Raw genomic sequence first — 56006 nt, forward strand, 5'->3', positions numbered from 1 at the left:
GCGGCCCGGCTCGTACGTGACGATCGCAGCGTCGGACTCGCGGTGACAGGAGAGCGTCGGCAGCACGGTCCCCTCGGTGGCAGCGTCGACGTCGTCGGCCACCGCCCCGAGTGACTCGAGTAGCTCCGGCAGGTCCCAGTCGCGGCGGAAGTGAGCGCTGAACGTCGACAGCAGTTCCGGCGCGAGGGTCCGACCGAAGTCGCGTTCGATCGCGCGCCTGTCCTGGGTGGCCATCGCCGACAGGGTCTCGAGGACGGCGTCGATCTCGCCGTCGTCGTAGTGGGTGACGGGCAGGTACAGTTTCGGCTCGAGGCCGGCCCGTTCGACGATCGTGCCCCACGCGTCGTCGTCGGTCCGAGTGACGACGTACTCTTTGAGGGTTTTGTGGACGATTCCGTGCATCGAGTCAATTTAGTTCAGTATCCGCGGCGTCTCGTGTGGCCGAGCCGGTCTAGTGCCACGCGCTAACAACTATGGGACTGACCGGGGACTACTTAATCGTTTGCTTACAGGTGTCTCGCGAGGGTCGGTGCGACGGAGACGGTGTTGATCCCGCGCTCGATGGTGTCGGTGCCGTAGATCGCCTCGACGCCGGCCCGAGAGAGCTTCGTGACGGCGTTGCGGGCCAGCAGCGGGTGGACGCAAGTGACGAACACGCGCCCCACGTTTCGCTCCTGCAGGACGCCGACGGCCTCGCTCATCGTGGACCCCGTCGCGATGATGTCGTCGACGACGACGACGTCTCGGCCGGCCACGTCGACGTCGCTGGGGGATATTTCGACGTCGGTTCCGGAGTGGCGGGTCTTCTCGAAGTAGTCAGTTTCGCCCGCGCCGGCGGCGTCCCGGACCGTCTCGGCGAGTTCGATCGCGCCGGCGTCGGGGGAGAGAAAGACCGGTTCCGCGAGGTCGCCGGGCAACGGCTCGGCCAGTCGGCCCGCCGCGTCGACGGCCGTCGCCGTCGGCTCGAAGAACTCGCAGACGCCCGCCTCGTGCGGAGTGACGGTGAGCACTCGATCCGCACCGGTCGAAATCGAACGGGCGACCGCCCGCGCGGAGACGGGATGTCCCGGCTCGAAGGCTTCGTCCTGCCGAGCGTACCCCATGTACGGCAACACGGTGACGACCTCCTCGACGCCAGCCTCGCGAGCGGCGTCCTGTAACTGGAGTACCTCGAGGTGGGCGTCGCTCGAGACGGTCGAGGCGACGATCACCGCCCGGTCCGGGTCGGCGTCGGCCAGCCCCGGGACGGCAGCGAGCAGTTCGCCGTCGGGAAAGCGGTCGTATTCGACGGCGGCGAGCGGTTCCTCGAGCTCTCGAGCGAGCGCCGCGGCGAGAGCCTGCGACGCCGATCCGCTGACGATCATAGTCGGTGGGACAGGCCGGGGGGTAAACCAGTTTTCGTTCTCGGACCGAGAGAGTCGACTCGCACCGTTCGCGAACAACGCGTCGTCTCGATCTGCTGTGACGAACCGGACTCAACTACCCGTTCAATCACGCCTCGGCATCGTCGACCGTCGCATCGCCGTCGCCGCACGCGCCGCCGTCGGTGTCGCTCAGAATCTTCAGTTCGCCGTTTCGAGTGACCAGCGCGAAGACGTTGATGCAGTTCGGATCGTTCCACTTCGCCGGCGTGACCTGGGTCGGTTCCCCGCCGTCGAGCCGGAACATGATGTTGAACGCACCCGGCTCGGTCGACCAGTTCCGCTCGAGCTCCGCGCCGCTGTCGGCCGCGAGTTCGTGGGTCGACCAGTGTTCGGGATCGCCGCCGAACTCGACGATGACGTCGACCGTATGCGATTCGTCGTTTAGATTCTCGACGGAGATTTCCCCGAGGAGCGTGCCGCTCGGTCCGCCGGGTTCGTTTTCCGCCTCGCTTCCGTCTCCGTTTCCGCTCCCGTCCCCATCCCCGTTACCGTTCCCCGCGTCCTCGTCGCTGCCCGTGCAGCCGGCGACCGCACCCGTGAGTGCGGTGCCGGTCACGGCCAGTAGCCGTCGGCGTGGTAGTTCGCTCATGTATTCGCAGAGAATAATCCCGTATAGTTAAACGTCCGTCAGACATCGCGCCCGACCGGCTGTCTCAGCCGTACTCTCACCGATGTCGTCGGGACCCGAAATTCACTCTCGTTGTGGGATCGCAACCCCCGTCACGCCCCTGACACCGAGCGTTTGCGTCCGCCACTCCCCGCCGCTCCCGACGTGGGCCGTCCCTCCGGAACGCCCCACGCCCGCGAGGAAGTCCCCCTGCTCCGTGACGGCGTAGGTCGTCTCACCGTAGCAAAAACCGATCACTGAATCGGTCGGCCGATCGGAATCGCGCCACGCGTCGTCGTCGGGCGCGTACTCGTAGATCGTCTCGTCCGTGACCGCGTGCGCGCGGACGAGCCGGCCCGGCTCCGAGCGCGGATCGGCTCCGACGGTCTCGAACGCCCCCTCGAGGACCGCCATCCAGCCGTTGCCGAGCTTGTAGAGTCCGTCCGCGGTGGCGGCGAGCGGGACGCCGGCCGCCGAGACGTCGCGCACGTCGGTCAGTCCGGCGTGATCGAGTCCGCCGTCCTGAATGCGGTAGACGCCGTCCGCCGTCCCGACGAGATCACCGTCGATCGCTCGCACCGGCGCGACGGTCTCGTCCGCGAGCGCGGTCCACTCGCTCGAGTCCGCGGCCCGACACGCGACGCGACCGTCCGGATCGGCCGCCAGGAGGTCGCCGTCGTCGTCGTAGCTCACGGCGACCGCCGGGCCGAACCCCGTCCCGACGAACGTCTCCTCCTCGGCCGCGACCGACGCGCCGCCGGCGTCACCATCGTCACCGCCGCTGGGGTCCGTTCCGGCTCCGTCCTCGAGGGCGAGTACTCGGACGTCCTCGTCGGTCGCGATGGCGACCGCGTCCCGGCTCGCCGTCACGTCTCGAGCCGAACAGCGTTCACAGAGGCCGAATTCGCCGACGGTGTCGCCGGCGACGCGCACGCGAACGATGCCCATCGCACTCGCGACGTACGCGGTGACTGCCCCCGCGCGGTCGCCGTAGACGCGCTTTTCCTCGATCGAATCCATACGGGAACGTTGCGGGGGCGGGACGAAAACGTTCCGTCCTGGGCTGGCACAGGGGGCGACGGCGACCGCCGTATCGGCATCCGTTTGCGGAATCCCTTTGGGGGGTCCGGTCAGAGTACCACGTGATGCAAGTCTTCGGATCCAGCGGGACGCGGGGCGTCGCCAACCAGGAGTTGACGCCCGCGTTCGTCCTGCGCGTCGCGAAAGCGGCGGGGACGACCTGGGGTGACGGTCACGGTGGGGACCGGGTTGCCATCGCTCGCGACACCCGTCACACGGGGCGGATGCTGGCCGATGCGGCCGCCAGCGGGCTGGCGAGTACGGGGACCGACGTTGACCGCCTCGGGATCGTCCCCACGCCGGGGGCACAGGCCTACGCCGAACGCGAAGGGGTACCGGTCATGGTCATCACGGCTTCGCACAACCCGCCGCCGTACAACGGCGTCAAACTCGTCGGGAGCGACGGCGTCGAACTCTCGATCTCGGCCCTCGAGGATATCGAGGAGACGCTGCTCACGGAGTCGTTCGCCGTCGCCCCCTGGGACGAGACGGGGCGCGTCCGCGAGATCGACGGGGTCAGACGGGAGTACGTCGAGGGGTTGCTCGCGGCATCCGACCGGGAGCGGATCGCCGACGCTGACCTCACCGTCGCGCTCGATCCGGGCCACGGCGCGGGATCGCTGACCAGCCCCGAGTTCTTCCGGGAACTGGGCTGTCGCGTGGTCACCGTCAACGCCCAGCCCGACGGACACTTCCCCGGCCGCGACCCCGAGCCGGTTCCGGACAACCTCGCGGACCTCGGCCGACTCGTCCGCGCGACCGACGCCGACGTCGGCATCGCCCACGACGGCGACGCCGACCGCGCGATCTTCTTCGACGAGCACGGCGACTACGTCGAGGGCGACGCCACGCTCGCCGCGCTCGCCGCCGCCGAACTCGAGGCCGGCGATACCACCGTCTCCGCGGTCAACGTCTCCCAGCGACTGGTCGACGTGGTCACCCAGGTCGGGGCCGAACTCGAGTTGACCCCCATCGGCTCGACCAACATCATCACCCGCATCGAGGAACTCGAGGCCAACGGCGAGCGGGTGCCGGTCGCCGGCGAGGGCAACGGCGGCATTTTCTTCCCCGAATACCGGCTCTCGCGGGACGGGGCGTTCACCGCGGCGCGCTTCCTCGAGTTAGTCGCCGAGCGCCCGGTCAGCGAGATCGTCGCACCCTACGACGGCTACGTCAACGTCCGACGCAACGTCAAATACGAGTCGACGGCCGAGCGCGACGCGATGCTCGATGCGGCGGCCAACCACGCGCAGGCGTCCGACGCGGAACTCAACACTCGAGACGGCTACCGGCTGGATCACGGCGACGCGTGGGTGCTCGCCCGCCCCTCCGGGACCGAACCGCTCGTCCGGATCTACGCCGAGGCCCGCGAGGACGACCGCGCCGAGGAACTCGTCGACGACATGTACGAGGCGCTGGCCGATGCGAAAGCCGACGTCTGAACTCAGTTTCTACCGCCGCTCGTTCGCACGCCACGAACGCTTAGCGAAGGGGAGCTACGTCTCACTTCAGACCGGTCATCCGGCGTGCGGTGGCGCGCGCTGGGCCGCGGTGAATGCCAACGAACCGCGGCTCGATGCTGCGCGAGGGATGAGCGAGTGAGTCTTGCGAACGAGCGAATCGGCTGGGGAGGGCGTGGCGATCCCCTGTTGCCACGATAGCAGGACGCTTTCTCTCAACCGACCCTTCCAGAAACACCGTGCCTTTCACCTCTCACTCTCTCGAGGGGCTACGACTGTCCGTCACGGAACGATCGTCACCGGAATCTCCGCGCGCCGCGTGACCGCCTCCGCGACGCTGCCGAGCAGCATCCGCGAGACGCCGGCTTTCCCCTCGCTTCCCATGACGATCGCGTCGACGTCCGCCTCGTCGACGTACTCGAGGATGGCGTCCGCCACCCCCGATCCTTCGGCGACGGTCGTCTCGATCGCCCTGTCGTACTCGTCGGCGAGCGCCCGAACCTCGGCGAAGAAGTCGGGCTCGTCGTCCCCCGAGACGACGCTGCCGTAATCGGCCTCGAGGTCGTCGACCGCGAAAACGACCGTCACTCGATCGGCGGGAACCCACTCGAGGGCGTGCTCAAGGGCCGCCCGCGCCGGCGCGGAGTCGTCCATCGGGACGAGGACGTGTCTGCCCATGCGAGTGAAATCGGGCTCCGGCGGCTAAAGTGCGGGGCCAAAGGAACTGCGTCGCTCGGACCACGAGTCGATCGGACCGTCGCCGCTCAGACCGGATCGTCGGCCTCGAGCGCGTCCTCGAGTCGCTCGCGTTCGGCCCGTCGCTCCTCGAGTTCGTCCGCGACGCGACCGTCGGTCAGCCGTTCGCGTTCGGCTGGGTCGAGCCGGGCGACGGCCTGCGCCGCGGTCTGGAGGCGGTCGTAGTCGGCGTCGGTCGTGAGGAGCCGGACCTCGCGAAGGCTCGCGACCACGTCCTCGTCGGCGACGCGAGCGACGAAGGGGCGGTACTCCCGGACGCGCCGACGCAGCGTGCCGGCCGACTCCGGCGGCCAGTCGATCGTTAGCGGCTCGGCGTCGATGCCGTCGAGGTACGTCTGCTGGGTCGCGACGTTGCGCTTGAGTTCGTCCGCGCTGTCGACGTAGTGAGAGAGCTTCGATCGGGAGTAGTCCGCGTACTCGAGCAACTCGGGGATCGTGTACTCGCCGGCCCGATTCCCGCGGACGTACTCACGCAGGTCGTCTGGGGGCTGCTCGTAGTTCACGAACGGATACCACGCGCTCCGCTCGAGCAGGTCGAACACCTCGCGCGCGCTGGCCGCGAGCCGGTACTCCCGAACGGCCTCGCGGACGGCCTCGTTGTAGCGCTCGATCGGCTCCCGGAGCCGCTCGACCGGCGCGTCGAGATCGGCGGTCGCGAGCTCGAGCAGCCGCTCGCGCTCGCCGATCTCGTCGTCGAGCGCTCGCAGGCGTTTGTTCGCGGCTTTGCGAGCCTCGGCCAGTTCCTCGCTGGCGGCCTCGCGCTCCTCGAGCAGGTCGGCGTACTCGGCGGCCGGCGCGAGGGCCTCGCGAGCGCGCTCGAAGTCCGACTCGCTGAGCCGGCGCTTGTCGATCGCCTCGAGTGACTCCTCGAAGGCCTCGTACTCGACGAGGTCGTCGGAGAGATTCGAGACGAGTCCGTCGAACTTCCCCTCGAGTTCGATGTAGGCCTGGAAGTTCTCCTTGCCGGTGCCGGTCGCGCGGTCGACGTAGTCGTCCAGTAGTTTCGTCGCGTCGCGATAGGCCGCCGCGACTTCCTCGACGGTCTCCTCGCCGTGCTCCGCGATTCGCCGCTCGGCCGTTTCGAACCGCTGGCGGGCGGCCTCGAGTTGCTCGAGCGGTGTCGGTTCGTCGTCGGCGCGTCCGACGCCGTCGTTCGAGGAGGCGTCGGATGGAGGGGCGCGCTCGCTCATTTCACTCGTAGACGGCGTCGGGGTCGAACACTTGCTCGCCGACGTTCTCTCCCTCGACCGTCCGGTAGAAACACGACCGGTGGCCGGTGTGACACGCGCCGCCCTCCTGGTCGACCAGGTAGAGGAGCGTGTCGGCGTCGCAGTCGACTCGGACCTCCGCGACGTCCTGGACGTGACCGCTCGTCGCTCCTTTCTCCCAGAGCTCCTCCCGGCTCCGGGAGTAGTAGTGCGCTCGGCCGGTCTCGCGGGTCCGCTCGAGGGCCTCCGGTGAGACGTACGCGAGCATGAGCACCTCGCCGGAATCGGCGTCCTGTGCCACGGCGGGGACGAGTCCGTCCTCGCCGAAGTCGACCGAAACGTCGTCGTCCATACGCGCAATATCGTTCGTCCGAGCGATAGGTCTTTTGCCGCGAGGGGCTCGCGGATGGTACCGAAAAATCAAACGAATCGCTACGACCGGCCGTGCCAACTCCAGCGGCCGACGACGACCAGTGCGACGGCAAACAGCAGCAAGCCGAGCGTGATGGCGACCGTCGACGCCGCCGCAATGAGTCCCGGTGCCAGCATCAGTCCGACCACCACCAGCACCAATCCGAAGATCGAAACGAGGGAGAGTCCGATCCCCTCTCGAATCCCCCACCTCGTCTCCGCGGCGTCCTCGAGGGCGCTGTCGGTCGGCTGCTGTACGTGACTGTTCTCTGGAATTGGCATGGCGTTCCCCTCCTCCTAGAGAGAGGCTCCCGACGGAGATAAAGCGCGCTCACGAACGGACGGACTGTCCGATCAACGGGCGGTTCGCGGCCGCCGTTGCGGTTGCCGATAAACGGAACGCACCGCCCCTCGTCGGTAGATTCGATCGATCGAATCGTGCTGAAAACGAGCGCCGCGTCTGTACCGATTCGTCCGTTCGAGACCGCTCAGCTCTGGCCGTTCAGCGTGATGTCGCTGACGCCGATGACCCGGTCGTCTTGCTCGAGCTCCGCTTTCGCTTCGGTCGGAACATCGTTGTCGACGTTGTAGACGGTCAGCGCTTCGCCGCCGATGGTCTCGCGGGCGTTGAACATGCCGGCGATGTTGACGCCGTGTTTGCCCATCACGGAGCCGATGAGGCCGATGACGCCGGGCTCGTCGGTGTTTCGCGTGACGACCATCCGGCCGTGGGGGATCGCGTCGACGCGGTAGCCGTCGATGCGGACGATGCGCGGGTCGTCGCCGGCGAAGAGCGTCCCGTCGACCGAGACCTGATCGTCGTCGTTGCTGACGGTCACGGAGATCAGGCTCTGGAAGTCCTCGGCCTGTCGCGTCTTTGACTCGGTGACGTCGACGCCGCGGTCCTCGGCGATCTGGGGCGCGTTGACCGCGTTGACCTGCCACTCGAGGGGCTCGAAGACGCCCTTGAGCGCGCTCGCGGTGACGAACTCGACGTCTTCGCCCGCGATGTCGCCCTCGTAGACGACTTCCACGTCTTCGATGCGCCCCTCGAGCAACTGCGCGGCGACCTTGCCCGCGGTTTCGGCGAGTTCGATGTAGGGCTCGACGCGGGGGAACGCGCTCTCGTCGATCGACGGGGCGTTCAGCGCGTTCGCGACGGGCTCGCCGACCAGCGCGGCGTTGACCTGGGAGGCCGTCGAGGTCGCGACGTTTTCCTGTGCGGCCTCCGTCGAGGCGCCGAGGTGGGGCGTGACGATGATATCGTCGTGCTCGAGCAGCGGCGAATCCGCCGACAGGGGCTCCTCGGCGAAGACGTCGATCGCCGCGCCGGCGAGGGTTCCGTCCTCGACCTTGGCGGCTAACGCGTCCTCGTCGACGACGCCACCGCGGGCGCAGTTGACGAGGTAACCGTCGCCGAGTCGATCGAGTTCGGGCTCGCTGATCAGCCCCTCAGTCTCCGGCGTGAGCGGGGTGTGGACGGTCAGGACGTCGGCGCGCTCGAGGCACGGATCGAACTCGACGAGTTCGGCGCCGATGCGCTCGGCGCGCTCCTCGCTGATGTAGGGATCGTAGGCGACGACGTTCATTCCCAGCGAGTCGAGCTTCTTGGCGACCTCCTGGCCGACGCGGCCGAGGCCGACGACGCCGAGGGTCTTGCCGTCGAGTTCGGTCCCGAGGTAGTCGCTTTTCGCCCACTCGCCGTTTTTCAGGCGGATGTGGGCCTGCGGGATCGAGCGAGCGCTCGCGAACGTCATCGCGACGGTGTGTTCGGCGGCCGCGCGAACGTTCCCCTCCGGGGCGTTAGCGACGATAACGCCGTTGTCCGTCGCGGCGTCGATGTCGATGTTGTCGACGCCGATGCCGGCTCGGCCGACGATGGCGAGTTCCTCGGCGGCTGCGAGGACTTCTTCGGTGACCTCGGTTCCGGAGCGGACGATCAGTCCGTTCGCGTCCGAAACCGCCTCGAGGAGGTCGTCGCCCTCGAGTTCGTAGCCCGTCTCGACATCGTGGCCGGCGTCTCTGAGTACGTCCAGACCCGCGTCCGCGATCGGATCCGTGACGAGAACCTTCATGCGCGAGACAACCGCGTGGAGAACGTAAACCCTTCCGTTGTCGCGAGGGGTGGCAAAAATTGTCTCCAGTGGGGTGGGCATCGGCGGATCAGGTGATCGCCTCACGTTCCCTCGAAACCCGTGATGATCGCCGACGCCGGTCGAGGTCGGCGAGTAGAGTCGCCTCGACTCGAGCGCCCGACTCACCGTCGGACGGTCAGTAACTGTGGGAGGGCGGCCACGCCGGCCCCGATCGCGGCGAAGACGAGCGCAGTGCTGCCGACCGCCACGATCGCACCGAAGTCGGTCGCGGCGGCGATCGTTGCCATCTCCTGGTCGGTTCCCGATCCCTGTTCGGGCGTCCACTTGGCGAACACGGAGAGGGCTCCCGTCAGGACGACGTAGCTCGCGACCAACGAGCCGAGCGCGAGGCCGGCCTCTCGACGGCTCTCGAGGCGGACGTACCGGACGAGGAGATATCCGGCACTGAGCAGAACGACCGCCGGAATCAGTCCCGTCACGTACGGGGTGAGTCCAATCGAGAGGGTAGCGAATCCCTCCACCGGTTCGCCGTCCTGCAGAATCGTCACGCCGTGGTTCGCCAGCGATGCCAGACTCGCTACGTCCCAGTTGCTCGGTCCGGTATCGCCTCGCGAATACGCGCCCGTCGCACTGAAGGCCGAGATGAGCTGATAGAACGCGGCGAACATCACTCCGAACGCGCTCACACCCGCAACGGTTCCGCCTTTCCAGGGAGCCACGACTGCGACCGGTCGGCCGCCGTCGTCCGTCTCGCTCCGCTCGGTATCTCCGGATCGTTCGTCCCTCTCAGCGGCGTCACGCTCGGTCTCGAGGTCGGGCCCCGTGTCGTATTCGAACCGTCTCTCTGACGACATGTGCTCGGCAACGGAGACCGGTTGATAATAGGTTTCGATTATCCAACGTGTCGAAACGGATATCGACGCGAGACGAAACCTGAACTGGTTTATCCGGGGACCGACAACCGGGGCACAATGACAGTCGTCGCTTTCGACTTCGACGGGACGCTTTCCGACTCCGAGATGACCGTCCTGCTGGGCGACCGCCGCGGCGTCGCCGCCGAGATGGACGAAATCACCGAGCGCGCGATGAACGACGAAATCGAGTACGCCGAGAGCCTGCGCAAGCGCGCGGCCCTGCTCGAGGGGCTTCCCCGGGCCGAGGCCGACGCGGCTTTCGACGAGGTCGTCCTCCGCGAGGGGGCCGCCGATCTCATCGAGGAACTGAACGCGGCCGGCGTCACGACCGCCATCCTCACGGGCGGGTTCGAACGCGGCGTCGCGGCCGCCCTCGAGCGCGAGGGGGTTTCCGTCGATCACATCGTCTCGAACCGGCTCCCGATGGCGGACGACGAACTCACCGGTGCGGTCGAGGGGTCGCTGATCGAGGGTACCAAGGACGACGCCCTCGCGGCCCTCGCCGACGACGTCGGCGTCGATCTCGCGGATACCGTCGCGGTCGGCGACGGTGCCAACGATCTGCCGATGCTCGAGGTCGCCGGGCTGGCGATCGGCTTCGAACCCAAACCGGCGGTCGAGCCCCACTGTGACGTCGTCGTCGCGTCGATGGCCGAGGCCCGCGAGACGCTGCTCGAGGAGGCCGTCCTCACTACGCGCTGATCCGTCGGGAATAGTTCCGATTTCGTTCGCGTAATAGCGTATTACGTCCCTACGCCACCGGACCGAACTGGGGATTCCGGTGTTTTCCACCCTCCCGGCGCCGGTTTCGACACTCCGTCAGTGCGCAGTGACTATCCGTACTAACTGCCGATTTCACGACCGAGAGAGTTTTAACTCACAATCGAGTAAGCGTTTCTGATGATGTGGCAAGACCTCGTATTCATGCTCGGAAGCGGCCTCTCGATCGTTTTCCTCGCGCCGACGTTGCGCGACTCGAGCGCGCGGGTTCCGCTCGGCACGAGCCTCCCGTCGATGGGGATCGGGTTCGTGTATAGCACGACGTTTTTCACGCTCGGAATGACCTTCTCCGCTGCGGGCGCGTTCGCCGCCGGCTCGATGTGGTCGCTGATCGCCCTGTTCCGCTCTCCCCAGGGCGTCTCGATGAAACTGCTCGCCCGCGAAAACCTCGCGCTGTTCGTCTCCGATCTGCAGTACTGGATCGACCGCCGACGCTCCGACCGCGCGACCGCAGACCAGTACGTCTCGTTCGATCACGGTCACGAACAGCAGTACTGATACTCGACGGGACGCGTCCGAAACCGTTCCCCCTGTTTCCTCCGCCGTGCTCGCGTCGTCACTATGGTCCGTCGACCGTTTCCACAGCGGCTACTCGAGCGGAGCAGGGCACGACGCAGCGATCGGTCCGGAAAAATGCGCTGGCGCACAGAACTATCCCCGCACTGGGTAGTTCGATCGGTGATTACAGTTGCGTTACTGGGCCTTCGCCATCACGGCCTCGAGGGCCTCACGCGGCTGGGTAAGCAGGCCGCCGACGGCGCCGAGGATCGCCGGAACGATGATCCCGGCGAAGAGGATCGCATCGGTCATCGACGGACCGAACTCGACGTCGGTGCTGACCGAATCTCCCGCGTCGTTGATGTAGTCGCCGGCGGAGAGTCCGAGAACGCCGCCGTCCTCAGCGCCGATGAGGTTCACGACGGTGGGTACCTCGGCGTACGTCTGCGTCATCACGAACGCCGCGATCGCGGCGAACGCGAGGTAGGGGATGGCGACGGTGACGCCAGCTTTCGCGGCGTCGACGGGGCTGTTCGCCTCGGTGTATTTGGCGATCGCGTATCCGGAGACGACGATACCACCGACCGTCACGAGGAACAAGACCAGCGTCGACATGCTGAACGCGCCGGTCGCGAACGCAGCACCGTGGTTCGGAGCGTCACTGAGCGTTGCGGCTTCGCCATCGGCCTCGAACCCGGTCCCGAACACGCTGAGATAACTCCAACCGGCGGCCTTCCAGGAGGCGACCATCTCGGTGACGACCACGTCGCCGTCCGCTCCGACGGCTGCAGCGATGGGGCTCGTTTGCGCCGTTGCAATCGCGGTGAGGAGTAGGTGCGTCAGATACGTGGCGACCACGGCGATGGCCCCGAACACCGCCCCCTCTTTGATCGGGAGATCGCTCCCCTCGTCCCGCGATACCCGCTGTTCCTCCGTCGGTTCCTCGGTTTCGTAATCCAGTTGCTTCCCGTCTGACATCACTAACACATCAGACAGGGAGGTATTATACTTTACGACACTGTTTATATAACGAGATTTTCTATTTATCGTGAATATACTCGAGGGCGTTCTTTCGAGCGGAAATTTCCGTTCGTATCGGTGAACGGATTATATCACTTCGAAAACAGACTCGTGTGAACCGGCGCGAAGTCGCTGGTCTCGTCGGCCGCCGGTGCCGTATCGGTGATCGCACGGCCCTCGAGCCCGGTCTCGAGCAGGTCCGAGAGCGGCGGGCCGACGGTTTCGGGTTCGACGAGGAACGCGTCGTGGCCGTGATCGGACTCGATCACGTGGTGAGCGACGTCGACGCTCGCGTCGCGACAGGCCTCGGCCAGCGCTTCGGCCTGTTCGACGGTGAAGTGCCAGTCGCCGGTAAACGACAGGACGAGGAGTTCGCCCTCGAAGGCCGCGAGCGCGTCGGCGTCGGACTCGTACCCCGCCGAGAGGTCGAAGTCGTCCATCGCGCGGGTCATGTAGAGGTAGCTGTTGGCGTCGAACCGGTCGGTGAACTTGTCGGCCTGATAGTCCAGGTAAGACTCGACTTCCCGGTAGGGGAAGAAGGCGGCCGCGGCGTCCGGCGGGTCCCCGCGGACCGCTTCCCGACCCGCCGAGCGGCGGCCGAACTTCCGCCCCATCGAGGCCTTCGAGAGGTACATGATGTGACCGATCTGGCGCGCTCGAGCGAGGCCGTCCCGGGGTTCCGGGCCGCCGTAGTAGTGGCCGCCGTTCCAGTTGGGATCGCTGGTGATCGCCCGGCGGGCGACGGTATCGAGCGCGAGACACTGCGGGTCGAGCCGAGCGGCGGTGGCGACCGCGCCGGCTCGCTCGACGTCGTCGGGGAAGCGCCGCAGCCAATCGAGGACGTTCATCCCGCCGACGCTGCCGCCGACGACGGCGTGGAGCCGGCCGACGCCGAGGCTGTCCAACAACTCGCGCTGGGCGCGGGTCCAGTCGCCGACCGTAACCGGCGGGAAATCGGTGCCGTACGGCTCGCCCGTCTCCGGGTTCTCGCTCGCGGGGCCGGTCGTTCCGTAACACGACCCGGGCGCGTTCGCACAGATCACGTAGTACTCGCTCGTGTCGATCGCCTTTCCGGGACCGACGACGTCGCCCCACCAGGCGCGGGCTTGCCCCGCCGTCTCGCCGCCCGCGTCCGGTCGCCGGGCGACGTGGGCGCTGCCGGTCAGCGCGTGACAGACCAGCACCGCGTTATCGCCGGTGAACTCGCCGTAGGTCTCGTAGGCGACCTCGAGGTTCGGGATCGACTCCCCCGATTCGAACTGGAACTCCCCCAGATCGACCGTTTCCTTCGTCGTCATCGTGTTTCACCCGCCCCCCGACAGGCCCGCGTCGCCGCCTCGATCGCCTGCTCGAGGTCGGCCAGAATGTCTTCGGGATCCTCGATCCCGACTGACATCCGGATCAGGTCGGCCGTCACGCCCGCTTCCTCGCGCTCTTCGGGCGAGAGCTGGCCGTGGGTCGTGCTCGCGGGATGAATGACGAGCGTCTTCGCGTCGCCGATGTTCGCGAGGAACTGGGCGAGTTCGACGTTCTCGCAGAAGGCCTTGCCGGCCTCGAATCCTTCTTCGAGGCCGAACGCGACCATCCCGCCGAAGTCCGCGAGATACCGCGTGGCGTTCTCGTGCGTGGGGTGGTCCGCGAGGCCCGGATGCGTGACCCAGGCCACGTCCTCGTGGTCGTCGAGGTACTCCGCGACGATGGCAGCGTTCTCGCAGTGTTTGTCGACGCGCAGGGGCATGGACTCGAGCCCCTGGAGGGTCTGCCAGGCGTCGAACGGCGACTGCTGGTTCCCTAAACTTCGGAGCGAGCGGAATCTGGCCGTGGCCGCGAACGGCGCGTCCGAAAAGTCCCGCGAGAAGTCGACGTCGTGGTAGGCGTGGTTCTGCCCCGCGATCTCGTCGTAGCCGTGCTCGCCCCAGGGGAACGTGCCGCCGTCGACCAGCACCCCGCCGACCGTCGTTCCGGAGCCGTGGAGCCACTTGGTCGTCGACTCCCAGACGACGTCGGCCCCGTGCTCGAGCGGTCGGCAGAGCGCCGGCGTCGCGAAGGTGTTGTCCACGACCAGCGGGACGCCGTTGTCGTGGGCGACCTCGGCGACGCGCTCGAAGTCGGGCGTTACCAGGGAGGGGTTGCCGATCGTCTCGCAGTGGACGAACGCGGTATCCTCGTCGATGGCGTCGTCGTAGGCGTCGTACTCGAGCGTGGGGACGAACCGCGCGTCGATATCCCGCCGACTCGCCGTTTTCGAGAAGTAGGCGGTTGTTCCGCCGTAGGTGTCGGTCGAGCAGACCACGTTGTCGCCCGCCTCGGCGAGGATCAACACCGCGGAATCCAGCGCGGCCATGCCGCTGCCCGTCGCGACCGCGCCGGCACCGCCCTCGAGGTCGGCGAGGCGGTCCTCGAGCGTCGTGACGGTCGGGTTGGCGATTCGGGAGTAGATGTAGCCGTCGTCCTCGAGGGCGTAGCGGGCGGCGGCCGTGTCGGCGTCCTCGAAGACGTAGGAGGTCGTCTGGTAGATCGGCGGTGCCATCGCGCCGGTCTCCGGATCGGGAGACTGGCCGGCGTGGACGCTGCGCGTGCGGAGTCCGCGCCCGCCGTCCTCGGCGTCGGAGTCGACACCGTGCTCGTCGCTCGCGTCGTCGCTCATGTTTAGTATGCATACTACTCCACGTTCATATGCGTGGCAGTAACGGCAAAAACCGCAGACTAGAGAATGTCACGCATCGATCGATCGGCTCCACAGGCGGCGCAGGCCGAGTGCTTCGGAGCTCGACTCCGAGGCGGTTCACTCGCGTTCGTCCACCGAAGCCGCGCGCTTCGAGTACTCGACTCGGTCAGTTCTGATGACGCGAGCGACCGTTTCCGTCACCTCGAGCCGATGGCTTCCCCGGCGCTTCGCTTGCAGGCTCAAACGCTTTGCCTAGCCGGCCGTGCTGTCGAGACATGCAGACGGTCTTCCACCTCATCGCGGACGAACCGGCGCAACGACAGACCGCGCTCACGATCGCAGAAAACCTCACGGAAGACGACTCCGTCGAGATCGACGACATCGCCATCGTCGCCCAAGCCGACGGGATCGAGCCGCTGACGACCGGCGGGGACGGCAGCGACACGGTCGAATCGCTGCTCGAGACCGGCATCTCGGTCAAGGCCTGTGGCAACACGCTCGACCTCAAAGATCTCGCGGAATCGGATCTCGTCGAGGGCGTCGAAACGGTCCCCTCCGGCGGCGGCGAACTCACCCGACTGCAGAGCGAGGGCTACGCCTACATCCGTCCGTAGGGTCGGCCGCTCCCGTCGTCCCATCACACCTCACGCGTGCTCAAGCGCCTCGAACATCGTCCGAACGGAATCTGACTCCGTCTCGAGTCCGCCCGCCCGCGGAGAGACCGCGACGCAGATCACGAAGTCGTCGCCGTGGGCGACTGGCTCGCTGACCTGCAGGTCGACGTCGACCCTGCTCCGCTCGGAAATCAGTCGCGCACGCGCCTCGTATCGGGCGAGCGTCGTCTCGGTTCCCAGGATCGAGATCGATTCCTCGCCGACGGGTTCGACGTCCTCGAGCCGGTCGTACCGGCTCTGTATCAGCGCGACGAGTTCGTCCGTGGAGAAGTCGCCGACGGGATTGAACGTCTTCCCGAGGACGGACACCCGTGGCGTCGTGAGGACGGCGACGACCGCCGCTTGCACGCGCGTCAGTCCGAGCGTCTCGAGCGGGATCGACCGGTCGTACTCGGCGTACCAGTTCCGGGCCTCGAGCGATCGTTCGATCCCGAACCGGCCGACGGTCCGCCTGACGACGAGTTCGTCGACGGCGCGTTCGTCGTACCCGGTTTCCGCGAGCGCCGTCTCGGAGACGGTCGCTGCAGTCGACGAGAGCGAATCGTCGACGAGGTTCGTACAGCCGGCGACGGCCCCCGTTCCGGCGGTGACTCCCGCAGCGAGTAGTTGCCGACGCGTGACTCTCATCGAGAGTAACACGTTCTCGGCGACCGAAACTCCGTCGGTTCCGGCAGAGACCCGACTCCCGCGTGACAGAACCACGAGGAAAACTCTCAGGCGGGGAACGGCTCGCCTCGAGACGAACGGCTTCATACTCACGGAGCGCCAACCCCCCGGTCGTGCACTCGAGTGATCGCGACCGGGCCGTGCTCGCCGCCCTCGTCTTCGCGGTGTTGTTCTCACAGGTGCTGCTCTATCCGGGCGTAGCGACGCTGGTAGCGGCTTTGGGTGCGGACGCGGCGGGGTCGGCGTTCGCGGCGACGCCGCTCGACGCGAGCATGTGGTTTCTGGTCGCCGAGTTCGCCGCCTACGTCGCGTTCGTCGGCGTCTGGGGCGTCGCGAGCGACGCGACCGGCCGCCGGACGCCGTTCATCGTCGCCGGTGCCCTCGCCGGTGCCGTCGGCTACGCCGCTCTCGCCGCCGTCCCCGCGGTCGGATCGATCCCCTTCGAGGGCGTGCTCCTCCTGCGGGTCTTTCAGGGCGCGATGACTATCGGCGCGTTCTCCCTGACGATGACCATGCTGATGGATCTCGAGGGCGGCCACGGCCGGAACATGGGCGCGGCGGGGATCGCCATCGGGCTCGGCGCCGCCCTCGGCGCGCCGATCGGCGGTCAGCTAACCGAGGTCGACCCGATCGCACCGCTGCTCGTCGCTGCCGGCTTACTCGTCTGCGTGGGCCTCGTCGTTTCGCTCGTCGAGGACCGCACGCCCGACGAACGACGGTCCGCTCGCGCGCTCGTGGACGGAATTCGGCGGCGACCGACGCTGTCGATCCCGTTCGCCTTCGGCTTCGTCGATCGGCTCACGGCCGGCTTCTTCGCGCTCGTGGGGACGCTCTACTTCCAGGAGGCGTTCGGGCTCGACGCCGGAACGACCGGGCTCATGCTGGCGTGCTTTTTCGCCCCCTTCGCCCTCCTGCAGTATCCGATGGGCGCGCTCTCGGATCGGATCGGGCGGACGATCCCGATCGTCGTCGGTTCGCTGTGTTACGGCGTCGGAATCATCCTCGTCGGGGCCGCGCCGTCGGTCCCGACCGCCGCGATCGCGATGGTCGGCGTCGGCGTCCTCGGCGCGCTGGTCGCCCCCGCGACGATGGCGCTGGTCACCGATCTCGCCGACGAGAGCGAACGCGGGATCGCCATGGCCGGATTCAACCTCGCCGGTAGCCTCGGCTTCCTCGGCGGCTTCCTCCTCGGCGGCACCGTCGCCAGCAGCTACGGCTACGGCACCGCCTTCCTCGTCGTCGGCGGCCTCGAGATCGCGATCGCCGTCGCGACCGTACCGGTGTTTCTGCGGCTCTCGCTCGAGGCGACCGATCACGTTCGGTCGGGTGACCGCGGCGACGCCTGATACCGTCCGCTCTGGTGGACAGTCAACGAATATAGTCTCCTCTACGTTGCGGTATGTACTCACATAACATTGTAACGAGAGAAGGTATCAATTTTTATGCGGTCAGACCCAATTCCCGATGATGGCACGAGACAACCCAGTTTCGCGGCGGACAGCACTGAAGATCACCGGCGCGGCCGCATCGACGGCGCTCGTCGCCGGCTGCAGCGGTGGTAACGGGGACGGTAACGGCAACGGTAACGGTAACGGTGACAGTGAGGGCCCGTACACGATCGAGTCCGGAACGACCATCGAACTCAAATCGCTGGCTCAGGACTGGGAAGGCGTCGCGCCGTCCCAGATCGAAGGCGTGGAGAACCCCTCCCTTAGCCTCACCGAAGGCGAGACCTACACGATCGAGTGGGTAGAGAACAAGACGGGTTCACACAACCTCGCGGTCTACGACGACAGCCAGACGGCCGTTGCGGGACCGACTGAGCAGGTCTCCGATGAAAAACCTGGTCTGTCAGTCGAATTCGAGGCGTCGAGTGATACCGTCGAGTACGTCTGCAAGCCCCACTATACCGCCGATATGAAAGGCAGTATCCAACTCGAATAACGGGTTCTACACCACGATTCGGGTGGAACGGTCGATACCGTCTGACCGTTGCAGTTCCGATTGCTTTCTGCCGTTTTTCTCTGGCGGGCTACGATCGCCACACAGCGACTGGCGGCGGTCGCTGTTTCAGGTTGAACCAGCGACTTTCGTATACCGAACACTCTCTCGAATTCGCGGAAAATGACAGCTATTGGACTCGTATCAGACTCCTCCGAACCGCCGGGCTAACGGCTGCGACCGGCGTCATCGCGCGGTGTCTGGACGAGAGTACGACCGACGACGACCCCGGCGGCTCGACAGATTACGGCGATGGCGACGACCCTGGGACCGGAGACGAGGCTGATGGAGATGACGGGTCGGCAGCAGACGGTACCGACGGTGACGCGGCCTCGGACAAGGACGGTACCGACGATCCCGACGACGACGATTCGGCTACTGACGCCGAGGACGGGAAGACCGAATCGACCGAGACCGATCGCGAGTACGAGATCGAACCCGGAACGGAGGTCCTGTCCAGCGCGGAGACCGTCGAATGGGTCGGCATCGCCCCGTCGCGAATCGAGGGGATATCGAACCCGACGCTCGTTCTCCAGGCGAGCAAGGAGTACACGATCGGCTGAGCCAAGGGCGACGAATCCGCTCATAATATCGAGATTTGGGACGAGAACGAGTCGCTCGTTAATGACCTCGAGACCGAGGTGGTCGTCGAACCTGACAAGGACCAGCGACTGACGGTTACCGCCAGCGAGGAGATGGCTTTCATGTCTGTCATCCCTACAACATAGCCGGTATGCGGGGGACTATCGAGGTTCGAACCGGCGAGTGATGCCGGCGTCGATCGGGCATCAAAAGTACCATACCACCTCGCGACTCAGTAGCCCGTATCAGGTGATTTCCGTGAGTAAGAAACGCGAATATAAGGACGACTATCCCGACAAGACGCTGTATATTCCGGGCCCGACCGAGGTACGAGAGGACGTCCTCGAGGCGATGTGCCAGCCGATGTTCGGCCACCGAATGGACCGAATGACCGACCTCTACACGACCATCGTCGAGGACACGAAGGAGTTCCTCGGCACCGACAACGAGGTCATCATCCTCACGGGGTCGGGGACCGAGTTCATGGAGAGCTCGCTCCTCAACCTCGTCGACGAGAACGTCCTCTGTACGACCTGCGGGAGCTTCAGCGAGCGACAGGCCAACGTCGCCGAGCGCCTCGGCAAGAGCGTCGACACGCTCGAGTACGAGTGGGGCCAGGCGGTCAAACCCGAGGACGTCCGCGAGCGACTCGAGGAGAGCGAGACGGAGTACGACGCCGTCACCTGCGTGATGAACGAGAGTTCGACCGGCGTCCGCAATCCGATCGAGGAGATCGGCGACGTCGTCGCGGAGTATCCGGACACCTACTTTATCGTCGACGCCGTCTCGGCGCTGGGCGGCGACCTCGTCGACATCGACGAGCACGACATCGACGTGATCTTCACGTCGGTCCAGAAGGCCTTCGCCATGCCGCCGGGGCTCGCCGTCTGCGTCGTCAGCGACGACGCCTACGAGCGCGAACTCGAGTCCGAATCCGCCTCGTGGTACGGCGGCTTCCAGCGTTCGCTGGACTACTACGATCGGAAGGGACAGACCCACTCCACGCCGGCGATTCCGATCATGCTCGCATATCGGAAACAGATGAAGCACATGCTCGAGGAGGGCCACGACGGCCGAGACCAGCGCCACCGGGAGATGGCCGAGTACACGCGCGAGTGGGCCCGCGAGCACTTCGATATGTTCCCCGAGGAGGGGTACGAATCCCAGACGGTGGCCTGCATCGAGAACACGCAGGGGATCGACGTCGCGGAGACCATCGACGCCGTCGACGAGGAGTACGACATGGTCTTTTCGAACGGCTACGGCTCCCAACTCGGCGAGGAGACGTTCCGCATCGGTCACATGGGCGAACACGACCGCGAGTCGATCGAGGAACTGACCGACGCCATCGAAGAGGCCGCCGGGCTGTAATCGTTGCTCGAGGATTCCAGCGCGACCGACCGACTGACTCGGACCTCCGCTTCGTCGTTCTCTGCCGTCGCAACTCGCTGCGAGCTACGAAAATAGCCCCGAGAGCCACTCGAAGAAGCCCACGATCAGGTCTACGACCCGCTCGAAGAGCGACCGGAGCCCGCCGATGGGGTCGTTGCTCCAGTTCGATCCCTCAGTCGCGCGGTCGTCGCCGAGCGCCGCCCGGGCGTCCACGAGTCCGTCCCCTTCCGCGCAGGTTCCGAGCACCGTCTCCGCCGTCTCGCCGAGGATCTTCCGGACCGGATCGGTCGGTCCCGGTCCGTCTTCCTCGCGGGTTTCCCAGACCAGCGCAGCGACGCCGGTGACGAACGGGGTGGCGACGCTCGTCCCGCTCGCCTCTGCGTACTCGTTGTCCACGGTGCTCGAGGTGATTTCCGTCCCCGGTGCCAACAGGTCGACGGCCGACCCGACGCTGCTGTAGGACGCCAGCGTGTCGTTCTCGTTCATCGCGGTCACCGCGACGACGTCCTCGTGGGTCGCCGGGTAGGTCATCGTCTCCGCGCTACACGAGTCGCTCCCGTCGTTTCCTTCGTTTCCGGCCGCACAGAGCAGGAGGTGGCCCGCCGAGTGCGCGGACTCGATCGCCCTGGCGAGCGTGGAACTCTCGGCCTCGCCGCCGAGGCTCATCGAGATGATCTCCACGTCATTCGACATGCACCAGTCGATGCCGGCGATCAGCTCGCTGTAGCGGCCGGAGCCGTCGTCGCCGAGCACCTTTAGGGCGTACAGATTCGCCTCGGGAGCGACGCCCACGACGCCGCGGTCGTTGTCGTCCGCGCCGGCAACTCCGGCGACGTGCGTTCCGTGGCCGTGGCGGTCCTCGTAGTCGCCGGGCGTCCCGTCATCGGTGAAGTTCCGACCGCCCTCGACCGAGAGACTGCAGTGGTCCGACTGGATCCCCGTGTCGAGAATCCCCACGTCGACGCCAGCTCCGTTCGGTTCTACCGCGTCGGCGCCGATCCGTTCCACGCCCCACGACGGTCGTTGGTCGGGGTGGGCGTCACAGCCGGAGCCGCTGGGGGGATCGAAGATGTCCGACAGGGACGGCGACCAGTTCGACGGGATTCCGGTCTCCTCGTCGTCTTCGACGGACGCCACGCGGCGGTCGCCGCGCAGCTCGTCCAGCCTGGTCGACGGCACCGCAGCGACCACGAACTCGAAGTTATCGAACTCGAGGACCGTGACTCCGCCGACGGCCTCGATGACATCGAGGAGTTCGCTGAGGTCGTCGAGCAGTCCCGTTTTGGGATGTACGAACACTCGCTCGGTGTCGGCGTTGAATTCCGCAGCCGACGCCGGCGTCCCGAGCAGCCCGGCCGCGGCGCCGGCTCCGATACCGCCGAGCAACCGCCGCCGGCTGAGTTTCATGCGCAGGTCGACGTACAAGGACGGAATAAGTCTTCTGTGTCCGATGACAGTCTGCCGAAGCGATCGGTCGCAGCCTCGAACGGTATCGGTGCCGGCGATGCTGTGACTGGACGGTTTCAGAACGCCACCGCTGAAAACCGAAGACCAGACTGGTTTCGGATAGTTGCACTAGCCCACGCGTATCGTCGTTTTATGGAATATGCCCTTCCTCGCGAAGCTGGTCGGCCTCGCTCTTCTCGTAGCGCCAGGTGATGTCGGCCTTTTCGTCCTGCCAGTCCCAGGGTTCGACGAGCACGACGTCGTCCTCGCGGATCCAGACGCGCTTTTGCATCTTGCCGGGGATTCGCGCGGTGCGTTCGGTCCCGTCGGCGCAGCGTACTGTGACCCGATTCGCCCCGAGCATGTTCGTGACGGTCGCGAAGACCTCGTCATCCTCGGGCATCCGGAGGTTCTTCCGACCGCCGTCTCCGTCGCTCATGGCCGTGGATTCGCGTTCGAGTGGTTTAATCCTTTATCGTCCGGCCGAACGCCGGACGCTGACGGCGCGTGACGGACGTGCGAGCGCGGAAACCACGCCGTTTATTTCGCTCGGCTCTGCACCCCTGCGTATGTTGAAAAACCTCGGCGCGCTCGGTGTCGCCGGTATCGTGATCTTGCTCGCCGGTATCGGTCTCATCGCATCCCAGAATCTACTGATCGCTGCGGGGATGGCACTCATCGTTGCCGGACTCGGTCTGGTCGTCAAGTCCCTGATCTCGGGGCTGCTCCAGAACTTCGGGATGTTCTGACTATCCTCGAGCGAGGACCTGAACCCAACGGCTCAAGCGTTTTCATCCTGGATCGCGTATCGCTCGTATGGGATACACGATCCAGTACTACGATCTCGTGTTGGTCGCCATCGCAGCGAGCCTCGGGACCGGAGCCGTCGTCGGGTACGCGACGGCCGTCCCGCTCACGGCCGCGATCGGTATCCTCGGACTCGTCTCGATCGCGTTCATCGGCCACGCGCTGTTCGTCAACGGTCCGGTCGACGGCACCGAGGACCTGCGGGAGGAACTCTCCCTCGAGGAGGTGCCAGAGGCGCTCTCGCCGATAAAAACCGGTCCCGAACCGTAACGCGACCTAGCCCATTCACACCTCGCTGTCGCCGGCTCGGTGCTCGCTGATGAGCTGGTCGACCATCGCCGATTTGCGGTCGCGTTTCCGCGCCTCGGCGCGTTCGTGCCAGTCGTCGATGGCGGCTTCGACGTCGGCATCGCGGGCGACGGCGAGCTCGTCGACCTCCTGCATGGCGACATCGTCGGCGGGGCCGACCGGAATCTCGCTCTCGAAGAGGATCTCGTCGGCGATCTCGGAGAGGCCGCCGTCCTTGAGGACGACGCGGGGGTCGAACTCCGCGAGGAGCTCGGCCGTCGACCGGCCCGCACCGCTGGCGTCCCGGATGTAGACCACGTCGCCGCTCGCGATGCCGTACTGCTCGTCGGCCTCGCGAATCGCCCCCTTCGTGAACTTCTCGACGACTTTCACCGGAACCAGCCCCTCCTTCTTCGCGGAGACGTCGCTGAAGTTCGAGTGATCGAGCTTCCAGAGGGCCTTCATCCGCTCGACTTTGTTTTCGAGGCTCTCGACGTCCTCGCGGGCGTCGTCGCGCTCGCGCTCGAGTCGGTTCGCCTTTCGCTCGAGGCGGCTCACCTCGCGGTCTTTGCGAACCTGCGTTCGTTCCTCGCGGCGAGCGAGGGTCAGTTTCGACTCGAGCTCGTCGATCCGGTCGTCGCGCTCGGCGACGCGGCCCTCGAGGCGGTCGACGTGCGACTGGAGCCGTTCGACTTGGCGCTCTAAGTCCTTGATCCGCCGTTCCTCCTCGGTGAGTTCGCGGGGCTCGTGCTCGTTTCGTTCCTCCTCCTCGCCGCTCTCGTCGTCGGACAGATCCCGGAGGACGGCCTCGACGCTTTCGTCGCCGGCGACGACGCGGGCGGTTACCTCGCCGCGATCGATCCCCGGCGGGAGTTTGTCGGCGATGCGCTCGAACTGGTCCTCGTGGGCGTCGACGGCGTAGAGCGCGGCGGCCATCGCGTCGCGCTGGTGGTCGTCGTCGTAGGGGTGCTCGCGCGTGCGGTGTTGCTTCTCGTCGACCGGGAGATCGCTGTCGGGTGCCCAACCGGCGGCGTCGAAACTCCGGCGAAACTTCTCGACGGTTTCGGGCATCGGCGTCACGTCGGCCGCGACGATGACCGGGCGGCCCCGCTCGACGATCCACTCGATCACGTCGGCGGTGTCGCTGGTTCGGGAACTCCAGACGTCGAGCATCTCGCCCTCGAGGCCGACGATCGCGACGGCGGTCGTCGTCCCCGGATCGATGCCGACGACGACGTGGTCGCGGCGCTTGACGAGGGGCTCGAACTCGATGCCGTCGCGGCGCTCGCGCTCGATCTCGACGCGGACGTCGCCGGATCGGTTTCGCGAGACGGGGATGTCGCTGGGCCGGGCCCGGACGGTGAAAATCGCGTTCGCGAAGCCCCCGTAGGCCTCCCGAACGTCGCGCTCGTACTCGAGGTTGTGTTTCTCGAGTTCGGACTCGACCTCGCGGGCTCGTTTCCTGACCGAGCCGTGGATGCGGCGGGTGTAGCGGTCCTCGCTCCAGCCGCCGCTGCCGGTCGAGCGGCCGCGGGCGACCTTCACTTCGGTCGTGTCGGTGAACGCGGAGACTTCGTGGCCGACGTTGTGGGCGGCCAACCGGGCGGCGGCTTCGGCCTCCTGCATCGGGTCCTTTCCGTAGGGGACGTTGTGGCGGTTCGCGACGCGGGAGAGTGGTTCGGGCTGTTCGGCACCAGTCACCTGCACGAGCTTGGTTCCGGTCGGTAGCGAGCCGAGGAAGTGGATCAGCTGGTCCTTGTCGGCGGCCAGCTCGTACATGTTGTCGGTCGCGACGATCGCCGGCTCCTCGTCGTCGATCAGTCGCCTGAGCTTGCGGTGAGAGACGACGTCTCGAGCGATCTCGTCTCCGTCGTAGACCGCCAGTGCGTACGATGGGGCATCGCCACGCACGTCACCGCTCTGAACGTCGACACCGAAGACGACCGCATCGAGCGCACTCGTTCGCGTACTCACAGCGGGCCGTAGGAACGAGACGGCTATAAATCCGGCGCGGGTTCGCACTGCGATAGAGTCGGACGAAAGCCGGGTGCAGGGGCGCGTTCTCCAGCCGATTCGATTTTTCACCCGGTTTACTGAGCAAGATACTCGGTAGTGTGTTCGATGAAAGAAGTTCTCTGCTACCGTGGCAACACGGAACCGCCACGCCCTCCCCAACCGATTCGTTCGCTCGCTGTACTCGCTCACTCATCCCTCGCGCAGTGTCATACGACCGCCCTCACTCTCGTTCGGCCGGTCGACAGCGCGCGCCACCGCACCGGCTGGACGGTCTGAAGTGAAATGCCGTTCCTCTGTCTCGAACGGTCGCGTCGACTGACCTACTCGCCGTCGGGATACGGTATCTCGAGCCCCTGTCCGTCGTCGGGGACGAACACGTCCGCAGGATCGCCGTCGAAGACCTCGCGAGCCTGGTCCTCGTGATCGGCGGTGTGACCGGCGTAGCGCGAGGAGAGGTGTATCAGTGCGAGCCGGTCCGCGCCGGCGCGGTTCGCGATCTCGGCGGCCTGCCGGGCCGTCGAGTGGGCGGTGTCGGTCGCCCGATCGGCCCGGTCGTCGGCGAAGGTCGCGTCGTGGATCAGCAGGTCGGGTTCCTCGGCGACCTCGATCGTCGCCTGCGCGGGGCGGGTGTCGCCGGTGTAGACGATCGATCGGCCGGGTCGGGGGTCGCCGACGACCTGCTCGGGGCCGACGACGGTTCCGTCCTCGAGTTCGACGGCCTCGCCCTCGTGGAGCCTGGAGAACTTCGGCCCGACGGGAACGCCGAGTTCCTCGGCGCGCTCGCGGTCGAATCGGCCCTTGCGGTCGTCCTCGACGAGGGCGTAGCCGACCGAGCGGGTGTCGTGGTCGGTGTCGAACGCGCGGACCTCGTACTCGTCGGTGCGGTAGGCGACGTCGCCGCCGTCGACCTCGTCGATCCGCACCGGAAACGAGGGGCGGTTTCCGAGGGCGTTCACCAGCGACTCGAGCTGGCCGCGCGTACCGCGAGGGGTGTGGATGGCAAGCGGCTCGTCGCGATCGTTGAATGCCATCGTCTGGAGCAATCCCGGAATCCCGAGAACGTGGTCGCCGTGGAGGTGCGTGACGAACAGCTGCGAGACGGAAAAGCCGGTGCCAAAGCGCATCATCTGGCGCTGGGTCCCCTCGCCGGCGTCGAACAACAGTCCTTCGCCCTCGCGGGCGACGAAGACGCTACTCGGATTTCGCGCCGTCGTCGGAATCGCGCCGGCCGTCCCCAGAAACGTCACGCGCAGTGGCATCGGTACCCCTTCGGCGGGCCGCGACTAAACCGGCTTCGGATCGCTCGAGCCGAGCGTCCGTTTCGCACCGCTCTCGTCGGTGGAAATCGCGAGCCCGACCGTCGAATCGTCCTCGGCGACGAACGTCCTCGCTGAACGCTCGTAACTGGCGGTTATGTGGAGCCCCCATCCCGAACCGAATCAGAAGCCTGCGAACGGACTGCGCATTTTACGTCCGTCGAACACGAAGAGGGGGACGACGACACCCCCAATGAGTTCGAGACTGACGTTCGGCACGCTGAAGCGGATCGGAGCGATTCTGATCGCGATCATGATCGTCGTCGCCGCCGGTATCGTCGTCGGCCAGGCCCCCGCCATCTTCGGCGTCGAGGAGGACCACGAGGCCTCGATCACGTTCGAGGATCAACAGGGCAACGGCTCCACCGTCACGGTGCAGTCGGTTACCCTTTCCGAGGGCGGCTACGTCGTCGTCAGTGACGGCGGCGACGAGCCGCTGGCCGTCTCCGAGCGTCTCGAGGCCGGCAGCCACGAGAACGTGACCGTCGAGCGCGAGGACGACGCGACCCGCGAACTCCTCGGGCAGCTGACCGCGACGGTTCATCGGGACACGTCCGACGACGAGGGCTACGCCTACGGGGCGAGCGGCGGCGAGGAGGATCGCCCCTATCTCGAGGACGGGTTTCCGGTCAGCGACACCGCGACGGTGACGACGGGCGATGACGCGGTCAGCAACTCGTTCGTGGTCGAATCGATCGACGCGCCGGCGACGGCGACGACGAACGAGACGATCGAGGTGAACGCCACGATCCGCAATCCGACGGAGTTCCGGGCCCAACAGCCCGTCGAGGTCCGCATTGATGGCGCCGTCTTCGCGCGACAGGTGCTGGAACTCGAGGGCGGCGAGACTCGGACCGTGACCCTCGAGACGAACACCGATGGTGCACCGCCCGGAAACCGGTCGATCGGCGTCTACACCGAGGACGACGGGGAACTCGAGCGGATCGATCTCGAGTTCCACACCGATCCGAGCGTCGCGGTCACCGATGCGAGCACGGAGCGCGTGACCGTCTCGGCCGCGATTCCCGAAACCGGGTTCGTCGCCCTCGAGCACGACGGCTCGATAGTCGCCACGAGCGACGAACTCGAGCCCGGCGAGCACGAGAACGTCACCGTCGATCTCGCCAACGACACCGCCGTCGGCGAGACGGACGAACTGACGGCAGGCCTCTACGCGGGCGATCCGGACGAGGCCGATTCGGCGTCGACGATCGAGTTCGAGGGCGACCCGGTCGAAACGACGTTCACGATCGCGGACGCGGCCGAGAACTCGAGCGACGGCGGTGACGGTTCCGACAACGAGTCGACCGGCGAGTAGCCGTCCCTTCCGTCACCGGGTCGCTGCCGATTCGACCGGGCCGAATAATCGACCGATTCTTACCCGGCCCGCTCCTAGTCGCTGGCGATGGACGCGCCGCTGTGGACCGAAACCCACGCCCCGGAGCTGGCCGAGTTGCCACAGGACGACGCTCGCGAGTACTTACAACGAGCCGTCGAGGAGCCGATCAACCTCCTCCTGCAGGGGCCGCCCGGAAGCGGGAAGACGGCCGCGGCGCGCGCACTGGTCCGCGAGGCGCACGCCGACCCGGACAACGATTTCGTCGAGATCAACGTCGCCGACTTCTTCGGCCGGACCAAGACCGAGATCAAGAACGATCCCCGCTTCGAGCACTTCCTCGTCGGTCGGTCCTCGATGTCGAAGCGGGACATGATCAACCACGTTCTCAAGGAGTCCGCGAGCTACGCGCCGGTCTCGGGGGGGTACACCACGATCTTGCTCGACAACGCCGAGGACGTCCGCGAGGACTTCCAGCAGGCCCTGCGCCGGATCATGGAGCAACACCACCGGACGACGCAGTTCATCGTCGCCACGCGCCAGCCGACCAAGCTCATCCCGCCGATCCGCTCCCGGTGTTTCCCCGTCTCCTTCCCCTCGCCGACCAGCGAGGAGACCGTGACCGTCCTCGAGCGCATCGTCGAGGAAGAGGAAGTCGCGTACGACGACGACGGCCTCGAGTTCGTCGCGGGCTACGCGAACGGGAACCTCCGGCAGGCGATCCTCGCGGCCCAGACGACCGTCGAGGACGCGGGCGAACTCACGATGAGCGCGGCCTACGAGACGATCGGCGAGGTCGGCCTCGAGGACGAGGTCGAGTCGATGCTCGACGACGCCGAAGCCGGCGAGTTCACCGACGCGCGATCGACGCTGGACGACCTGCTCGTCGACGAGGGGTTGGACGGCAACGAGGTACTGGACGTGGTCCTCCGAGTCGCGCGCAAGCGCTACCAGGGCGAGCACCTCGCTCGAGTTCATCGGCTGGCCGCCGACATCGACTTCGAGATGCACGAGGGGACGAGCGATCGGATTCACGTCTCGCATCTCCTTGCGGAGCTGGGTCGGGACGCCTGACGACTGTCCCCTGATGGTGACTCTGATGACGGACGATTCACTCGATGAACGGCTCGCCGATCTCGAGTCGAGGCCCCCGTCTCGCTCGCCATCGTCGCTCGAGGACCCGGCTGTCTCGAACGACGAGTCGAAATCGATCACGCTGCTCACTCGTTTCTGGGCCGTGTTCATTCTCACACCGCAGGTTCGTATTCCGCTCAGTATCGCGCCCGGTATCGGCGAGTCACCGACGGGGAACGCGATCGTCCTCACGTCGCTGATCGGCGGCGTCGTCGTCGCCGAGTGCTTGCTCCGGCGGTTCGGACCGACCATCGTGTCCGCGCTCTCGGTGGGCTTTTTCGCTGCATTGCTGAGTGCTCTCGGCGCGTTCGTCGGCTGGGTAGTCGCGACCGGCACGTCCCCTCCCGATGTGGTGATCGGTACTGGGTTCCTCGTCGTTAGCGCCGTCACCACCGCTTACCGGTTCGAGCGGGCGGCAGTCAGTTGACGGCTCGTCAGGACGACGGCGTCTCGTCCGGCAGTCGATTTAGTCGACGTACGGTTTCTCGAGGTCACTGCTCCCACCGATCCGATCGCTCAGCCACTGCGTCACGACGTCGAAAACGGTCACGAGCGGCGAGAGGGCGCGCTCGACCATCGTGATCGGCCGTGCGACCGCGACCGCCCACCGCTGGGCGTTTCCCAGCCCGTACGACTTGGGGACGATTTCGCCGAACACGAGGACGACGACGCTGACGGCGACCGTCGCGGCGGTCACGGCGATTCCGGTGGGGAGGTAAGTGACGAAGACGACCGTCACGATACTCGAGAGCGCCACGTTGACGACGTTGTTGCCGACCAGAACCGTCACGAGCAGCCGGTGCGGGTCGTCCCGGAGGGATTTGAGCGCGGTCGCTCGCCGATCCCCGCTCGTCGCCCGTTCGTCGATCCACGCCGTCGGCAGCGTGAAGATCGCCGTTTCTGCGCTCGAGAAGAACGCGCTACAGCACAGCAACACGACCGTCGCACCGAGCCCGAACCACGCCAGCGTGAGATCGACCATGCCCCCGATTTCGGGACGAGGTCCATGAAGACGAGGGATTTCCGGCTGGTATCGCGTCGATACGGAGCGTTTTCCCATCGCCGGACGAAGGTCGGGTATGCCGACGCTTCTCGAGACCCACATTCGGAACCGCTTTCGCGTCCAGCCGAACCACGCGAACAACAACGACACGCTCCACGGCGGCAACCTGATGAAGTGGCTCGACGAGGTGAGCGCGATGTCCGCGATGCGTTTCGCCGGCGAGACCTGCGTCACCGCTCGAGTGAACGAACTCGACTTCGAGCGTCCGATTCAGATCGGTGACACCGCCCTCGTGGAGGCCTACGTCTATGACGCGGGCCGGACGAGCGTCCACGTCGCGCTCCGCGCCTGGCGCGAGGAGCCCCGTAGCGGCGAGACCGAGAAGACGACCGAGTCGACGTTCACGTTCGTCGCGATCGACGAGAACGGCGAGAAGGTCCCGGTCCCCGACCTCTCGGTCGAGAGCGAGGAGGGGCAACGGCTTCGCGATCGCGTTCACGAGATCGAGGGCTGATCACCCACCGAACGTCGCGTCACCTGCGTCCCGAAACGCTTCGTCACCCCACTTCGATCCTCGCGTAACCGTCTCGAGATCGAGTTCGTCGCGGAGTTCCGTCGGAATCGTTACCCGGCCGCGACAGTCGAGACGAATAGTGCCGTATTCTTCGCCAGCAGCGTCTTCCGTTCCGTCCATACGGATCACCGGTGTCTAATCACACGTCACCGCCCTCGATAAGAGAGGGGACGATCCGAACCCTCTCGTGACTCGCTACAGCGGGCGGCTGACTGTTCGGTCTCTATGATGGCGCGCTGGGTCGCGGTTCGTCACTGACGAACCGCGACGCGATATCGCGAGGGATGAACGAGTGAACGTAGTGAACGAGTGAATCGGTTGGGGAGGGCGTGGCTACTCCGTGTTGCCACGATAGCAGCAAATCTGTTCCCCCAGTCGTTCTGTATCCGTTCTACAGATTTAACACAAATAATCGACAGACGTTACGAGGATTATCGCTCGAGCACCATCACGTACCGCGTCAGCGACCGGTGAACCCGGCGCTCGAACGCGGACTCGAGTTCCCAGCCGGCCGCCCGCGCTTCCCCGGCCCACGATCGATCGGCGATCACGACCGCTCGCGGGGCCACTCGACGGGCTTCCTCGAGCGCGCCGGCAACGAGGTCCGCGAGCCGGTGCGTCTCGATCTTCGACTGACGCCCGTAGGGAGCGTCGAAGACGACGCCGTCGACCGCGTCGTCGGCCAGCGGTAGCCGGGTCGCGTCACCGCGGCCGACGTGCCACGACCCCCGCGACACGCCGGTGGGCGAGGGCTCGTCGCGCTCGAGGAAGTGTCCCAAATTGGTCCGCGCGCCCTCGGCCATCTTCGCCTGCGCGTCGGTGCCGATCACGTCCGCGCCGACGAGGCCCGCCTCGACGAGCACGCCGCCGGTGCCACACATCGGGTCGAGGATCGTCGCGCCCGACCGAGCGCCGGCGACGTTCGCCACGGCCCGCGCGAGCAGCGGGTCCATGCTGCCGGGCTGGAAGAAGGGTTTGTCCGTCGGCGCGCGGGTCCCGAAATCGCGGACGCTCTCGGCCGCGAGCCAGCCGAGTGCACAGACGGAGACCCGCTCGCCGTCGGCGTCATCGGTTCCGTCGCCCTCGAGGGGCTCGAGCACGCCGTCGTCTCCGTCGGTCTCGAGCGTCCCCTCCGAAAACGCGACGCGCAGGAGGTGGTCGGGCTCCTCGAGATCCACGGAAAAGCCGCGATCGACCAGGATTTGGCCGAGTTCACGTTCCGCCGTTTCGGTGCTCACGCCGCTCGAGCCGTGGACGTCCGTCGCCCGTACCGCGACCGATCCCTCTCGGTCGATCGCGGCGGCCTCGAGGATCGCGCGAGCGCTCTCGAGGTCTGCGTCGCCCCGTCCCAGGAGTTCGCTGGTGCGGTGGGTGTAGGCGAGGCCGCGGACGCGATCGGGGACGACCGACCGTGCGACGGCGAGCCCCGGTGCGATTCCCTCCACGCCGGTCGCGGTGCTCCGGGCCTCGCGTGCCGCGAACGCGTCGTCCTCGCCGCCGAACTCGAGAAGGTACACGGTCGACTGTCGCCGCGCCTCGGGTATGAGAGTGCCGTTTTTCGCGAATCACCCGCGGAACGCACGTTGGTCCGTCTCGCACCTTCCACTACGGATTCGAGGTCGAAGTTTGTCGAAAGCGGGCGTCCTGCTATCGTGGCACCACGGAATCGCCACACCCTCCCCAACCGATTTCTGCTCACGGGCGCTCAGCGCCCGTCTGCTCACGGCGGCGGAGCCGCCGTTCGCATGGTATGCGAGACCGGAGGTCTCGCACTATTCGCATGGTTCGCGGGACCGTCGGTCCCGCGCTAACGCTCGCTCCTACCGTCGCTCACTCATCCCTCGCGCATGTTCGCGCCGCGGTTCGCCGTCACGGCGAACCGCGACCCAGCGCGCGCCACGGCACGTGGGTCCGCCGATCACGGATCGCTACTCCTGGCCGTATGAGCAACCACGACCCGGCGACGGTCACGGATCGATTCCGGTCGTATATACCGGATATATCAGGTGGCGGTACCAACCTTTATAAATCTTAAATACGTCCTTTTAAGCGACTAATGACGGATCCGAAGGACACCATCAACATCGAAAACGTGGTGGCGTCGACCGGCATCGGGCAGGAACTCGACCTCCAGAGCGTCGCGATGGACCTCGAGGGGGCCGACTACGACCCCGAGCAGTTCCCCGGTCTCGTCTACCGAACCCAGAATCCCAAATCCGCCGCCCTGATCTTCCGATCGGGAAAGATCGTCTGTACCGGCGCGAAAAGCACCGACGACGTCCACGAGAGCCTGCGAATCGTCTTCGACAAGCTCCGTGAACTCCAGATTCAGGTCAACGAAGACCCCGAGATCGTCGTCCAGAACATCGTCACCTCGGCCGATCTGGGCCGGAACCTCAACCTGAACGCGATCGCTATCGGGCTGGGCCTCGAGAACATCGAGTACGAGCCCGAGCAGTTCCCCGGCCTCGTCTACCGACTCGACGACCCCGAGGTCGTCGCCCTGCTCTTTGGCTCCGGGAAACTCGTCATCACCGGCGGGAAAAAGCCCGTCGACGCCGAACACGCGGTCGACAAGATCGTCTCCCGGCTCGAGGACCTCGGTCTGCTCGAGTAACGCCGTCCGGGTCGCGTTGCTCGAGCCGGTGTCGCCGCCATCAGCGGCTGTCCGCTTACAGACGAGCCGTCGGTAACCGTCTGCGCGACATCGTCCCGAATTCGGCCCCGTTGAACGATTCTGTTGCTCACCGGTCGGTAATCCGCTGTTACTCGCGTTCGGGAACTCGCGTCGATTCCGAATCGTCACGAGTTCCGTCGCTGGTCGCCGAATCGTCGTTGCTTTTACTGGGTTCTCGATCGTTCATTCCGGCCATAGCGGGGCCGACTGGACTGAATCGTGCCATATTCGTCGAAACGACTGCTCGCGTTTATCCGGAGTGGCGTCGCTGACTTTCTCGTGTCCATGACGATCCACCCTGATCCAACGCCGACCGCTTCGGATCGGTTTCGCCTCGGCAACGACGGTGCGCTCGGTCGTCGCCCCCTCCCGCGCGAGACGATCTCCCGCGTCGTCGACAGCGACCGCCGCTGTGAAATCCTCCGCTGTGTGCTCGCGACCGACGATCCGCTCCCCCTCCGGACGCTCGTCGGCCGGCTCGCCGACGCCGAACACGACCCCACGGTCGGGACGACGATCCACCAACTGCGCCAGCGGATTCACACGTCGCTGCGCGAAACCCACCTCCCGCTGCTCGAGAAACACGATATCGTCCGCTTCGATCGGGTGCGGAGCCTCGTCGGTCCGGCGGCGAACTGCGCCGCGTTCGAATCGCTCCTCGAGTTCGACTCGCTCGAGCGACCGATCGCCGCCCGGCTCGAGTAGCCCGGACGCGGATCGATCGGATGCGGTGCTTCGTCGGTCCGGCGCTCGAGCCTCGACTCGGCCGGCCGGTCGGGCCCCACCGACCGGACTACTCGACCAGTCGCTCGATCTCGGTCACCAAAATATCGCTCGCGCCGGCGTTTTTGACCTCGGTGATCGTCTCGAAGACGCTTCGCTCGTCGACGACGGCGTGGACGGCGACGGTCGCCTCGTCGCCGTTTTCGTCGGCGATGTCCATGATCGTCGGCCCGCCCAGCCCCGGAATGACGTCGCGGACGTCCTCGAGTCGGTCCCGGGGAACGTTCATCATCAGGTAGCGCTTCCCTTCGGCCTGTTTGACCGAGGAGAGAGCGGTCCCGACCTCGTCGATCTTGGGCTCGTCGAGCACGTCGTCGCGACCGAACAGTCGGACGGAACTCGAGAGGACCTCGTCGACGATGGCCAGTCGATTCATCTTCAGCGTCGTCCCGGTGCTCGTGATGTCGACGATGGCGTCGGCCATCTCGACGTGGGGCGTGAGTTCCGTCGCGCCCGAAACCTCGACGATATCCGGCTCGACGCCGGTGTCGGCGAAGAAGTCCTCGGTGATGTTCGGGAACTCGGTGGCGACCGTCTTGCCCGCCAGCTCCTCGAGTCGCTCGATATCGCCGTCCTCGGGAGCCGCGAGGACGAGTCGGCAGCGCCCGAACTCGAGGTCGAGCAGCTCCGAGACGTTGTCCACGCGCGCCTCCTGCACCTGATCGAAGCCCGTAATGCCCAGATCGGCCGCGCCGTCGGAGACGTACTCCGGGATATCGGCCGCACGGGCGAACAGTACGGTCACTTCGGGGTCGACGGTATCCGCGTAGAGCTTTCGGTCCGCTCCGTTCTCGAGGTGGAGTCCCGCCCGCTCGAGGAGGTCGATCGTCGGCTCGTGCAGGCGGCCCTTGTTGGGAACGGCGATTCGCATATGCTGGCACGTTAGCGGCGGGGCGGGAACTGTCTTTTCATCCGACCGACGGCCACCTCACACCCCTTCTCCCGGGAGTAGCCTGCCTCACCTCCTTGGTGCGCGACCGCGTACTAACCGGTTGAGAACCGACCGATGGACGACCGCGACCGCCGAACCGGGAACGATCCGGAACCGGCCGATACCGCTCGAGACGACGGCGAGCGGTCGGATCGGGTCGAGCGGTCGCTGCTCGAGGGCGAGGCAGACGACGCCGAACGGGGGAGAGACGAGATTCGGGACCGCCACGATTCGGGTGGCGGTCACGGCCACGGCGATGACCGCCACGAGCACGGTGACCACGGCGGCGGCATGCACGCCGGCCACGAAACGATGTTCCGACGGCGGTTTTTCGTCTCGACGCTGCTCTCGATTCCCGTTCTCCTCTACAGCGAGACGCTCCAGGGATGGCTCGGCTTTTCGATGCCGTCGTTCCCCGGTAGCGAGTGGCTCACCCCCGTCTTCGCGGTGATCGTCTTCGCCTACGGCGGCGTTCCGTTCCTTCGGATGGCGGTTCCGGAACTGCGAGAGCGCGCACCGGGGATGATGACGCTCATCTCGATGGCGATCACGGTCGCGTTCGTCTACAGCCTCGCGAGCCTCATCGTCCCGACCGAGTCGGCCTTCTTCTGGGAACTCGTCACGCTGATCGACATCATGTTGCTGGGTCACTGGATCGAGATGCGCTCGGTCCGGCGGGCCTCGAGTGCGCTGGACGAACTGGCGAAGCTGATGCCGGATACCGCCGAGCGGATTACGAGCGACGGCGAGACCGAAGAAGATCCCGCGAGCGACCTCGAGGAAGGGGATCTCGTCCTCGTTCGGCCCGGCGCGAGCGTGCCGGCGGACGGCGTCGTCGAGGCGGGCGAGTCTGACGTCAACGAGTCGATGATCACCGGCGAATCGACGCCGGTCTCGAAGGATCCCACAGACGAGGTGATCGGCGGGACGGTCAACGGCGACGGCAGCCTCCGAGTGCGGATCGGCGCGACGGGCGAGGAGACGACGCTCGCCGGCATCATGCGCCTGGTCGAGGAGGCCCAGTCGAGCGAATCGAAAACGCAGGCGCTGGCCGATCGCGCCGCGGGCTGGCTGTTCTACGTCGCCCTCGGCGCGGCCGTCGTCACGGCCGGCGCGTGGACGATCGCGGTGGGATTCGATTCGACGGTGATCGAACGCGTCGTCACCGTCCTCGTCATCGCCTGTCCGCACGCGCTCGGACTGGCCATTCCCCTCGTCGTCGCGATCAACACCTCGCTGGCCGCGCGCAACGGGATGCTCGTCCGTGACCGCATCGCGATGGAGCGGGCCCGAACCCTCGATACGGTCGTCTTCGACAAGACCGGGACGCTCACCGAGGGCGAGCAGGGCGTGGTCGACATCGAGACCGTCGGCGATGTCTCCGAGGAGGACGCCCTGCGACTGGCCGCGACCGTCGAGGGCGACTCCGAACACATGATCGCTCGAGCGGTTCGCGAAGCGGCCGACGAGCGCGGCGTCTCGAGGGGATCCGCCACGGAGTTTGAGGCGCTAAAGGGGCGCGGGGTTCGCGCGACAGTGGATGGCGAACGGATTCACGTCGGCGGTCCGAACCTGTTCTCGGAGCTCGAGGGCGGCGTGCCAGCGGAACTCGAGCGATTCGCCGCTCGAGCGGGCGAGAACGCCCAGACGGTGGTCTACCTCGTCCGTGAGGGGGACCCAGTCGCCGCGTTCGCGCTCGCGGACGTCGTCCGCGAGGAGAGCTACCGGGTCGTCGACGCGCTTCACGAACTCGGACTCGAGGTGGCGATGCTGACCGGCGATTCCGAGGACGTGGCCCGCGCGGTCGCGACCGATCTCGGGATCGATACGGTGTTCGCAGAGGTGTTGCCGGAGGACAAAGACGAGAAGATCACGGAGCTCCAGGCGCAGGGCAAATCGGTCGCGATGGTCGGCGACGGGGTCAACGACGCGCCGGCGCTCACCCGGGCCGACATCGGGATCGCGATCGGGAGCGGGACGGACGTCGCGGTCGAGTCGGCGGACATCATCCTCGTCAAGAACAACCCGATGGACGTGGTTCGGCTCGTGAAACTGAGCCGCGCGAGCTACCGGAAGATGCAACAGAACCTCGTCTGGGCCGCGGGCTACAACGTCTTCGCGCTCCCGCTGGCGGCCGGGATCCTCGCGCCGATCGGGGTCCTCCTCTCGCCGGCCGTCGGCGCACTGCTCATGTCGCTCAGCACGGTTATCGTCGCGATCAACGCGCAGTTCCTCCGACGCGTCGATCTATCGATCCCAGGCCTGCCGGGCGTCTCCGCGCCGCGAGAGCCGCGACCGGCGGATTGATTCGCGAATTCCTCGATCGGCACCTTTCGGTCACGAATCCGGAGCCCGACCCTCCCGTTCCTTTTCGTCGTCGGGAACGTTCCATCTCGTCTGCCCGGTTCGCGAACCGCGACGGCGGTGATGGGCCTACTAGTCAGTCCGCTCGCGAGTGCCATCCTCTGGCGGCGCTTCGACACGTTCGTCTTCTTTCTGCTCATCCCGTTCGTCCCGTTCCGTGGCTCGAGCCGAGACGCATCCGAGGAAACGGTTCGAGCGTGCCCCACCTGCGGGTTCCGGACGCAGAATCGCGGATACGACTACTATCCTCGAGACGGAACGCGAGTAGAAGAGCGACGGTAGTAGCGCTGCAGTCGGTTCGCGCAGTTACGCACTGGCCTCGTACCCCGCCTCGTCGACCGCTTCGACGAGAGCCGCCGTCTCCGCGTCGCCCTCGACGGTCGCCCGCTCCGCCTCGCGGTCGACGCCTACGGAATCGACGCCTGAAACGCCCTCGAGCGCGTCTTTGACGGTTTGCTCGCAGTGTTCGCAGGACATTCCTTCGACGGTAATGGTCTGACTCATACGAGACGATACGGACGGCTACTCTTTGTGCATTACTCCTTCCGACGCGGGCGTAGCGCCGACGTATACTTCAGATTCCAAAGCAACCGGTCGCTAGTCTCTTTGCTATCCCGGTCGAACGGTGCCGTATGCGCGACCTCGACGAGACCGACATGGCGATCCTGCGGCTGCTGGGCGACGACGCTCGGCGGCCGTACAGCGAAATCGCCGAGGCGGTGGACCTCTCCGGGCCGGCCGTTTCCGACCGCGTCCAGCGACTCGAGGAGGCGGGCGTCATCGAGCGTTTCACCGTCGACGTGGATCAGTCACAGCTCCGAGCCGGGATCCCGGTATTCGTGCGGGCGACCGTTCCCGCGGCCGACGTCGACGACTGCAAAGCGACGATCGCGGACGCCGACGCCGTCGAGCACGTGTTCGTCACCGCCGACGGCGAGTGCTGGTTCTACGCTCGTGCACAGGTACAACAGGTCCGCGAGTGGCTCGATGGGCTCCTCCCTGACGCGGAGGGCGTCGACTACGACGTCACGCTGATCGACGACGCCGAGTGGACGCCCTCGCTCGACGGCACGTCGTTCGCGCTCACCTGCGCAGAGTGTGGTAATACCGTCGACAGCGAGGGGGAGTCGACTCGCATCGACGGCGAGGTGTACCACTTCTGCTGTCCATCCTGCTCGAGTCGATTCGAAGGGCGATACACTCGACTCGAGGAGGGAGTTTGACCTTCTATTCCAAAGCTACCACTGCCTCTAACTTTAGATTCTATCCAGTAAAGTGGGTAAGGCGGGATCACCTAGTACCCAGTAATGAGTACCCGGACCGCACACCTGGATATCCGGGGCATGAGCTGTGCGAACTGTTCGCAGACGATCAGCGATGCCCTGGAGTCCCTCGACGGCGTGAGCGAGGCGAACGCCAACTACGCGACCGACGACGGGACCGTCGAGTACGACCCCGACGTGGTATCGCTCGCCGAGATCTACGAGGCCATCGAGACGGCCGGCTACAGCGCCGAACGCGCGAGCCGGTCGATCGGGATCACGGACATGTCCTGTGCGAACTGCGCCGAGACGAACGAGTCGGCGCTCGAGGACGTGCCCGGCGTCATCGACGCGGACGTCAACTACGCGACCGACGAGGCGACCGTCGCGTACAATCCCGACGATGTCTCGCTCTCCGAGCTCTACGGGGCGATCGAGCGGGCCGGCTACACGCCAGTCCGCGACGAGTCGGGTGGCGAATCGGACCAGGAACGCCGCGACGCGGCCCGACAGACGGAACTGCGAAAGCAGCGTCGGCTGACGATCTTCGGTGCCGTTCTGTCGGCCCCGTTCCTGCTCTTCCTCGCCGATAAGTTCCTGCTCGGCGGGGCGCTCGTGCCGGAGACCGTCTTCGGGATCGAGTTCGGCTGGCTCGAGTTCTTGCTCGCGACGCCGGTCCAGCTCGTCCTGGGCCGCCCGTTCTACGTCAACTCCTACAACGCGCTCGTGAAGAACCGGCGCGCCAACATGGACGTGCTGATCGCGCTGGGCTCGTCGACGGCGTACGTCTACAGCCTCGTCGTCTTGCTGGGACTGCTGGCAGGCAGCATGTACTTCGACACCGCCGCGTTGATCCTCGTGTTCATCACGCTGGGAAACTACCTCGAGGCCCGCTCGAAAGGCCAGGCCGGCGAGGCCCTGCGAAAACTCCTCGAGATGGAGGCCGAGACGGCCACGCTGGTCGACGACGAGGGGAACGAGGAAGAGGTGCCCCTCGAGGACGTCGCGGTCGGCGACCGGATGAAGGTTCGGCCCGGCGAGAAGGTGCCGACCGACGGCGTCGTCGTCGACGGCCAGTCCGCGGTCGACGAGTCGATGGTGACCGGCGAGTCCGTCCCCGTCGAGAAGGAGGAAGGCGACGAGGTGATCGGCTCGACGATCAACGAGAACGGCGTGTTGACCGTCGAGGCGACGAAGGTCGGCGAGGACACGGCCCTGCAGGGGATCGTCCAGACGGTCAAAGAGGCACAGTCCCGCCAACCGGAAATCCAGAACCTCGCCGATCGCATCTCGGCGTACTTCGTCCCCGCGGTCATCCTGAACGCGACGTTCTGGGGACTGGTCTGGTTCCTCTTCCCCGAGGCGCTGGCCGGGTTCGTCGGCGGGCTTCCCCTGTGGGGACTGGTCGGCGGCGGTCCGGCCGCACTTTCGACGTTCGAGTTCGCGATCGTCGTCTTCGCCTCCGCGGTGCTGATCGCTTGCCCCTGTGCGCTCGGTCTCGCCACGCCCGCGGCGACGATGGTCGGCTCCACGCTGGGCGCGCAAAACGGCGTCTTGTTCAAAGGAGGTGACATCCTCGAGCGCGCGAAGGATGTCGACACCGTCGTCTTCGACAAGACCGGCACCCTGACGACCGGCGAGATGACGCTGACCGACGTGGTCGCGCTCGAGGATGGGGAGACAGCGGCGGCCGCTGACGGCGGCGAACCGGCCGCCGACGGCGGTGAGCCGAGCAGCGAGGAGCGCAGCTCCTCGGGCCGTTCGAGCCGGCGAAGCCCGCGAGAAGACGAGACGAGGCGATCCTCGTCGAACCCGCGGTTCGACGGTGGGGCGCTCGCGGCCCGCGAACGTCTCGACGAGAACGAGGTGCTCCGACTCGCCGCCAGCGCCGAGCGCGACAGCGAACACCCGCTCGCGCAGGCCATCGTCGAGGGGGCCGAGGAGCGCGGCCTCGAGCTATCCGATCCCGAGTCGTTCGAGAACGTTCCGGGACAGGGCGTCCGGGCGACCGTCGACGGCCGCGAGGTCCTGGTCGGCAACCGGCGGCTGCTCGAGGGCGACGACGTCGATCCGTCGCCCGCCGAAGCGGCGATGGAACGGCTCGAGGACGAAGGCAAGACCGCGATGCTGGTCGCGGTCGACGGCGCGGTCGCGGGCGCGGTCGCGGACGCCGACACCGTCAAGGAGAGCTCGGCCGAGGCCGTCGCCGCGCTGCGAGAGCGCGGGCTGGACGTGATGTTGATCACCGGCGACAACGAGCGAACGGCCCGCGCCGTGGCCGAGCGGGTCGGCATCGACCCCGAAAACGTCCGCGCGGGAGTCCTCCCCGAGGACAAGGCCGACGCGCTCGAAGACGTGCAGTCGGCGGGCCGCAAGGCCATGATGGTCGGCGACGGCGTTAACGACGCACCGGCGCTCGCGGTCGCGTACGTCGGCACGGCGATCGGTTCGGGGACGGACGTGGCCATCGAGGCCGCGGACGTGACGCTGATGCGCGACGATCCGCTCGACGTGGTGAAGGCCATCCGCATCTCCGAGGCCACCCTCCAGAAGATCAAGCAGAACCTCGTCTGGGCGCTGGGCTACAACACCGCGATGATCCCGCTGGCCTCGCTGGGGCTGCTCCAGCCCGTGCTCGCGGCCGGCGCGATGGCGCTGTCCTCGGTGTCGGTCCTCTCGAACAGCCTGCTCTTCCGTCGGTACACGCCCGACCGCGACTACGAGCTGTTCGGACGGCTCCGCCGTTGATTGGTTCGTATGAACGGCTTCCGGGCAGCCGTCGATCCAATCGTAAAATAGCGTTCGGTCCGAGCGGCGGTGACCGAACCATCACTCGTCCGTCTCGAGTGAATCTCCCGCGTCGCGTCCGCCGACGCTTTGGATTCCGTTAGTTCTGGGTCGACGATTCCTCGTCGTCGGCTTTCTGCTCCGCTTCGTCTTCTGTTTGCTCTTCGTCTTCCGTCTCTTCTTCGTCTTCGCCCTCGTCTTTGGGTTCGTCCTTCTCGTCCCTCTTCTCGTCGATATCGACGATCTCCTGATCGTCGCTCGTTCCGCTCTGGCTGATCACCGGCTTGAGGATGTACTTCCCGCTCTTCCCGGCCTTGTGCGGCGCGATGTCGTAGACGAAGTCGACCCGCTCGCCGTTACCGACGGTGAATCCCGTGTTTAGGTGGAGCTTGTTGCTCGGTAGTTTCACCTTCGTCTCGCTCCCGTCGGTCAGGATGCCTTCGGTGTCGCTGACGTAGATGAAGACTTTCTCGTAGTCGCCGGCCGGCAACTCGAACTCGTCTATCATGGACGCGTTCGCGCCTTTCAACTCGGTGAGGTCGACCGTCCGATTGTCGACATCGTACTCGATCCACTCCTCGTCGTTGCCGCCGTCGTCGTCTTTCTCTTCCGTCTCGTCTTCTCCGTCTTTCTCCTCGCTTGCCGCCTCGTCGTCCCTCTCCCCGTCGTCAGTTTCGTTTTCCTCGTCCGAATCGTCGGGCGACGTTTCGTTGCCGTCGTCGGACTCGTTCTCGTCGTCCCCGTCAGTTTCGTTCCCGCTACTGTCGGTCTCGTTCGAATCGTCGTCACTCAGATCACCGGTCCGCTTGAATCCGACCTTCGTAATCGTCACGTTGAGGTGTTGAAAATCGTCGATCACGCTCGGGTCGTCGCTGACGTAGAACGCGGCCGTCCCCATCCCACCGTCGCTCGAGTCCGTCGTGGACGAGTCGTCGGTCGGTGAATTACTGTCCGGCGTTCCGCCCAGCCCGCCGGCGCAGCCGGCAATGGCGACGAGGGCTGCAACGAGTATCAGTTGGACCGCTTGTCTGTTCATACGCAGTGAGAGTCAGTCATTCGATAAAAGGGAGTCGACGATTCGATCCGTTCACAACCGTTCAGACGCTCCAAAACCGGGATACCAGTGGTTCGAATCGCCGTTTCAGTCAGACCGTTGCTCGTCACTCGAGTCAGGCGGCGAACAGCGCCTCGAGCAGCGCGGGCGTGACGAAGGCCTCGACGACGGCGGCGACGACGAGTAACAGCCACCCGGCGAGGACGAGGAGGCCGGTCCGGTAGAGGTAGCGTCTCGTGAGGATCGCGTCGCGCGACCCGCGAAGCCGCTGGCCGACCCGGTACAGCAGCCGGAAGCCGACGCCGGCGGCGATGAAGAGCGCGGGGAGTTCGAAGATTCCGTGCGGGAGCAGGCCGACGAGGATGAAGCCGATGCCGTCGCTACTGGCGATGTACGCGCCGACGTTGCCGACGATGACGCCGTTGAACAGCATCGACCACGCGGTCAGGAGGCCGAGGGTGAGCGCGCCGAGGATCGAGAGCAGGAACGCCCGCGTGTTGTTGATGAGCAGGAAGCGCGCGAGTTCGACCCTGCTTCGGTCGCTGATGTCCGGAAACAACGGCTGCCCGACCGCTTCCTGGATGATCTCGAGGAGGTTGTAGCCGGCGGCCATCAGCGCGATGCCGACGACGATCCCGAACGCGAACAGGGCGGCGGCGAAGCCGACGTATCGGCTGTGTTCGTCCCACGCGTCCGCGAGCGCTTCGCGCGGCGGATAGCCGCCGGTGGAGCGGTCGCGCTCGCGTTGGGTCCGTTCGTTCATAGTCTTATATTTCCGAAATAACGCATAAAGCCCGCGGCTCGTCTCGCGGGCGGCCATCGACAGGCTAAGGCCGCCCGACGAGAATCCTGCACCTATGACGACGCTTGCGATTACCGACGGGCGGGTCCTTCGTCCCGATTTGACGGTGGCGACTGCCGACGTACTGGTCGATCAGGAACGCGGCGAGATCCTCGAGATCGGTCCCGATCTCGCGGGCGACGCCGACGAGACGCTCGACGCCGCCGACTCGCTCGTGACGCCGGGGTTCGTCAACGGCCACTGCCACGTCGCCATGTCGCTTCTCCGGGGGTACGCCGACGACAAGCCCCTCGAGGCGTGGCTTCAGGAGGACATCTGGCCCGCCGAGGGAGCGCTGACGCCCGACGACGTTCGCGTCGGCGCGGAACTGGGGCTGCTCGAGCTGATCAAATCCGGAACGACCGCCTTCGCGGACATGTACTTCCACGTCCCCGAGGTCGCCGCCGCGGTCGAGGACGCGGGGCTCCGGGCCCGCCTCGGCCACGGAATCGTCACCGTCGGCAAGGACGGCGAGGCCGCGCGCGACGACGCGCGAACGAGCCTCGAGATCGCCCGCGAGTACGACGGCGCGGCCGACGGGCGGATCTCGACGGCCTTTATGCCCCACTCGCTGACGACCGTCGGAAGCGAGTACCTCGCGGAGTTCGTCCCCGACGCGCGCGAGGCGGGCGTCCCGATTCATTACCACGCTAACGAGACCGCGGACGAGGTCGCGCCGATCGTCGACGAACACGGCCAGCGCCCGCTCGAGTACGCCGCCGAGCACGGGCTCCTCGAGCCCGAGGACTTCGTCGCACACGGCGTTCACGTCGACGACCGGGAGATCGACCTGCTCGCCGAGGCCGGCACCGGCGTGATCCACTGCCCGGCCTCGAATATGAAACTCGCGAGCGGGATGGCTCCCGTCCAGCGGATGCTCGAGGCCGGCGTCACCGTCGGACTCGGCACGGATGGCGCGGCCTCGAACAACGACCTCTCGATGCTCGACGAGGCCCGCGACGCGGCCATGCTGGGCAAGCTCGCCGCCGCCGACGCCAGCGCGGTGCCCGCCGAAGCGGTCGTCGACCTCGCGACGCGGGGGAGCGCCGACGCGATCGGCCTCGAGTCGGGTCGCCTCGAGGCGGGCGCACCGGCCGATTTCGCGGTGATCGACCTCGAGCAACCGCACCTGACGCCGCCCCACGACCTCGTGAGCCACCTCGCGTACGCGGCGGCGGCCGCCGACGTGCGCCACACCGTCTGTGACGGCCGGGTGCTCATGCGCGACCGCGAGGTACTGACGCTCGAGGAAGCGGCGGTCCGCCAGCGGGCGCTCGAGGCCGCCGAGTCGCTGACGGCCCGCGTCGCCGAGTGATCGCCGGGTTCGAACCGTTCGATTTGGCGCAATCTCCGCTTCGAGGTAAACCCTCTAACGGACGAATAAACCCTTAGAACTATTTTCAAACGGTTTCTATTCCGGGCGAACGACGAGAACCGCCGTCGGGGTTTATCTAACAAAGGTTGAAAGTCACGGGCGAATGAAGAACCGACTACTGACGATGACACTGGTCGCCGTCATGATCCTGTCCGTGTTCGCATCGGCAGGCGTGGCGGCACAGGAAGACGATAACGATCTCGCAGTGGCCGTCGACGACGGTGACGATATCGTCGTCACGGTGACGTCGAACGACACTGCGGTCGCGAACGCGACCGTCGACGTAACGACGACTGGAAACGACACCTCGTACGCGGGAGCTGGCGAGTACACGACCGACGACGACGGAACGGTCGAACTCCCGACCCCTGCGGCGGACGTCGAGGTCTCGGTCACCGCCACGGCTGAGAACGACACCGCAACGACGACGGTGACGCTGACCGCGGACGACGCGGCAGGTGACGACGGTAACGAGACCGAAAACGAAACTGACGGCGATGACGGCAACGAGACCGACGACGGTAACGAGACCGACGAAGACGACGAATCCGCGACGAACTTCGGTGCGATCGTCTCCGAGTACGTCCAGACGCAGCAAAACGACTCGAACGACACCAACGCGTCGATCGGGCTCTCGATCGCGAGCTTCGTCGTCCAGAACAATCCGGGGAACGCGCCGGCCCACGCCGGTCCGCCGAGTCACGCCGGCCCGCCGGCCGACGACGATGACGACGAGCGAGGCCCACCGGCCCACGCGAACTCGCCGGCTGACGACGAAACCGACGGGAACGAGACCGATGACGAACGAGGACCGCCGGACCACGCCGGCCCCTCGAGTACCGACGATGCGGACGATGACGACGAGCGGGGCCCACCGTCCCACGCCGGCCCGTCGGATTCGGACGACACCGAAACCGACGACGCTGACGCCGAAGACGACGACACCGAAGACACGCAGACAGACGCCTGATCACGGCGTCAGCGATCACAGAGGCACGTAGCGTACGCGGCCACCACCCACCGTTTTCCGCCGATCAGTTTTTCAGTCCGCAGCGAGGCCGATCGCATTTGACACCGAGCGGGCCGGACGCGACCGCCGAAACGCTTCGGTACCGTTTTGGCCACGGTCGCACTCAGTCGACCCATGACCGACACCGAGTATCCCCCGATCAGCGAGCAACTCGAGGATCTCGAGTCCGCTCGCGAGGAGGGACGCCGGAAGATGGACTGGGCCGCCCAACACATGCCGATCTGCGAGCGCGTTCGCGAGGAGTTCGTCGCGAACCAGCCCTTCGCGGGCGAGCGCATCGGGATGGCGATGCACGTCGAGGCGAAGACGGCGATCCTCGTCGAGACGCTCGCCGAGGGTGGGGCCGAAGTCGCAGTCACGGGCTGCAACCCGCTTTCGACCCACGACGACGTGAGCGCGGCGCTCGACACGCACGAGAACATCACCAGCTACGCCAAACGCGGCGTCGACGACGAGGAGTACTACGCCGCGATCGAGGCCGTCATCGCCCACGAGCCGACGGTCACCGTCGACGACGGGATGGACCTCGTCGCGGCGATCCACGAGGACTACCCCGAACTGATCGACGGCATCGTCGGCGGCTGCGAGGAGACCACCACCGGCGTTCACCGCCTGCGAGCGATGGACGCGGACGGGGCGCTTGACTACCCCGTCTTCGCGGTCAACGACACGCCCATGAAGCGCCTCTTCGACAACGTCCACGGCACCGGCGAGTCCTCGCTGGCCTCGATCGCCATGACCACGAACCTCTCGTGGGCCGGCAAGAACGTCGTCGTCGCGGGCTACGGCTACTGCGGGAAGGGCGTCGCGAAGAAGGCCTCCGGCCAGAACGCGAACGTCATCGTCACCGAAGTCGAGCCCCGGCGCGCGCTCGAGGCCCACATGGAGGGCTACGATGTCATGCCGATGGCCGAGGCCGCCGAGGTCGGCGACGTCTTCCTGACGACGACGGGCAACCGAGACGTCGTCGTCGAGGAGCACTTCGAAGAGATGAAAGACGGCGTCTTGCTCGCCAACGCGGGCCACTTCGACATCGAGATCGATCTCGAGGCGCTCGACGACCTCGCGGTCGACCGCTACGAGGCTCGCGACGGCGTCGAAGCCTACGAGATGGACGACGGTCGCAAGCTGAACGTCATCGCCGAGGGGCGACTCGTCAACCTCGCCGCGCCCGTCTCGCTGGGCCACCCCGTCGAGGTCATGGACCAGTCCTTCGGCGTCCAGGCCGTCTGCGTGCGCGAGATGCTCGAGAACAGCGACGAGTACGACGCCGGCGTCCACGACGTCCCCGACGATCTCGACACGGAGATCGCCGAGATCAAACTCGAGGCGGAAGGCGTCGACTTCGATTCGCTGACGGACACCCAGCGCGACTACATGGGTAGCTGGGACCACGGAACGTAGCTCGCACCGTCGTTTCGGTGCAGGGGACGTGCGACCGGTTCCCGTAGTCGCGTCCGAGTAGCTCACTCCTCGAGCCCGTCGTTGCCCTCGGATTCGTCGATCGCGAACACCAGGCTTCCGTCCTCGAGGCCGCCGAGCCGAACGCGAGCCGGGAAGGTCGCGCCCGTTTGCCGACGGCCGGTGCAGCTGCCGGTCCACCGCCATCCCTCCGCGACGGTCGGGAGCGCCGCCGACTCGAGGTGGGAAACGGCCGCGTCGGTGAACAGCGCCTGCCACGGGGTTCCGGCGAGGTCGTCGCGACCGGAGCCAAACTGCATGGCGAAGGAGCGACTCGCGAACTGGACGTCGCCGTCGGGGTCGACGATCGCGATCGCATCGCCGGCGAACTCCACGCTCGCCAGCGATCGTTGCGCGAGTTTCGTCAGCCGGTGGCGCTCGAGGAGATCGTGAACGCGGTCGGCGAGCAGCGCGAGCGTCTCGTCCCGTTCGACGACGGCGGTCCACCCGTCCGAGCGGACCGTCCGCGTCAGTGCGGGCGTAAGTTCGTCCGCGAGGACGAGGACCGGCAGTTCGGGCGCGTCGGTCCTGATCGTCTCGAGGGAATCGGCGATGTCGTCCGCGCTCTCGGCGATCGACCCGCCGCTTTCGTCGCGCTCTTCACCGCGGTCGTCCGCCACCCGCGGCGACTGCACGACGAGACAGTCGACGTCGTCGAGTCGGGGCCGTGCGTTCTCGAGCGCGGGGACCGACTCGACGGTCACTTCGGTCTCGTCGTCGAAGGCGCGTTCGACCGCGTCGCACTCGCGGCCGACGACGAGGAGACGAAGCTGTACTGGCCGCTCTCGAACGGTCGGTTCGGGGACTGCAGTAGTTGATTTCAACATTGGTTTCGGCCCCGGCAGAGTCTCGTTGCGCGACCGCGTTCGGTTCGGGATCGGATCGCGCCCGCCGATCGTCGGCTCGGCCCGTTCATATCCGTCGGTCGCCGTCTCACGTCGTTTTCGTCCGTCGAAGTGGTCTCGATCCGCCGGCGCTCACCCGCTCTCATGGACGATCCCGTCGACGCTGACGGTGCCGTCGCTTCGCACCTCGACCAGCGAATCGCCGTATTCGAACGTGACCCGAACCCCGTCGTTCGTTCCCCGTTCGAAGAGCTGATCGAGCGCCTCGGGATCGACGACGCTGTACAGGGGCTCGAGTTCGTGTGCGGCGGTTCCGGTCGCCGTCGCGAGCGCCTCGACGACGCGAAGACTGATCGAATCGCTATACTGTTCTACCGTGGTTCCAGTCATTGTAGTCGGAGCAACGCGAGCGGCCCGTATCCGCTTGGTCGTTATACACGTAATGCCGATGCAGTTTCGACACTACGTGTATAGTACCCGGTTCCGTTCGCGAGTCAGCGGCGAGGTTTTCCCGTTCTCGGCGGTGGTTCCCTGGCACAGATTCCGACCGCCTCTCTCGCCACTGGCCCGGATTACACCGGAACAGATCGTCTCTAAATATTCGCGTATCGACGAGAAAACAAACCGCGCATATCATTGGCGGTCACTCCGTAGGTGGCCTATGGTCGGTATCGCAGTTTGTCGCGGGCTGCTCGCGAACGCCACGACGCGTTCGATCGCGGGTTTGCTCGGAGCGATCGGCGTGGTGATCGGTATCGTCGGGATAGCACCTCTCGATCTCACCGTGCGAGGGATCGGTGTAGCGACGGAACCCGGACTGCTCGTCGTGGGACTCGCCGCGCGGAGCGGCTCCGACGGACCGACCGATATCGAGCGCCTCACCGACGGACTCCGACAGTTCGTTTCGCGCATCGAGAACGATCCCGCGTCGATCGAGGCGGACCGCGCCGACGAACCGGCCGATATCGCCGACGCCATCGACGTCTCGATCGATCGGGACGACGAGGTCGGTCGACTGTCCGAGGTCATCGAGGACCTGACGGTCGCGGTGCGCGAGCGCGAACGGCGACGCGCCGAGAGCGACCGCGACCGACGTGACCTCTACCGGGTCACGTCCGATCCCGAACTCCGGGGCGAGGCGAAGATCCGACGGCTGCTCGAGCTCGGCTGTGACCGGCTGGGGCTCGAGACCGGGCTCGTCTCCCGAATCGACGAGTCGACCGACCGGTACGAGGTCGAGACGGCCGTCGGCCACGAGGACGAACTCGAGGGGGCGGTACTGGATCTCTCGACGATCTACTGTCGAGACACGATCACGTCCGACGATATTCTGGGAATCTACGACGCCGAGGCGACGGGTCGGGGCTCACACCCGGCAGCCGACGAACGCGGTATCAGTTGCTACCTCGGCGGCAAGATCGTCGTCGACGGCGAACTCCACGGGACGCTTTGCTTTCTGAACCGCGACTCCCGGGACCGGCCGTTTACGGCCGCCGAAAAGTCGTTCGTGGATCTGATGAGCCGCTGGCTGAGCCAGGCCGTCGAGCGGCGCACGTACGTCCGACGGATCGAAGAGCGCGAGCGACGCCTCGAGCGAGCCCGGCAGTTCACCGACGACATGCTCGACGCCGTCGACGATGTCGTCTATCTGCTCGACGAGGACGGCGAGGTGCTGCGGTGGAACGAGAGCCTGTGCGAGGCGACCGGCTACACCGCCGCCGAGACCGAGTCGATGCACGCCCTGGACTTCTTCGACGAGGCCGACCACGACCGGATCACGACCGCGATCGAGACGGTTCTCGAAACCGGATCGGCGCGCATCGACGTCCCGCTCGTGACCAGCGACGGCGAGCGGATTCCCTACGAGTTCGTTGGCTCGGCCCTCGAGAACCCCGCGGGCGATCGAATCATCGCCGGCGTGGGCCGCGACATCAGCGAGCGCAGGGACAAAGAGCGACGGCTCGAGCGATACGAGCAGTTCACGAACGACGTCCTCGACGCGTTGGACGACGTGTTCTACGTCCTCGACGAGGACGGGGCGTTCCAGCGCTGGAACGAGACGCTGGTCGAGGTGTCGGGGTATTCGGACGCCGAGATCGAGTCGATGGACGCCCTGGACTTCTTCGACGAGGAAAACCGGTCGGCCATCCGAGACTCGATCGAAGAGGCCTTCGAGACGGGCGAGACGCGGGTCGAGGCGGCGATGCAAACGAAATCGGGCGAGCGGATCCCCTACGAGTTCGTCGCGTCGGTCCTCGAGGCTCCCGACGGGCGACCGGTCGAAGTCGGAATCGGCCGGGACATCACCGAGCGCAGGGAAAAAGAACACCGCCTCCGCGAGCGCGAGACCCGTCTCGAGCGAACCACGCACCTGCTCGAACAGTCCCAGCGGCTGGCGAAGATCGGCGCGTGGGAACTCGACGTAACCGAGGAGCCGTCCGAGCTATGGTGGACCGCCGAGGTTCGCCGAATACACGGCGTTTCGTCCGACGAGACGGTCGATCTCGAGCGGTCGCTCGGATTCTACCACCCCGACGATCGACCGCGGGTTCGCGAGGCGGTCGAGCGCGCGATCGAGGACGGAGAGCGGTACGATCTCGAACTCCGCATCGCGACGGAGGACGGCGATCGACGATGGGTTCGGGCCATCGGCGAACCGGTCTTCGAGAGCGGAGCGGAATACCGCACCGCCGACGGCCGATCGCGGTCCGGCGACGGCGAGGTCGTCAAACTCCGCGGCTCGTTTCAGGACATCACCGAGCGCAAGGAGCGCGAGCGCGAACTCGAGCGCGCCGAGACGATCATCCAGGCGCTGGACGAACTGGTGTACACGATCGACGCCGAGGGCCGCTTTACCTTCCTGAACGACGCTCTCACGCCGATCACCGGCTACGATCCCGACGAGCTGATCGGCGAGCACGTTTCGACGATGATGGCCGACGGGGACCTCGAGACGGCCAGGGAGCGGATCCGCGACCTGCTCCGCGCCGACGAACCGTCTCGGACGTTCGAGATGGCCCTCGAGACCGTTCACGGTGACGTGCTCGACGCGGAAAATCACGTGTCGCTGTTGCCGACGACTGACGGCGGGTTCGCCGGGACCGCGGGCGTCATCCGCGATATCACTGAGCGCAAGGAACGCGAACGCGAACTCGAAGCGACGAGCGCGCGGCTCGAAGCGCTGTTCGAGAACTCCCCCGATATGATCAACGTGCTCGATACCGGGGGAACGATCGTCGATGCGAATCGAATGCTTTCCGACGAGCTGGGTTACGATGCGGACGAACTGATCGGTACGAACATCTGGGAGCACGACCGCCTGTTCGACGCGGACGATGTCGTGACCTTGCTCGAGGAGCTGTCGGTCGGTGAACGGCGGAAGTTCGAGGGTGAGTATCGGCGTCGCGACGGCTCGACGTTCCCCGTCGAAATACACCTGATTTGTATCGACCTCGAGAACGAAAATCGGTTCATCGCGATCAGTCGCGATGTGACAGAACGGAAGGAGCGCGAACGAGACCTCCGCGAGACGAAACGCCGCCTCGAACTGGCCCTGAAGGGGACGAACACGGGGGTTTGGGAACGCGATCTCGAATCCGAGACGGTCGTCTGGAACGAGACGCTCGAGCGGCTGATCGGACTCGAACCGGGGACGTTCGAGGGAACGCTCGACGCCTACAGACGGCGGGTCCATCCAGACGATGTCCCCCGTCTCGAGGCCGCGGTCGATCGAGCGATCGAGAACGACGAACTGTTCCAGACCGAGTTCCGGTTGCGACACGAGGACGGGAACTGGATCTGGGTCGGGGCGCGCGGCCGACTCGTGAGCGACGAGGAAGGGGGCAGGCGTCTGGTCGGGATCAACAACGACATCACGCAGCGAAAGGAGCACGAACGGGAACTCGAGCGGACGACGGAGCTGCTCAAACAGGCCGAGAGACTCGCGGGCATCGGCGGCTGGGAACTCGACAGTAGCGGTGATTCGCAATCGGTAACCCTGACGGACGGGTTGCGTCGGCTGTACGAACTCCCCCTGGATGCGGTCGTCGGTCCCGAGCTCGCGTCTTCGTTCCCGCATTCGGAGGACCGACCGGCCGTTCTCGAAACCGTCGACGCAGCGCTCGAGCACGGCGACGGGTACGAGATCGAACACCGCATGCTGACGGCCGAAGGCAACGTGCGATGGGTTCGCTCTATCGGCGAGCCCGTCTGGGAGGACGAGGAGGGACGGCGTCCGTCCAGCAGTCGAACGCGGTCCGACGCTGCCGAGATCGTCGGCGTTCGGGGAACGATTCAGGATATCACCGAGGACAAGGAACAGGAACTTGCGCTCGAGTCGCTCCACGACGCCGCCCGCGACCTGCTCGGCACCGACACCGAACGGGAAGTCGCTGAACTCGTCGTCGAGACGGCCGCGGACATCCTCGAGGCGTCGGGCGTGGCCGTCTACGCCCTCAACGCCGACGTGAACCGGTTCGAGCCCGTCGCGTACACCGACGAGTTCGCGGCGCTCCGTTCGGGGCCGCCGTCGGTCGCCGTCGGCGACGCCGACTCCGTCCTCTGGAACGCCTACGTGACGGAAACGGGGACGGTCGTCGACGATCCGGCGTCGTTCGATCGGTCGCAGGTGTTCGGACCGGACGCCGAGAACGGGGTCGTCGTTCCGATCGGCGATCACGGGGTCTTCGCGGTCGCGTCGGGCGACGAACCGATCGACACCGAGGCCCGGCGGCTGATCGAGACGCTCGTCGCCACGACCGAGGCCGCGTTCGATCGCCTCGAGAGCGAGGCGAACCTCCGCGAGCGGGAGGCGGAACTCGAGGAACGGAACCGTCGGCTTCACCGCCAGATCGAGATCACCGAACTCATCAGGCGGATCGATCAGTCGCTGATCGGGGCCGACGGCCGCGCGGAGATCGAACGGACCGTCCCCGAGCGGCTGATCGAGGCCGACGACGTCGCGTTCGCGTGGATCGGCCAGCTCGACGCCGGCGGCACCCGACTCGAGCCCCGGGCCTGGGCGGGCACCGGCCAGGAGTATCTCGACGACGTCTCCCTCGATGGCGACGCATCGGCCGAGCCGGCCGTCCGGACCGCTCGGACCGAGACGCCGACGGTCGTCTCGAACGTCGTCGAGGGACTGCAAGGCGACCCCTGGCGGCGACTGGCCGTCGACCGGGGGTTCCAGTCGGTCATCAGCGTCCCCATCTCGCACGCCGAGTACTCCTACGGCGTCCTCACGGTCTACGCCGACGAACCGGACGCGTTCGCCGACCTCGAGCGGACGGTCATGACGGAACTCGGCGAGGGGATCGCGAACGCGATCACCGCCGCAAAAACGCGGGAGGCGCTGCACGCCGAAACGCTGCTCGAGTTGACCCTTCGGATCGAGGGCTCGGAGGACCTGCTGTCTCGGATCGCGGCGAAGACGGGTTCTCTGGTCGAGTACGCGGGTCTGGGGACCCACTCCGGCGACGAGACGCTGCTGTTCTTCGAGACCAGCGGCGTCTCCCCCGACGACGTTCGCGCGGTCCTCGACGATCTCGTCTCGGTGACGGACTCCCGGCTCATCAGCGAGGCCGACGGCGACTGTCGGTTCGAGGCGACCGTCACCGGCGAGGTCATCGCCTCGCGGCTGGTCCGCCACGGCGGCAGTCCGCGGTCGATGCACGCCGACGCGACGGGGATCGAGCTCACCGTCGACGTCTCGACGGGCACCGACGTTCGCGAGTTCGTCGAGATGCTCAGCGAGGGGTATCCGACCGTCGAGCTCCGATCCCGCCGCCACGTCGAGCGATCGATGGGGACGCGAAGCGAGCTCGTCACGTCGCTGTTCGAGGCGCTGACCGACCGGCAACTCGAGGTGCTTCGCACGGCCTACTTCGCCGGCTTCTTCGAGTGGCCCCGCGAGAGCACCGGCCAGGAGATCGCCGACTTGCTCGCGGTGACGCAGCCGACGGTCAACAGACACCTGCGGATCGGCCAGCAGCGACTGCTGGCGCAGCTGTTCGAGGACGCGCTGTCGGTTCCCGCGGACTGATCGATCGGCGACGTCCGTTCGACGAGGGTGCTCCCCGGCGAGACGGGCCGTTTCGGATGAGCAACGCCCAAGGCCCCCGTCGTCGTACGTCTCCCCATGGAAACGCCCGCACGCCATCGCGACGACGGCCCGATCCGGTCGACGCTCGTCGCGATCGGCCTGGCAGCGTTCGGTATCCTCGCCAGTCAGTTCACGGTCCTCCCGGCCATACTGCTCGATCCGTCGGTAGCCACGTCACCGATGGAGGCGTCGATCTCGAGTCGGGCGCTCCTGTTGACCCTGAACTTCGTCGGCTTCGCGCTCGCCGGTGGAATCTACCTCGCGGCGACCGACCGCGGCTGGTCGTACGTCGACCTCCGAACCCCGACGAAACGGGGCTGGGGCTACATCCTCGCCGGCATCCTCGGGAGCTTCGTGTTTTACGTTCTCGTCAGCCTGATCGTCCAGTTACTCTCCCTTCCCACCGCGGAAAACTCGGTCTCGGGATTCATCGGCGACGACCAGACGATGGTTCTCGTCATGATCGCGATCGTCTTCCTCTTCAACGCGCCGGCCGAGGAGTTCCTCTTCCGGAATATCGTCCAGAAGCGCCTCTACGACGCGTTCTCTCGGCTCCAGGCGGTCGTCATCGCCAGCGCCATCTTCGCGCTGATACACATCCTGTCGTACGCCGTCTCCGGATCGCTGCTCGCCACCGTCGTTCCGGTCGTCATCGTCTTCGGCGGCTCGATCATCTTCGGGTTGCTCTACGCGAAAACGGACAACCTCTTCGTGCCGATCGCCGCCCACGCCGCCTTCAACGCCATCCAGTTCGGCATCCTCTACATCGCCCTCGAGTACGGCCTCGAGACCGCCGAACCGTCGACCTCGATGCTCGTCGACCTGTTGACGGCCGTGGGAGTGTAGTCCGCACCGATCGACCACTTCCACCGCGCTGTCAGTTCCTTTATTACCGGCGGGCGGTGACGGTGGGGTATGTCTCAGGCGAAGGGCGACCGCCGCGAGCGGGAACTCGTCAACGCGCTCGACGAGGCCGGTTTCGCGGTCATGCGTGCGCCCGCCAGCGGTTCTGCGACCGAACGCGAACTCCCCGACGTGCTCGCCGGCGACGGCGAACAGTTCTACGCGATCGAGGCGAAATCGAGTTCGGGCGATCCGATCTATCTCACCGGCGAGGAGGTCGAAGCGCTCATCTACTTCGCGCAGAACTTCGGCGCGAAACCCCGCATCGGGATCCGCTTCGACCGCGAGGACTGGTACTTCTTCCACCCCGGCGACCTCCACGTGACCGACGGCGGCAACTACCGCGTCAAGAAGGAGACGGCCATCGCCGAGGGAACCGACTTCCCCGAGTTCACCGGCCGATCCGAGAAGGTCACGCTCGAGGAAGTCGGCGACGACGGGGCCGATACCGGGCCCGACGAGGACGTACTCCGCGTACTCAACGCCGTCGAGCAGGGCGTGATGGACGTCGAGGAAGCCGCAAACGCACTCGAGTAGTCAGTCCGCGGACCGGCGTCGCGGCGGTCGAACGGCGACCGGCGCTCAGTCGTCGGCCGCCACCGTTTCCGAGATCGTTTCGGGATCGACCGGCGCGTACTGGACGATCGACTCGAACGCCTCGAGGACGAACCGATCCCCGCCGGAGATTCCCCGTGCCGCCTGGTCTTCGAGTTCCGTCGCGACGAATCGCTGCGCGACGAGCGCCGTCCGGCCGTCGCCGCTCTCGAGGTTGGTCTGGGCCTCCTCGAGCAACAGCGCGGCGGTGAACACCTCGAAACAGTAGTGAGCGAGCCGCTTGGCCGAGAGCTGGGCGTACTCGGGGTCCTCGTCGGCCAGCGCGACGAGCGCCTCGGTCAGCGCGTCGTACTCCTCGACCACCGTTTCGGCCGCGTCCGCGAGTGCGGGATGAGAAATCGAATCGAGTCGCGCTTCGATCGCCGCCGCGAACGGCTCGTAGGCGTCCTCGCGCTCTAAGGCGCGGACCACGTCGAGCGAGAGGACGTTCTCGGTTCCCTCCCAGATCGGCAGCACCTGCGCGTCCCGGAGCAAGCGATTGGTGACGAAGTCGTCGACGTAGCCGTTCCCGCCCTGGATCTCCATCGCGTAAGAGGCGGTGTCGACGGCCATCCTGCCCGTGCGAAGCTTGGCGATCGGGATCAGCAGGCGGAGCAGCCGATAGTCGTCCTCGCCGTCCGCTCCCCGTGAGCCCCCGCCCCCGTCGCTCGACTCCTCGTTCCGCCGCGCTCGCTCGCGCTCCGAGAACAGCCGGCCGACCTCGTGGACGTACGCCGTCGCGGCCTCGTAGTCGACGGCCATGTCGACGAGGTCCTCGCGCATCAGCGGGAACTCGTCGATCGTCTTCCCGAACGCCTCGCGGGTGGCGGCCTGAACCTTGC

At 66.4% G+C, this 56006-nt stretch carries 54 protein-coding genes (2 of these 54 only partly in view); 26 read left to right on the forward strand and 28 right to left on the reverse strand.

The genetic code is table 11. From position 1 onward, the window contains the following. From AC0QDI_RS13465 to AC0QDI_RS13480, 4 genes are all read right to left on the reverse strand, one after another. On the reverse strand, positions 1 to 402 hold the 5' portion of the coding sequence (locus AC0QDI_RS13465) for a heme NO-binding domain-containing protein (protein WP_474668940.1). Its footprint begins 141 nt before the window's first position; only the first 402 of its 543 coding nucleotides appear in the window; it begins with the start codon at positions 400 to 402; its stop codon lies beyond the left edge, outside the window. 104 nt (positions 403 to 506) lie between these two features. Continuing rightward, the gene (gene prs, locus AC0QDI_RS13470) at positions 507 to 1364 is read right to left on the reverse strand and encodes a ribose-phosphate diphosphokinase (RefSeq protein WP_474668942.1); all 858 of its coding nucleotides are present in this window, start codon (positions 1362 to 1364) and stop codon (positions 507 to 509) included. Positions 1365 to 1491: 127 nt separating this feature from the next. After that, positions 1492 to 2013 (reverse strand): hypothetical protein, encoded by a 522-nt coding sequence (locus AC0QDI_RS13475; RefSeq protein ID WP_474668944.1) that lies wholly within the window; start codon positions 2011 to 2013, stop codon positions 1492 to 1494. A gap of 102 nt (positions 2014 to 2115) precedes the next feature. Beyond that, positions 2116 to 3051: an HVO_0234 family beta-propeller protein gene (locus AC0QDI_RS13480; protein WP_474668946.1), complete on the reverse strand. Its 936-nt coding sequence runs from the start codon at positions 3049 to 3051 to the stop codon at positions 2116 to 2118. Between the two features lie 125 nt (positions 3052 to 3176). On the opposite strand from AC0QDI_RS13480, the gene glmM reads away from it, so the two are divergent. Next, positions 3177 to 4553, forward strand: a complete 1377-nt coding sequence (glmM, locus tag AC0QDI_RS13485; RefSeq protein ID WP_474668948.1) for a phosphoglucosamine mutase — start codon at positions 3177 to 3179, stop codon at positions 4551 to 4553. Positions 4554 to 4853: 300 nt separating this feature from the next. Here glmM and AC0QDI_RS13490 read toward each other — a convergent pair whose 3' ends face one another. The 6 genes from AC0QDI_RS13490 to AC0QDI_RS13515 form a co-directional block, all read right to left on the reverse strand. Beyond that, positions 4854 to 5249: a universal stress protein gene (locus AC0QDI_RS13490; protein ID WP_474668950.1), complete on the reverse strand. Its 396-nt coding sequence runs from the start codon at positions 5247 to 5249 to the stop codon at positions 4854 to 4856. 86 nt (positions 5250 to 5335) lie between these two features. Beyond that, positions 5336 to 6517 (reverse strand): DUF7118 family protein, encoded by a 1182-nt coding sequence (locus AC0QDI_RS13495; protein WP_474668952.1) that lies wholly within the window; start codon positions 6515 to 6517, stop codon positions 5336 to 5338. A gap of 1 nt (position 6518) precedes the next feature. Then, positions 6519 to 6887: a phosphoribosyl-AMP cyclohydrolase gene (gene hisI / locus AC0QDI_RS13500; RefSeq protein ID WP_474668954.1), complete on the reverse strand. Its 369-nt coding sequence runs from the start codon at positions 6885 to 6887 to the stop codon at positions 6519 to 6521. Positions 6888 to 6967: 80 nt separating this feature from the next. Next, the gene (locus AC0QDI_RS13505; RefSeq protein WP_474668956.1) at positions 6968 to 7228 is read right to left on the reverse strand and encodes a hypothetical protein; all 261 of its coding nucleotides are present in this window, start codon (positions 7226 to 7228) and stop codon (positions 6968 to 6970) included. Positions 7229 to 7434: 206 nt separating this feature from the next. Continuing rightward, positions 7435 to 9021 (reverse strand): phosphoglycerate dehydrogenase, encoded by a 1587-nt coding sequence (gene serA / locus AC0QDI_RS13510; RefSeq protein WP_474668958.1) that lies wholly within the window; start codon positions 9019 to 9021, stop codon positions 7435 to 7437. A 182-nt stretch (positions 9022 to 9203) separates the two neighbouring features. Next, positions 9204 to 9896, reverse strand: coding sequence for a DUF7978 family protein (locus tag AC0QDI_RS13515; protein WP_474668960.1), 693 nt, complete (start codon positions 9894 to 9896; stop codon positions 9204 to 9206). A 117-nt stretch (positions 9897 to 10013) separates the two neighbouring features. Here AC0QDI_RS13515 and serB point away from each other — a divergent pair, with 117 nt between their 5' ends. Both serB and AC0QDI_RS13525 read left to right on the forward strand, forming a co-directional pair. Beyond that, positions 10014 to 10658, forward strand: coding sequence for a phosphoserine phosphatase SerB (serB, locus tag AC0QDI_RS13520; protein ID WP_474668961.1), 645 nt, complete (start codon positions 10014 to 10016; stop codon positions 10656 to 10658). 198 nt (positions 10659 to 10856) lie between these two features. Continuing rightward, a complete protein-coding gene (locus AC0QDI_RS13525) occupies positions 10857 to 11234 on the forward strand; it encodes a hypothetical protein (RefSeq protein WP_474668963.1) in 378 nt (125 codons plus the stop codon). A gap of 195 nt (positions 11235 to 11429) precedes the next feature. Here the strand turns inward: AC0QDI_RS13525 and AC0QDI_RS13530 are convergent, their stop codons facing one another. The 3 genes from AC0QDI_RS13530 to AC0QDI_RS13540 all read right to left on the reverse strand — a co-directional run bounded on the left by AC0QDI_RS13530 (position 11430) and on the right by AC0QDI_RS13540 (position 14901). Then, positions 11430 to 12212: a DUF7978 family protein gene (locus AC0QDI_RS13530; protein ID WP_474668965.1), complete on the reverse strand. Its 783-nt coding sequence runs from the start codon at positions 12210 to 12212 to the stop codon at positions 11430 to 11432. Between the two features lie 134 nt (positions 12213 to 12346). Beyond that, the gene (gene metX, locus AC0QDI_RS13535; protein ID WP_474668967.1) at positions 12347 to 13552 is read right to left on the reverse strand and encodes a homoserine O-acetyltransferase MetX; all 1206 of its coding nucleotides are present in this window, start codon (positions 13550 to 13552) and stop codon (positions 12347 to 12349) included. Further along, the gene (locus AC0QDI_RS13540; protein WP_474668969.1) at positions 13549 to 14901 is read right to left on the reverse strand and encodes an O-acetylhomoserine aminocarboxypropyltransferase/cysteine synthase family protein; all 1353 of its coding nucleotides are present in this window, start codon (positions 14899 to 14901) and stop codon (positions 13549 to 13551) included. The genes metX and AC0QDI_RS13540 overlap by 4 nt, the downstream gene beginning before the upstream one ends. A 296-nt stretch (positions 14902 to 15197) precedes the next feature. Between AC0QDI_RS13540 and AC0QDI_RS13545 the strand changes: the two genes are divergently transcribed. After that, positions 15198 to 15536, forward strand: a complete 339-nt coding sequence (locus AC0QDI_RS13545; RefSeq protein WP_474668971.1) for a DsrE family protein — start codon at positions 15198 to 15200, stop codon at positions 15534 to 15536. A 30-nt stretch (positions 15537 to 15566) separates the two neighbouring features. Here AC0QDI_RS13545 and AC0QDI_RS13550 read toward each other — a convergent pair whose 3' ends face one another. After that, positions 15567 to 16223: a DUF6517 family protein gene (locus AC0QDI_RS13550; RefSeq protein ID WP_474668973.1), complete on the reverse strand. Its 657-nt coding sequence runs from the start codon at positions 16221 to 16223 to the stop codon at positions 15567 to 15569. Positions 16224 to 16375: 152 nt separating this feature from the next. Here AC0QDI_RS13550 and AC0QDI_RS13555 point away from each other — a divergent pair, with 152 nt between their 5' ends. From AC0QDI_RS13555 to AC0QDI_RS13570, 4 genes are all read left to right on the forward strand, one after another. After that, on the forward strand, positions 16376 to 17608 hold the full coding sequence (locus AC0QDI_RS13555; protein ID WP_474668974.1) for an MFS transporter: 1233 nt from the start codon (positions 16376 to 16378) through the stop codon (positions 17606 to 17608). 121 nt (positions 17609 to 17729) lie between these two features. Next, on the forward strand, positions 17730 to 18206 hold the full coding sequence (locus AC0QDI_RS13560) for a plastocyanin/azurin family copper-binding protein (protein WP_474668976.1): 477 nt from the start codon (positions 17730 to 17732) through the stop codon (positions 18204 to 18206). 131 nt (positions 18207 to 18337) lie between these two features. Beyond that, entirely contained in the window at positions 18338 to 18826 is a 489-nt protein-coding gene (locus AC0QDI_RS13565) for a hypothetical protein (protein ID WP_474668978.1), read from the forward strand. Between the two features lie 277 nt (positions 18827 to 19103). Continuing rightward, positions 19104 to 20216 carry a pyridoxal-phosphate-dependent aminotransferase family protein gene (locus tag AC0QDI_RS13570; RefSeq protein WP_474668980.1) on the forward strand — a complete coding sequence of 371 codons (1113 nt, stop codon included), beginning with the start codon at positions 19104 to 19106 and terminating at the stop codon, positions 20214 to 20216. A gap of 84 nt (positions 20217 to 20300) precedes the next feature. Here the strand turns inward: AC0QDI_RS13570 and AC0QDI_RS13575 are convergent, their stop codons facing one another. Together AC0QDI_RS13575 and eif1A are read right to left on the reverse strand one after the other, a co-directional pair. Next, positions 20301 to 21644 (reverse strand): S8 family peptidase, encoded by a 1344-nt coding sequence (locus AC0QDI_RS13575; RefSeq protein ID WP_474668982.1) that lies wholly within the window; start codon positions 21642 to 21644, stop codon positions 20301 to 20303. Positions 21645 to 21834: 190 nt separating this feature from the next. Then, positions 21835 to 22122, reverse strand: coding sequence for a translation initiation factor eIF-1A (gene eif1A, locus AC0QDI_RS13580; RefSeq protein WP_474668984.1), 288 nt, complete (start codon positions 22120 to 22122; stop codon positions 21835 to 21837). Positions 22123 to 22252: 130 nt separating this feature from the next. On the opposite strand from eif1A, the gene AC0QDI_RS13585 reads away from it, so the two are divergent. Then, entirely contained in the window at positions 22253 to 22432 is a 180-nt protein-coding gene (locus AC0QDI_RS13585) for a DUF7470 family protein (RefSeq protein WP_474668986.1), read from the forward strand. Between the two features lie 67 nt (positions 22433 to 22499). Continuing rightward, positions 22500 to 22760: a DUF8015 family protein gene (locus AC0QDI_RS13590; RefSeq protein ID WP_474668988.1), complete on the forward strand. Its 261-nt coding sequence runs from the start codon at positions 22500 to 22502 to the stop codon at positions 22758 to 22760. Between the two features lie 15 nt (positions 22761 to 22775). Here the strand turns inward: AC0QDI_RS13590 and AC0QDI_RS13595 are convergent, their stop codons facing one another. Continuing rightward, positions 22776 to 24752, reverse strand: a complete 1977-nt coding sequence (locus tag AC0QDI_RS13595) for a DUF460 domain-containing protein (RefSeq protein WP_474668990.1) — start codon at positions 24750 to 24752, stop codon at positions 22776 to 22778. A 362-nt stretch (positions 24753 to 25114) separates the two neighbouring features. Next, positions 25115 to 26053: a ribonuclease Z gene (gene rnz / locus AC0QDI_RS13600; protein WP_474668992.1), complete on the reverse strand. Its 939-nt coding sequence runs from the start codon at positions 26051 to 26053 to the stop codon at positions 25115 to 25117. 250 nt (positions 26054 to 26303) lie between these two features. Between rnz and AC0QDI_RS13605 the strand changes: the two genes are divergently transcribed. The 3 genes from AC0QDI_RS13605 (at position 26304) to AC0QDI_RS13615 (ending at position 29007) form a co-directional block, all read left to right on the forward strand. Beyond that, entirely contained in the window at positions 26304 to 27428 is a 1125-nt protein-coding gene (locus tag AC0QDI_RS13605) for a DUF7282 domain-containing protein (protein WP_474668994.1), read from the forward strand. 87 nt (positions 27429 to 27515) lie between these two features. Then, the gene (locus AC0QDI_RS13610) at positions 27516 to 28520 is read left to right on the forward strand and encodes an AAA family ATPase (RefSeq protein ID WP_474668996.1); all 1005 of its coding nucleotides are present in this window, start codon (positions 27516 to 27518) and stop codon (positions 28518 to 28520) included. Between the two features lie 25 nt (positions 28521 to 28545). Then, positions 28546 to 29007 carry a hypothetical protein gene (locus AC0QDI_RS13615; RefSeq protein ID WP_474668998.1) on the forward strand — a complete coding sequence of 154 codons (462 nt, stop codon included), beginning with the start codon at positions 28546 to 28548 and terminating at the stop codon, positions 29005 to 29007. Positions 29008 to 29046: 39 nt separating this feature from the next. Here AC0QDI_RS13615 and AC0QDI_RS13620 read toward each other — a convergent pair whose 3' ends face one another. Continuing rightward, complete coding sequence (locus AC0QDI_RS13620; protein WP_474669000.1) at positions 29047 to 29562, reverse strand: DUF21 domain-containing protein; 516 nt, start codon at positions 29560 to 29562, stop codon at positions 29047 to 29049. A gap of 97 nt (positions 29563 to 29659) precedes the next feature. On the opposite strand from AC0QDI_RS13620, the gene AC0QDI_RS13625 reads away from it, so the two are divergent. Continuing rightward, positions 29660 to 30097, forward strand: coding sequence for an acyl-CoA thioesterase (locus AC0QDI_RS13625; RefSeq protein ID WP_474669002.1), 438 nt, complete (start codon positions 29660 to 29662; stop codon positions 30095 to 30097). Here AC0QDI_RS13625 and AC0QDI_RS13630 read toward each other — a convergent pair whose 3' ends face one another. Beyond that, positions 30098 to 30277: an AbrB/MazE/SpoVT family DNA-binding domain-containing protein gene (locus AC0QDI_RS13630; protein ID WP_474669004.1), complete on the reverse strand. Its 180-nt coding sequence runs from the start codon at positions 30275 to 30277 to the stop codon at positions 30098 to 30100. It abuts the gene before it with no gap. Between the two features lie 311 nt (positions 30278 to 30588). Beyond that, a complete protein-coding gene (locus AC0QDI_RS13635) occupies positions 30589 to 31674 on the reverse strand; it encodes a methyltransferase domain-containing protein (protein ID WP_474669006.1) in 1086 nt (361 codons plus the stop codon). A gap of 539 nt (positions 31675 to 32213) precedes the next feature. Between AC0QDI_RS13635 and AC0QDI_RS13640 the strand changes: the two genes are divergently transcribed. Both AC0QDI_RS13640 and AC0QDI_RS13645 read left to right on the forward strand, forming a co-directional pair. After that, complete coding sequence (locus AC0QDI_RS13640) at positions 32214 to 32774, forward strand: TATA-box-binding protein (protein WP_006092636.1); 561 nt, start codon at positions 32214 to 32216, stop codon at positions 32772 to 32774. Between the two features lie 345 nt (positions 32775 to 33119). Then, positions 33120 to 33539: a DUF7344 domain-containing protein gene (locus tag AC0QDI_RS13645; protein ID WP_474669008.1), complete on the forward strand. Its 420-nt coding sequence runs from the start codon at positions 33120 to 33122 to the stop codon at positions 33537 to 33539. Between the two features lie 88 nt (positions 33540 to 33627). Here AC0QDI_RS13645 and hisG read toward each other — a convergent pair whose 3' ends face one another. Continuing rightward, positions 33628 to 34488 carry an ATP phosphoribosyltransferase gene (gene hisG / locus AC0QDI_RS13650; RefSeq protein ID WP_474669010.1) on the reverse strand — a complete coding sequence of 287 codons (861 nt, stop codon included), beginning with the start codon at positions 34486 to 34488 and terminating at the stop codon, positions 33628 to 33630. A 135-nt stretch (positions 34489 to 34623) separates the two neighbouring features. On the opposite strand from hisG, the gene AC0QDI_RS13655 reads away from it, so the two are divergent. Next, on the forward strand, positions 34624 to 36855 hold the full coding sequence (locus AC0QDI_RS13655) for a copper-translocating P-type ATPase (protein ID WP_474669012.1): 2232 nt from the start codon (positions 34624 to 34626) through the stop codon (positions 36853 to 36855). A 120-nt stretch (positions 36856 to 36975) separates the two neighbouring features. After that, the gene (locus AC0QDI_RS13660; protein ID WP_474669014.1) at positions 36976 to 37194 is read left to right on the forward strand and encodes a hypothetical protein; all 219 of its coding nucleotides are present in this window, start codon (positions 36976 to 36978) and stop codon (positions 37192 to 37194) included. Positions 37195 to 37218: 24 nt separating this feature from the next. Here AC0QDI_RS13660 and AC0QDI_RS13665 read toward each other — a convergent pair whose 3' ends face one another. Beyond that, complete coding sequence (locus AC0QDI_RS13665; RefSeq protein ID WP_474669016.1) at positions 37219 to 37416, reverse strand: heavy-metal-associated domain-containing protein; 198 nt, start codon at positions 37414 to 37416, stop codon at positions 37219 to 37221. 128 nt (positions 37417 to 37544) lie between these two features. Here AC0QDI_RS13665 and AC0QDI_RS13670 point away from each other — a divergent pair, with 128 nt between their 5' ends. Both AC0QDI_RS13670 and AC0QDI_RS13675 read left to right on the forward strand, forming a co-directional pair. After that, on the forward strand, positions 37545 to 38135 hold the full coding sequence (locus AC0QDI_RS13670; RefSeq protein ID WP_474669018.1) for a winged helix-turn-helix transcriptional regulator: 591 nt from the start codon (positions 37545 to 37547) through the stop codon (positions 38133 to 38135). An 84-nt stretch (positions 38136 to 38219) separates the two neighbouring features. Next, positions 38220 to 40922, forward strand: coding sequence for a heavy metal translocating P-type ATPase (locus AC0QDI_RS13675; protein WP_474669020.1), 2703 nt, complete (start codon positions 38220 to 38222; stop codon positions 40920 to 40922). 139 nt (positions 40923 to 41061) lie between these two features. Here the strand turns inward: AC0QDI_RS13675 and AC0QDI_RS13680 are convergent, their stop codons facing one another. Beyond that, entirely contained in the window at positions 41062 to 41997 is a 936-nt protein-coding gene (locus AC0QDI_RS13680; RefSeq protein WP_474669022.1) for a DUF4382 domain-containing protein, read from the reverse strand. A gap of 133 nt (positions 41998 to 42130) precedes the next feature. After that, the gene (locus AC0QDI_RS13685) at positions 42131 to 42778 is read right to left on the reverse strand and encodes a stage II sporulation protein M (protein ID WP_474669023.1); all 648 of its coding nucleotides are present in this window, start codon (positions 42776 to 42778) and stop codon (positions 42131 to 42133) included. Positions 42779 to 42872: 94 nt separating this feature from the next. On the opposite strand from AC0QDI_RS13685, the gene AC0QDI_RS13690 reads away from it, so the two are divergent. The 3 genes from AC0QDI_RS13690 (at position 42873) to AC0QDI_RS13700 (ending at position 46665) form a co-directional block, all read left to right on the forward strand. Further along, positions 42873 to 44171 carry an amidohydrolase gene (locus AC0QDI_RS13690; RefSeq protein WP_474669025.1) on the forward strand — a complete coding sequence of 433 codons (1299 nt, stop codon included), beginning with the start codon at positions 42873 to 42875 and terminating at the stop codon, positions 44169 to 44171. Between the two features lie 163 nt (positions 44172 to 44334). Continuing rightward, entirely contained in the window at positions 44335 to 45201 is an 867-nt protein-coding gene (locus AC0QDI_RS13695) for a hypothetical protein (protein WP_474669027.1), read from the forward strand. Positions 45202 to 45375: 174 nt separating this feature from the next. Further along, complete coding sequence (locus tag AC0QDI_RS13700; RefSeq protein WP_474669029.1) at positions 45376 to 46665, forward strand: adenosylhomocysteinase; 1290 nt, start codon at positions 45376 to 45378, stop codon at positions 46663 to 46665. Between the two features lie 62 nt (positions 46666 to 46727). On the opposite strand, the gene AC0QDI_RS13705 is transcribed toward AC0QDI_RS13700, so the two are convergent. Both AC0QDI_RS13705 and AC0QDI_RS13710 read right to left on the reverse strand, forming a co-directional pair. Beyond that, positions 46728 to 47549: a PAS domain-containing protein gene (locus AC0QDI_RS13705; protein WP_474669031.1), complete on the reverse strand. Its 822-nt coding sequence runs from the start codon at positions 47547 to 47549 to the stop codon at positions 46728 to 46730. A 150-nt stretch (positions 47550 to 47699) separates the two neighbouring features. After that, entirely contained in the window at positions 47700 to 47957 is a 258-nt protein-coding gene (locus tag AC0QDI_RS13710; protein WP_474669033.1) for a HalOD1 output domain-containing protein, read from the reverse strand. Positions 47958 to 48228: 271 nt separating this feature from the next. On the opposite strand from AC0QDI_RS13710, the gene AC0QDI_RS13715 reads away from it, so the two are divergent. From AC0QDI_RS13715 to hjc, 3 genes are all read left to right on the forward strand, one after another. Further along, positions 48229 to 53607, forward strand: a complete 5379-nt coding sequence (locus tag AC0QDI_RS13715) for a PAS domain S-box protein (RefSeq protein WP_474669035.1) — start codon at positions 48229 to 48231, stop codon at positions 53605 to 53607. Between the two features lie 96 nt (positions 53608 to 53703). Further along, positions 53704 to 54513, forward strand: coding sequence for a lysostaphin resistance A-like protein (locus tag AC0QDI_RS13720; protein ID WP_474669037.1), 810 nt, complete (start codon positions 53704 to 53706; stop codon positions 54511 to 54513). Positions 54514 to 54582: 69 nt separating this feature from the next. Beyond that, a complete protein-coding gene (gene hjc, locus AC0QDI_RS13725) occupies positions 54583 to 55107 on the forward strand; it encodes a Holliday junction resolvase Hjc (protein WP_474669039.1) in 525 nt (174 codons plus the stop codon). 45 nt (positions 55108 to 55152) lie between these two features. Here the strand turns inward: hjc and AC0QDI_RS13730 are convergent, their stop codons facing one another. Continuing rightward, on the reverse strand, positions 55153 to 56006 hold the 3' portion of the coding sequence (locus AC0QDI_RS13730; protein WP_474669040.1) for an acyl-CoA dehydrogenase family protein. Its footprint extends 1009 nt past the window's final position; only the last 854 of its 1863 coding nucleotides appear in the window; the start codon falls outside the window, past its right edge; its stop codon occupies positions 55153 to 55155.

The organism is Natrinema sp. LJW11 (assembly GCF_056135975.1).

Coding starts and splice junctions, on each gene's coding strand:
- prs (WP_474668942.1), bottom strand. CDS start 1,364: ATGATCGTCAGCGGATCGGCGTCGCAGGCTCTCGCCGCGGCGCTCGCT.
- AC0QDI_RS13475 (WP_474668944.1), bottom strand. CDS start 2,013: ATGAGCGAACTACCACGCCGACGGCTACTGGCCGTGACCGGCACCGCA.
- AC0QDI_RS13480 (WP_474668946.1), bottom strand. CDS start 3,051: ATGGATTCGATCGAGGAAAAGCGCGTCTACGGCGACCGCGCGGGGGCA.
- glmM (WP_474668948.1), top strand. CDS start 3,177: ATGCAAGTCTTCGGATCCAGCGGGACGCGGGGCGTCGCCAACCAGGAG.
- AC0QDI_RS13490 (WP_474668950.1), bottom strand. CDS start 5,249: ATGGGCAGACACGTCCTCGTCCCGATGGACGACTCCGCGCCGGCGCGG.
- AC0QDI_RS13495 (WP_474668952.1), bottom strand. CDS start 6,517: ATGAGCGAGCGCGCCCCTCCATCCGACGCCTCCTCGAACGACGGCGTC.
- hisI (WP_474668954.1), bottom strand. CDS start 6,887: ATGGACGACGACGTTTCGGTCGACTTCGGCGAGGACGGACTCGTCCCC.
- AC0QDI_RS13505 (WP_474668956.1), bottom strand. CDS start 7,228: ATGCCAATTCCAGAGAACAGTCACGTACAGCAGCCGACCGACAGCGCC.
- serA (WP_474668958.1), bottom strand. CDS start 9,021: ATGAAGGTTCTCGTCACGGATCCGATCGCGGACGCGGGTCTGGACGTA.
- AC0QDI_RS13515 (WP_474668960.1), bottom strand. CDS start 9,896: ATGTCGTCAGAGAGACGGTTCGAATACGACACGGGGCCCGACCTCGAG.
- serB (WP_474668961.1), top strand. CDS start 10,014: ATGACAGTCGTCGCTTTCGACTTCGACGGGACGCTTTCCGACTCCGAG.
- AC0QDI_RS13525 (WP_474668963.1), top strand. CDS start 10,857: ATGATGTGGCAAGACCTCGTATTCATGCTCGGAAGCGGCCTCTCGATC.
- AC0QDI_RS13530 (WP_474668965.1), bottom strand. CDS start 12,212: ATGTCAGACGGGAAGCAACTGGATTACGAAACCGAGGAACCGACGGAG.
- metX (WP_474668967.1), bottom strand. CDS start 13,552: ATGACGACGAAGGAAACGGTCGATCTGGGGGAGTTCCAGTTCGAATCG.
- AC0QDI_RS13540 (WP_474668969.1), bottom strand. CDS start 14,901: ATGAGCGACGACGCGAGCGACGAGCACGGTGTCGACTCCGACGCCGAG.
- AC0QDI_RS13545 (WP_474668971.1), top strand. CDS start 15,198: ATGCAGACGGTCTTCCACCTCATCGCGGACGAACCGGCGCAACGACAG.
- AC0QDI_RS13550 (WP_474668973.1), bottom strand. CDS start 16,223: ATGAGAGTCACGCGTCGGCAACTACTCGCTGCGGGAGTCACCGCCGGA.
- AC0QDI_RS13560 (WP_474668976.1), top strand. CDS start 17,730: ATGGCACGAGACAACCCAGTTTCGCGGCGGACAGCACTGAAGATCACC.
- AC0QDI_RS13575 (WP_474668982.1), bottom strand. CDS start 21,644: ATGAAACTCAGCCGGCGGCGGTTGCTCGGCGGTATCGGAGCCGGCGCC.
- eif1A (WP_474668984.1), bottom strand. CDS start 22,122: ATGAGCGACGGAGACGGCGGTCGGAAGAACCTCCGGATGCCCGAGGAT.
- AC0QDI_RS13585 (WP_474668986.1), top strand. CDS start 22,253: ATGTTGAAAAACCTCGGCGCGCTCGGTGTCGCCGGTATCGTGATCTTG.
- AC0QDI_RS13590 (WP_474668988.1), top strand. CDS start 22,500: ATGGGATACACGATCCAGTACTACGATCTCGTGTTGGTCGCCATCGCA.
- rnz (WP_474668992.1), bottom strand. CDS start 26,053: ATGCCACTGCGCGTGACGTTTCTGGGGACGGCCGGCGCGATTCCGACG.
- AC0QDI_RS13605 (WP_474668994.1), top strand. CDS start 26,304: ATGAGTTCGAGACTGACGTTCGGCACGCTGAAGCGGATCGGAGCGATT.
- AC0QDI_RS13610 (WP_474668996.1), top strand. CDS start 27,516: ATGGACGCGCCGCTGTGGACCGAAACCCACGCCCCGGAGCTGGCCGAG.
- AC0QDI_RS13615 (WP_474668998.1), top strand. CDS start 28,546: ATGACGGACGATTCACTCGATGAACGGCTCGCCGATCTCGAGTCGAGG.
- AC0QDI_RS13620 (WP_474669000.1), bottom strand. CDS start 29,562: ATGGTCGATCTCACGCTGGCGTGGTTCGGGCTCGGTGCGACGGTCGTG.
- AC0QDI_RS13625 (WP_474669002.1), top strand. CDS start 29,660: ATGCCGACGCTTCTCGAGACCCACATTCGGAACCGCTTTCGCGTCCAG.
- AC0QDI_RS13630 (WP_474669004.1), bottom strand. CDS start 30,277: ATGGACGGAACGGAAGACGCTGCTGGCGAAGAATACGGCACTATTCGT.
- AC0QDI_RS13640 (WP_006092636.1), top strand. CDS start 32,214: ATGACGGATCCGAAGGACACCATCAACATCGAAAACGTGGTGGCGTCG.
- AC0QDI_RS13645 (WP_474669008.1), top strand. CDS start 33,120: ATGACGATCCACCCTGATCCAACGCCGACCGCTTCGGATCGGTTTCGC.
- hisG (WP_474669010.1), bottom strand. CDS start 34,488: ATGCGAATCGCCGTTCCCAACAAGGGCCGCCTGCACGAGCCGACGATC.
- AC0QDI_RS13655 (WP_474669012.1), top strand. CDS start 34,624: ATGGACGACCGCGACCGCCGAACCGGGAACGATCCGGAACCGGCCGAT.
- AC0QDI_RS13660 (WP_474669014.1), top strand. CDS start 36,976: ATGGGCCTACTAGTCAGTCCGCTCGCGAGTGCCATCCTCTGGCGGCGC.
- AC0QDI_RS13665 (WP_474669016.1), bottom strand. CDS start 37,416: ATGAGTCAGACCATTACCGTCGAAGGAATGTCCTGCGAACACTGCGAG.
- AC0QDI_RS13670 (WP_474669018.1), top strand. CDS start 37,545: ATGCGCGACCTCGACGAGACCGACATGGCGATCCTGCGGCTGCTGGGC.
- AC0QDI_RS13675 (WP_474669020.1), top strand. CDS start 38,220: ATGAGTACCCGGACCGCACACCTGGATATCCGGGGCATGAGCTGTGCG.
- AC0QDI_RS13680 (WP_474669022.1), bottom strand. CDS start 41,997: ATGAACAGACAAGCGGTCCAACTGATACTCGTTGCAGCCCTCGTCGCC.
- AC0QDI_RS13685 (WP_474669023.1), bottom strand. CDS start 42,778: ATGAACGAACGGACCCAACGCGAGCGCGACCGCTCCACCGGCGGCTAT.
- AC0QDI_RS13690 (WP_474669025.1), top strand. CDS start 42,873: ATGACGACGCTTGCGATTACCGACGGGCGGGTCCTTCGTCCCGATTTG.
- AC0QDI_RS13695 (WP_474669027.1), top strand. CDS start 44,335: ATGAAGAACCGACTACTGACGATGACACTGGTCGCCGTCATGATCCTG.
- AC0QDI_RS13700 (WP_474669029.1), top strand. CDS start 45,376: ATGACCGACACCGAGTATCCCCCGATCAGCGAGCAACTCGAGGATCTC.
- AC0QDI_RS13705 (WP_474669031.1), bottom strand. CDS start 47,549: ATGTTGAAATCAACTACTGCAGTCCCCGAACCGACCGTTCGAGAGCGG.
- AC0QDI_RS13710 (WP_474669033.1), bottom strand. CDS start 47,957: ATGACTGGAACCACGGTAGAACAGTATAGCGATTCGATCAGTCTTCGC.
- AC0QDI_RS13715 (WP_474669035.1), top strand. CDS start 48,229: ATGGTCGGTATCGCAGTTTGTCGCGGGCTGCTCGCGAACGCCACGACG.
- AC0QDI_RS13720 (WP_474669037.1), top strand. CDS start 53,704: ATGGAAACGCCCGCACGCCATCGCGACGACGGCCCGATCCGGTCGACG.
- hjc (WP_474669039.1), top strand. CDS start 54,583: ATGTCTCAGGCGAAGGGCGACCGCCGCGAGCGGGAACTCGTCAACGCG.